Genomic DNA, 57671 nt, shown 5'->3' with positions numbered 1-57671 from the left:
TCAGGGTTTTGCTTAATCTCAGGATGAGATTCAAAATATTTGTTTAACCCGAAATCTTCTTTCTGTTGCTTTCTATCATTTCCATCAATAAACAAATCTTCAAAAGTAATATTCTTCGAAGAGCGATGTGTATTGCAGTGCTTAGCTTGAACCAAGATAATTCTCGATTTGTTCTTCTGATCTTTATACTCAAAAAAAATATCATCAAAGGCTCCAAAACCTTCTATGTTTGATGCTAACCAAAAGTCAATTTTACTACTTAACCCATGAAGTAGATACAGCATTAATAATTTTACTTCATACTTGCGACCATGATCACCTGTTGATGTGCCATCTCTCTTCTTAAATGTACGATTACTAAGTACTTCAGACTGTTTGTTTTCTACATTCATACCCTACTAAACCTACGAATAACTTCTTTCTATAAAAAATTAAAGTCACCAAGTGCCTAAGATAATGCAACAGATTCTTTAACATTGTAATAACAGTGCCGAACAGGGTCAATTTTGTTTGCTGTCTTAAGCATAAAGACTCCCCAAATCTAATATGTAATTGCTGTAGGCTGCATTTAGTAATATAATCTCATATTAAATAAGACTTTACTTAAGTTTATGCTAGATTCTCCGCTAATTTTGACAGCCATTCTTATATTTTTCATTTTTACGTTGTCATTCTTTTTTATAAGAAAGATATTTGGGTCAACAAATAAGAAGATAATAAAATCCTTTAGGAAAATTGTTCAGCAAATAAATGCATTAGAAACAGAAATGCAGAGCTTATCTGATGAGGAGCTTGCTGGTAAAACTGAAGAATTCAATCGAGAATTGAAAAATGGGAAAACGTTAAATGATCTTCTCGTACCTGCATTTGCAGTTGTGCGTGAAGCCTCTCGAAGATTTCTTAACATGAGGCACTTTGATGTTCAACTGATTGGTGGAATGGTGCTCCACAATGGCATGATATCAGAAATGAAAACAGGAGAGGGAAAGACACTCGTTGCAACTTTAGCTGCATACCTTAATTCTTTAGAAGGGAAAGGCGTACACGTCGTAACTGTTAACGATTATCTTGCAAAACGAGACACAGAGTGGATGAGCAAATTATATAATTCTCTTGGGGTTTCTGTTGCGTTTATTACGAATAACTTGACAGACGAAGAGAGGAAAGAGGCTTACAGTGCAGATATCGTGTATTCCACAAATAACGAGCTTGCCTTTGATTACCTGCGAGACAATATGAAATTTTCTCAAGAAGACATGGTTCAGAGAGGCTTTCACTACGGAATAGTTGATGAAGTGGACTCAATACTCATTGATGAAGCTCGCACTCCGCTTATTATTTCTGGCCCGGTTGAGGAAAACAATCAGATATATAAGCATATCAATAAAATAGCAACCAAATTAGTTGACTCCGATTATGAAGTAGATGAAAAAGGTAGAACGGTATTCTTGACTGAAGATGGTATTTCACGAGTGGAGGAACTACTAAGGTCATACAATCTCATTCCTGAAAATTCCTCGCTCTATGATACTGACAGCATGATAATGACTCATTATATAGACCAAGCATTACGTGCACATAAGCTGTTTACTGCTGATAAAGATTATATAGTAAAGGATGGCAAGGTAGTGATTATTGATGAATTTACTGGGCGTATGATGGAGGGCAGGAGATATTCCGATGGTCTTCATCAGGCACTTGAAGCGAAGGAGAATCTTGAAATTCAGCATGAAAACCGAACTTTAGCATCGGTCACATTTCAGAATTACTTTCGTATGTACAATAAACTTTCCGGAATGACTGGAACAGCAGCAACAGAGGCAGAAGAGTTTAGTGATATATACAGATTAAATGTAGTAAAAATTCCAACCAATGTATCTGTAAAAAGAGTTGATATTGATGATGAAATTTATGGCACAGGAAAAGAAAAATTTAATGCTGTGTTAAAGTTCATAGAAGAATGCCATAAACGCCTTCAACCGGTCCTTGTCGGCACGGTAAGCATCGAAAACTCTGAGAAGCTTTCTGCGCTTTTGCAAAGCCATTCTCTTAAGCATTCCGTATTAAACGCTCGTTATCATGAACAAGAGGCGTACATAATAGCACAAGCTGGAGTGCCAGGCAGTGTCACCATAGCAACTAACATGGCAGGACGTGGAACTGATATTCAGCTTGGTGGAAATGCTGAAATGATTGCAAAGGTGGAGCTAAAGAAGATAAAAAATGCTGATGAAAGAGAAAAAAAATACCAAGAAATAGTTGAAAGAGTAAAAAAAGATAAGGAAATTGCTATAAAAGCTGGTGGTTTATGTGTGGTTGGAACCGAAAGACATGAAAGCAGGAGAATAGATGATCAATTACGCGGCCGTTCTGGTCGTCAGGGGGATCCTGGACTTTCTAAGTTCTTTTTATCGCTCGAAGATGACCTAATGAGAATATTTGGCTCTGATAGAATGAGAAGTTTTTTACAAAAAGTAGGGCTAAAGAATAACGAAGCTATTCATCATCCATGGATCAATAAGGCACTCGAAAAAGCACAAAAGAAAGTTGAAGCTAGAAACTATGACGTGCGGAAATCTCTACTTAAGTTTGATGACGTAATCAACAACCAACGTAAAGTTATTTTTAAGCAGAGAAACAATATCTTAGGCAACGAAATTAATGATTTACTTGAAGTATATAGCGAAGTAAATGAGAGCGTAATAGAAGGTATAGTCCAAAGTGGCTATTATGAGGATTATATTGAAGATATAGTCAAAGAATTCCATACAAGGTATGGAATAACGCTTGATAAAGAAGATTTAGCAAAGTTTTTAAACAAACAAGAAGTTTTGGATTATATAAATGATAAGATACAAGAATTTTTTACTGAGAAAGAAAAATATTTCAACAGTCAGCACACTACAGATTTGTGGAATACGATCGTGAAGCAAATGATGATAATGACACTTGATCATTTATGGAGGGAACACCTTTCAGTTCTAGAGAGCCTAAGACAAAGCATAAGCCTACGTGCCATGGGGCAGAAAGATCCACTGAATGAATTTAAACGCGAAGCTTTCTTGATGTTTGAGTCAATGCTTGAAAAATGGAAGGAACTCACCATTCACCGCCTAGCGCACTTTAAGTTGGCAGATAACCAAGAGATAGGCAATAGGTTACATTCTGCTAGAAATAGCAGACTTCCCAAAGTCTCAAGAAACGACAAGTGCCCTTGTAATTCTGGAAAGAAGTACAAACACTGCCACGGCGCGGTTACTGTGGTGAATTAATAATTATGGTTGTACAGTTTGTTTATTTCCATCAACATTACTGCAGCTAACCTCACTTAGCTTACTGTTTAATGAATGCTCTGATGACTTATATGCAACCCCATAGGAAATTCCACCAACGATCAGTGCAGATGCCACAGTAATTACAACTATTGCTAGTGCAGGTAATGCAGTAGCATAAATGAGTGCTAATGGAGCAACAATGGCAGCTAATATACCTACAGTAATTCCTGCTGTTATAGCTTTAGGTCTATGAATAAATGATGGATCTGCACCATAATTTAGCAGAAGTTTCGCTACTTTTGGATGTTGATAATTTAGTCTTGGATGTTCACCATGAGTGTAATAAACAGCATAATATAAAGGAGTTCTTCCGTCTTTATCTTGTGCATTAACGTCTGCTCCCTCTTCTAGCAAAACTTCTACTACTTGTGTGTATCCATTCTCAGCAGCATAATGTAAAGGACTTCTTCCATATCTGTCCACTACATTAACATCTGCCTCTTTTTTTATAAGATGTTTTACTACTTCTATATGACCACTATAAGCAGCATAATGCAAAGGAGTCCCTTTATCTTCATTTTGTGCATTAACGTCTGCTCCTTCTTCTAGCAAAACTTCTACTACTTGTGCATGCCCATGCTGAGCAGAATAATGTAAGGAGGTTTTTTCCCATTCATCTTGTACATTAACATTAGCTCCGTTTTTTGTTAAGTATCTTACTACTTTTTCATAGCCATTTTCAGCTGCTATAAGTAATAAATTGCACTTGAGCACTATAAACGTGTAATTTATATCAAATTCGTTTTTTTTCCACTCATCATATATAAGTTGATTTTCCTGCTGCAGCTTATCTTTAATTCTATCAATTAAATTTTCCTTACTCAGATCTGGACTACTGTTGACTTCTTGTAGTATTAACCTTAATGTCATTTCCTTCTCCAAGATATAAAATTTTATTATGGCATATGGAGTGGATTATGTCAATGAAAAACTAAGAAACTGGTTCTTCTTTTTTTCTATAGCTTTAGGTTTACCTACAATTTGAAAAACAACAAATTCGTCATTCCGCTACTCGTTAGCGCCTCGGCGGTATGATGTAGGGAAACCTTTCTTGGGTTAGCTATAAAGTTAAGATTCGACCAGGGCAGCCGCAATAAGGTAGCAAACGCCATCATGTCTTTAGGAGAGTTTGCTAATGAAGGCTCTTAAGTTGACGCCATTGCCTGAACGGATACGCCAATTTTTATGTTCATTTGTAACCGTTTATTATTTTACACCCCAGTCTTTTTCAAATATTGCTAGCCCTTGGTCAGTAAGTGGGTGATTAATTAATTGTCTAAGTACTTTTGCTGGCACAGTAATTGAATCAGCACCAAACCTTGCAGCTTCTATTACATGCGCTGGGCTTCTCACTGATGCAACAAGAACTTTAGTATCAAAACCGTAATTAGAATATATAGTACATATATCTTCTATTAGCGATAAGCCATCATAGCTTATATCATCAAGGCGACCAACAAAGGGGGAAATAAAACAAGCACCGACCTTAGCGGCAAGCAGTGCTTGTCCAGGAGAAAAACATAATGTGATGTTAACAGGTATTTTATGCTCTGTCCATAACTTTTTACAAGAAATTAATCCTTCATGTGTAAGAGGTAATTTGATCACAACATTATCAGCAATTTTTGCTAAATTCAGACCTTCTGTGATCATCTCTTCATGGCTATCTGCAACAACTTCAACACTAACAGGCCCTTTTATAATAGAGCATATTTCACGCACTAAATCCTCGTATTTATCTTTACGCCCGGACTTTGCTATTAAAGAAGGATTAGTTGTTATGCCGTCAATGAACTCCTTTAGTCCTTTAATTTCATTTAAATCAACGCTATCAAGAAAAATTTCCATGTTAATCTCCTATAAAAAAAATACCCTTGCAAAATCTTGTCATCCTACCGCTTGACTTACAACCGTATGAACTTCCTGCGTTGTAAACATCAAACAGCCGATAACACAACTGTACAAATATTGAGACATAAGAGTAATTTGTACCAAGAAAAAAGATGTCATCCCAGTGCCCAGACCCCTTAGACAATGTACCATCTTTTGATTTTGTCCATTCTGGGCGGGGTTTTCAAGTTCTTTGATCTTAAATACTACATCTACTTTATCAAGATCAATGTTGACTTCTTTTACTAATGTCCTAATAAGACTACGTTTGGCTTGCCAATCTAGGTCCGATTTAACACTAGAATAAAAGCCCTTTATGCTATTTGTAATAAGATTCATTTTCTGCCGTATTCCCTTTTACCTTTTTCTTCTCTCCTTTAATCTCTTTTAAACGTTCCTTCATTTTTTTTATTGCCTGCTTAAAGTCTTCCTTACTTATAGTTAGTGCATACTTTGTTGCCGTAAAAACTTCTGGTACCCAAACAATTGTAATAAGTATACACAATCTTTGTCAACTATTTTCGGCACTGGTATATAAATCCAATTCTCTTCATCTGTACTATAAATAGAGTGAGTTCGCCGGCTGTTGCTTTTTTTTGGTTTGACTTCTAGCATTACTGAGCCCGCCTTTGACCTTACCCAGAAAAAGTGGAGAGAAAGAAAGGAGTTTTTTCGGGTAAAATAAAATTTTGGAGGATTAGAAATGGCAAGAGAATATACGGCAGAATTCAAATTGGAAGCTGTTAAGCTGGCAAATGAACAAAGAAAGGTAGGTCAACCAGTTGCAAAAGTAGCAAGAGATCTAGGAATAAGGGATAGTGTATTAGGAAAATGGATGAAGAAATATAACGAAAAAAAGTCAGCGGCAAATGCATTTCCAGATGTAGCACCTTATGACAAAGAGAGATTTGATTTACAGAAAGAGTTAGCAAAAGTAACAAGAGAAAGAGACATTTTAAAAAAAGCCCTGGCCAGTCAAAAAGAGTAAAATATTTTTTTATATAGTAACTGCTATAAAGTACAGGAATTATGTAGGATTTTCTGCTAGTGGCTACTATAAGTGGACTACAAGGAAAATAAGCAGTAGAGAATCAGCAAATAAAGAGTTATTAGCAGATATTCAAAAAATATATCAAGCTTCTAAATGTAGATATGGAGCTCCTAAAATTCATGCTGAATTAAAGGCTTTGGGTAAAAGTTGCAACTTAAAAACAGTGCAAAGTATTATGCAGAAAAATGGTATTCAGGCTATATTGAGAAGAAAATTTAAAATTAAGAAACAACAAACGGACAGTAGCTCCCAATATATTAGACCAAAACTTTATTGTCGATCAACCAAATAAAGTATGGGATTACTTATATAAAAACCAAAGAAGGATGGCTATATTTGGCAACAATAATCGATCTATATTCACGCATGGTAGTTAATGAGCAGTTCAATAAATAAACAATTGGTTATGGACTCTTTATTAATGGACGTTAACAAGCGTAAACCTGCCAAAAATCTACTATTACATAGTGATCAAGGTTCACAATATACTTTGCAAGGTTATCAATATCTCTTATCCATAAAAAACATAGATGAGTCATAAAGGTTGTTGTTACGACAATTCTGTTGTGGAAAGCTTCTTCAGTTCTCTAAAAAGGGAGTTACCAATAGACACCTCTCGGCACTCTAAACAGCATATCAAAACTGCTATATTTGAATATATAGAAATTTTTTATAACAAACAACGTCACTATTAACTATTGCATTCCAGAACAATTTGATGCATCATTCTTTTTGTAAAAAACATTCTAAACTTTCTCTCCACTTTTTCTGGGTAAGGTCATTCAAGTGTATCGCCTAAAACGGACTTCTTGGTTGTCGGCGAAAAACCTGGGTCAAAGCTCGAAAAGGCTAAAAAGCTGGGTATTAAAATTTTAACCGAGGAGGAATTTAATATGAGAGAAAAATAAACGCTATTGAAGGGTATCTTTGATGGCCATTACAGTTGCTAAATTCATGACATCCATTTGCTGGCCTTTTAAGATACTTTACAGAATGGTTGATAAAAGAGTACAAAAGGAGTCTAGAGTATGAAATGCTATTCTCAGATCATTTATGGAAGACATTTTTTTCATCAACACATTCAAAACTTAAAAAATAAACTAAAAATAAAGAAGTTGAATATTTCTTCAGAATTGTGTATAATTATTAATGCTTTTTAGGTACTCTCGCTATGGCTCTTTCTAAGTTTCTCAATCCAAAATTAGACTTAACCTTCAAAAAGGTCTTTGGTACCGAAAAAAATAAGAACATTCTTATTCACTTCCTCAATGATATCTTAGGATTTACCGGGATAGATACTATACAAGAAGTTGAGTTTCTTAGCACCTACATGGATCCTGAAGTCGCCTCTGATAAACAAAGCATCGTTGAAGTCCTTTGCAAGGATTCTAGTGGGTTCAGATATGTAATCGAGATGCAACTCGCTCGTGATAGGGGCTTTGAGAAACGTGCTCAGCTATATGCTGCTAAAGCTTACTCAAGGCAAGCTGATAAAGGTGACCAGTATCATAACCTTAAGGAAATTATCTTCATTGCTATAGCAGATTGTGTACTGTTTCCTAATAAATCTGAGTACAAATCAAAGCATACTATTCGAGATGAAGACACTAATGAGCATGATCTAAAAGATTTCTATTTTATATTTATTGAGTTGCCTAAATTCGCAAAAAACAAAGTAGAGCAGCTAGAAAGTACAATAGAGCGCTGGTGCTTTTTTTTCAAGTACGCAGAAGATACTACAGATGAAGACCTAAAAGATATTGCAGAAAAATCGCCAATAATAAAGCTAGCATACGATGAGTTAGACAAGTTTCGCTGGAATGAGAAAGATCTGATAGCGTACGAAGAAAGGATAATGGATCTGCGGAAAGAAGAAGGCATCCTCGCTCAAAAACTTGATGATGCTAGAGACGAAGGCATCCAAATCGGACATGAAAAAGGCAGAAAAGCAGAGAAAATTGAGGTCGCAAAAAACCTACTTAAAGCAGGAGTTTCTATTGATATTATAGCCCAAACTACTGGTCTTACAGCTGACGAAATCAAAAACTTAAGCTAATTTTATCTTTGGATGTCTAGATGAACATCTTTGTACTAGATGAAAACCCAGCAATTGCGGCGCAAATGTTATGTATATAGTAAAAATGCCATTAGAAACTGCTCAATTATTGAGTAATGTTTTTTCAACAGCATCCAAATCCTTTTGTCAGTATCATAAATCAGAATATAGAAGTCCCATATAAACTGACTCACAACAATCATCCTTGTTCTTTGTGGGCTAGGCAATCAGAAGGGAACTTTTATTGGTTCGGAAGAGAATTATGTAAAGAGTACACTTGGCGATACAAAAGAACGCATAAATCCGAAGAAATAGTAGATTGGTGTGATAGTAATAAGGATTTGCTAATTTTTCAACTTTTATACAAGCACTGTCTGATCGCTATAAATGTGGTAGTTCCATAAAAGCCTATAGAAAGTACTATTTACAGGAAAAGATGAGATTTGCTAAGTGGGAAAAGAGCAGAAGATTGGACAACGGAAAATTTAATGCTACAGGCATACAGCTCATAGGTAGAGAATGCATCCAAATTGGATATAAAAAGGTAAAATTGAAGTTGCAAAAAATTCGGGAGTGTTAAATAAACCATACGCGTCAAGTTAAGGAAAAGTGTAAGTAAAGTTGATAGAGTGAAGGAAAATAATAAGGTATAAATTCTCTTGGATATATGAATGAGAGAACTTACAATGGACAGAATAGCTTGCTTATCAAAAGACCTCAATGAATTCTTTAATGAAAAAGCAGACGAAATATCAATTGCAGTAGGTTTTATAAAAAGAAAGAGAAAACTTAATGGCTCATCATTCATAAAAGCTATGGTTTTTGGTAACATAGGAGTTGATGATTGCAGCATAGAAACAATGTGCCAATTGCTAAATGAAGACTCGATAGAAATTACAAAACAGGGTTTAGATTTTAGGTTTAGTGAAGAAGCAGTTGAGTTCATGAAAAAAATGTATAACGAAGCTTTGTGTTTATTTAAAAAAAGTCTACAGATTGATTGCAAAATTTTACAGCAATTTGGAAGCGTTAAATTATTGGATAGCAGCTACATTAGCCTGCCCAGTAGCATGGAAGATATGTACAAAGGATATGGCAGTAGCTATAGAGATTGTGAGAATAATACCAAATCAGGAATAAAGCTACAGTTAGTCTTTGATTACCTGAATCAAGCGCTAGATAAGTTAAATTTTATGGAAGGAATAAGGTCGGATCAAGGTTATAGGGATTATCTGAACGGTTTATCAGCTGTAAAAGACAAGATTTGATCTGACAGACAAGAATTAACTGACAGAAGAATTGAGGTAGTCAAAACTAATATCAGGCTCTTGTGTAATGCTACTAATATTTTTCTGAAAAGCAATATATTTGCTATCAAGAAAAGTTTGCATAGGCGTTTTGCCATAGCAATATTTACCCGAGTGAGGTCTTGTCTCATTATAAGAACGCAACCAATGATCAACATCAATCTGTAGATCTTCCAAAGAACTGTAGATTTTCTTTCTAAAGATGATATTGTAACACTCATCTTGCATGGTTCTATGAAACCTTTTACATATGCCATTAGTCTGTGGAGAGTTGGCTTTAGTTCTAGAATGATCGATGTTTTCTATGCCCAAATAAAGCTGATAAGCGTGATTTTCGGGCTTGCCACAGTACTCCGTACCCCTATCAGTTAAAATGCGTAATAATGGAATTTTCTGCTCATCAAAAAATGGAATAACTCTATCGTTGAGAAGATCTGCAGCTGTAATAGCTGTTCTGTCCGTGTAAAGTTTAACCATTGCAACTCTGGAATAAGTATCAACAAAAGTTTGCTGATAAATGCGCCCTATACCTTTGATATTGCCCACATAATAGGTATCTTGAGAACCCAAATAACCTGGATGTTGCGTCTCAATTTCACCATGAGCTTCCCTTTGTTCTTTCACTTTTTCTAAAGCTGCAAGTTGTTCTTCAGTTAAAATGATTCCGTCTTGAGCTACTTTTGTCTCTAGTGCTTTAAGTCTCTTTTTGAGAGTTTCAAGGTCATTTCTTAGCCATACAGACCTTACTCCTCCCTGAGAAATTATTATACCTCTTTTTCTCAGTTCATTTGCAGCTCTTTCTTGCCCATATGCTGGAAATTCTGTTGCTATACCAATCACTGCTCTTTCTATATCGTCGGAAACTCTGTTTGCTAATAGCGGTTTTTTCTTACTTATTTCATGTAATGCTTCCTCTCCTCCATTTTCATATAACTCCTTAAAGCGATAAAATGTATCTCTTGAGTATCCCATCACTTTGCATGCTTGAGACACATTTCCTAGTTGTTTTGCTAGTTCTAATAATCCTAGCTTTGGTTTTAATATTTTTGTCTGTATTGTACTCATATCTAACACTCCTTTATTTTTATTATTTTTAACTTACTTTTTTAAAGTGTCAGGTCAAGTCTTATTTAATACACCATCCTCCAGCTCAACTATTCCTTTCTTTACTAAATAACAGACGTATTGCTTTGAAACTCCCAGTTCCCTTGCCCATTCCGTCTGCGTGATTTTTCCTCCTTCCACTTTTTTCTCCTTTCTTTTACCGTTTTTCTTCTTGAATTTGTGCAAAGGTTTTGCCAGTATTGGAAAGTATCGCTTCTCTTCCCGTGTATACTTGCCAACGTTTTATGGTCACATCTACAAACGTAGGATCTAGCTCTATCGTTCTACAGATTCTTCCTGTCCTCTCACATGCAATCAACGTACTCCCAGACCCGCTAAATGGATCAAGAACTATGTCCCCTGGTCTACTGCTGTTTACTATCGCTCTCTCCATTAACTCCACTGGTTTCATCGTTGGGTGCAGTGAGTTGTACGTTGGCTTATCGTAAAACCAGAGATCACTTTGATTACGTCCTCCATGCCACTCACGCTTATTGCCATTTTTCCAACCGTAGAATATTGTTTCGTATTGTCTTTGATAATCAGATCTTCCTAGCGTAAAATGATTCTTTGCCCAAATTATAAATGTCGACCAACGACCACCTGCTTCTTCAAATACCTTTTGCAGCGTTGCCAGCTCGGATGATGATGCACAGATGTAAATTGCACCTTTGGTGTACGCTAAAACGTGAGAACAAATGTCATACAGAAAAAGTTCGTATTTTTCACCTTGATCATCGTTTAGTATTTTTTTGTCTTCTCTTTCCTGACTGTCACCATATGCTAAGTTATACGGAGGGTCACACACGGTAATATCTGCCATTTTATCGTCTAATACCGCTTTAAATGATTCAACCAGACAACTATCACCACAGTAGATTCGATGACCACCTAAAATCCATAGATCCCCTGGTTTTGTTATTTTTACCTTTTTGCTATCACCGGCTAAGTCGGAAAAATCTTCTTTTTCACTGTTTTCTCCATCTAAATCATCAAGAAAACGTTGAACCTTTTCCAGCTCAAATCCGGTCATTTTAAGGTCAAACTGCAAATCTTCTAACTCTTGAATTTCCACTTTTAAAAGATCATCGTCCCACTTTGCCCAGTTAGCTGATTGATTGGCAAGTAAACGAAAAGCTTTGGTTTGGGCTTCACTTAAGTTATCACTGAGGACTACGGGAATACTCTCCATACCCAGTTTTCTTGCTGCTTTGAGGCGTAAATGACCATCAACCACAGTGCCATCGCTTTTTGCAACTATTGGGATACGAAAACCAAATTCCCGAATAGAGGCACACATTCTGTTTACTACATCGTCATTCTTGCGAGGGTTACGATCGTATTCGACAAGATTTTCAACGGGGTAATAGTGGATTGCTAAATTCATATAATTGCTATGTTTAAATTCTTAATAACTTGTTAAAAAGTTAATAATCAAAATACGTCTGACGCTAGAGAGGGCCCGGGGTTTCGCTCCCAAGTCCGCCATTCTGGCCGAAAGGACCCACTTCCTATGTGTTATCTAGCATATTAAAATCTTTACTAAAATTATTAACATAGAACATCAATGCCAAAGCATCAGCTTCATTATCGTCTTGAGGGAAAAAACCTTTGCCCCTTACAGCTTCAATAACTTCACCCTTACTTGCATTGCCTTTGCCTGCTATGAAACGTTTTATCGTCTTCACCGGAACACCTTTGTATGGTATATGATGCTCTTCACACCAAGCAGTTAAAATGGCAAAAAAACCACCATAACAATGTGCAGCGTCAGTACCTAAATGTCTTCTCACTTCTTCAAAATACACTGCTTCAATATCTGAAAATCTTTCCCTCATCTCATTGAGCCACCTACGAAAATTTAAGAAGTGCATTCCACCTCCGCTGAAACGGCTACCATGAAAGTTTTTGCTCCCACTTTGAATTACTCCATCTGTAAGAATAGCCCAGCCGGTTTGTTTGCCGAGGTCTAGTGTTAAGATTGACATTTGCTATAATTTAAAACTGCAAGTAGCACTAAATATCATTTGGTTCCTTCAAAATACGCTATGAATGGGTTTTTATTGGCCAATGACAAGAATCTTATGCTACTACCTTAGTTAGGACTTGCTATTATATATATTCACCGATTTTACAAAAACTGTTCACTTTTTTTTAATTTTTCTTTGCAAAGCGTAAAAAACGTGCTAAACTCACTTGTGAGTTTACTATACAGCAATAGAATTGCTAAGAATGCCATTTATTCGAGTTCTAAGGGGCATTATATGCGTTCTTTGGTAATGGTAGTATTTTAGTACCCTAAAGTTACATCTAGCTTTAAAACAAAGTTTTTGCCTCATCTAAAAAAATATAAAGCTGTTTCTTCTCAATTACGTAACTTACCAAAAACCTAAATTTCTTTTGCTTTCTTCAATCTTTTCTTGTTTGCCGAATTTAAGCTTTTGTGTTTGAAGCACATCTACACTCAATGCCCCTATACTCCGGATTTCTCACCACTTTTTCCGGGATTTTCTGAAAAAAAGTTAAAATAATTTGAATGCAGCTAAGAAATTAAAAAGAGCCTAAACTTTAAGAACCCGCTAAACGGAAGTCCGACCTCCTAGACACCTTACTATTTGAGTTGTTTCCATTTTGGAAATAACTGTTTACTGGAGCTGAGAAGAGGTCACATGAATTTTTGATAAAACAGATACTTCCCCTCTATCTAGCTCATTAATAAGTTATAATAGCCCTCTAAAGACGTTTTAAAGAATTTAGTTGCAGTAGAGACAATTAATTGGTTAAATTCCTATTGATGATCAATGGTTTGTTTGTAAGTTATAGGAGATAGATAATGGATGAGAATAAGATTGTATTTTATACTACTCCAGGTGGAAATATAGAAATTGAAGTTTTATGCAGAGATGAAAATCTTTGGCTTACGCAAAAAAGGATGGCTGAATTATTTGATGTACAACTGCCAGCTATTAGTAAGCATATCAAGAACATATTTGAATCTGGTGAATTACAGGAAAAAGAAGTTGTTTCCACTTTTGAGGTAACCGCTGCAGACGGTAAAAATTACCCAACACAACTTTACAATTTAGATACAATTATAGCTGTTGGTTATCGAGTTAATTCTAAAAAAGCAACATTATTCAGAGTATGGGCTACAAAAGTTTTGAAGGATTTTATTATCAAAGGATTTGCTTTAGATAGTGAACGACTAAAAAACGGGAAAAAGTTTGGCAAAGACTACTTCGAGGAGCTATAGCTCATAAATTTCCTGCAGCTCAAGGAAAAACTAAGATAGTTAAAATATTAATACAAGTAGGCAAAACGGGTAAATTGAATCCGGTTGCAAAAGTAATTCCAATAAATATAGGAGGGGTTCTCATTACAAGGGTAAATTTGCATAATAAGGATGAAATTAAGCGTAAGGACATAAGGGAAGGAGATATTGTAACAATCAAAAGGGCAGGAGATGTGATTCCTAAAATTATAGATGTAGATAAAAGTGCTCGTTCTCGAAAAGCACCAAAGTTTGTTTTTCCTGATATTTGCCCGGAATGTGGCAGTAGAGTTGATGACTGGGAAGCTACGATTAGATGTACCGGAGAAAACGTTTGCCCAGCACAGCGAATAGGAAAGTTAAAACATTTTGTGGAAGTTCTTGACATTAAAGGTTTTGGCGGTAAACAAGTGGAGTTCCTTTATGACCTTGGTTTGATAAGGAAAATATCTGATATTTTTGCTCTCGAAGAAAAACTCAAAAATTTCAACTTAAGTGAACAAAGGGGATGGGATAAACAATCCATATTTAATTTATTGCACTCTATCAACAGCAAAAGAACTGTAACGCTTGAAAAGTTTATAACTTCTTTGGGAATTAAATTGGTCGGACCACACGTAGCAAAATTACTAGCAAAACATTATCAATCTTATGAAAATTGGATGGCTCAATTACCTTATGATAGAGAAGCTCCTGATAAATTAATGATAATAGGCGTAGGCGAAGAGACCATAACTTCCTTGGAGGAATTTTTCTCTGATGAGGATAATGTTGAAATGGTAAAGAATCTCGCCTCTCAACTAAAGATTGAGCCTGTAAGTGCTAAATTCCCCTCTTAGCGGCAAAACAGTGGTCATCACAGGAGAATTATCAGGAATGAAAAGAAAGGAAGCGCAAGCAAAAGCCGAATCTTTAGGTGTAAAAGTTAGCTCTAGTGTGTCCAAAAATACGGATTTTGTGGTTATAGGTAAAGATCCAGGGTCAAAGTATCACAAAGCTTTGGAGCTAGGTGTTGAAATTTTAAGTGAGGAGGAATTTAATAAACTAATCATGAGAGAAAAATAAACGCTATTATTTCCTATACCTTCTTCATCACTGAAAGCCTCAAATCAACAAGTAGCAATTTTCTTTTCGTTAGATTGCAGCTCAACTGCGAGAAAAATGTACATAAAAAAGAGGCTTACAGCAGATGCCCAAAACTCTACAACAATCCGTTTTGTCGAAAACTAAAATAATCGTCGCCTGTAATGATAATATGATCAAGAAATTTGATACCTACACTATGACACGCTAAAGCTAAACTCTTAGTCATGGTTTTATCAGCTTCAGATGGTTTTTCACTTCCGCCGGGATGGTTATGTGAAATTACGATTGATGTTGTATTTTTTAATAATGCTTTTTTTATTATTTCCCTTGTATAGACAGGCGCCTGCCAGCAAATACTTCTTCCCCTATCAAATGGCACCCTTGATTCAAATACATTATTGTAATATTCTCCTTATCTGAATAGCCGATACTTACCCTTAAATATTCTATAAGCTTATCTAGGTTATCTAGTATCGGCCCTTTTTTTAGCTCTTCCTTTAATACCCTAGTCAAAGTTTCCTTGACACAAAAAATCATTGAAACTGTAGAGTCTGCTACACCTTCTATACTTTTCAGCTCATCCATTTCGCGACCTAAAATCCTTCCTATCCCTGTACAAGTATCCACTAGGTTTTTAGCAATTGCTTGAGCCTGGGCCCTATCATGCACTGCACTCAGAAATGTTTCTATTATTTCACGATCAAGCAGAGCCTTCCCTTTGCTTTCCAAGATTCTGAATTCTATTTCTTTTTTACGTTTATTTTCTTCTTTACTTTTATTCTAATTATTCATATAATACACCCTTCACTAATAATAAATTATTTTTAAATGTTTACTGTTATTTTCTTAGCAGTATTGGCATAAAGCCATAGCTTTTGGGTGAAGTCAAATCAAATTTTCAATTTTTTTTTGTTTATTTTTTTATGAAAAGGTAGAAGATATTAATAGCTGCTAATTTCTTTAAACGATGTCGTTGTAGATTCGTATTTTTATACACCAAAAAGCGTATCTTTGATGTCTCCTACAGCTCCAAATTCATTGTCATCCATTTCCTGGGCTTGTAAGGTGCTTTACAGCATGGTTGATAAAAGATGTACAAAAGGACGTCTAAAGTAGAGGATGCTATTCTAAGATGATCTCTGACAGCCGTTTTCTTCATCAACGCATTCAAAACTTAAAAAAATAAAAAACTTGAACATTTCTTCACAATTGTGTATAATTATTAATGCTTTTTAGGTTTTTTTCTCATGGCTCTTTCGAAGTTTCTCGACCCCAAAAATGATATATCTTTTCGCCGTATCTTCGGTACTGAAAAAAATAAAGATATTCTTATTCACTTCCTCAATGATATCCTTGGCTTCACTGACAAAAGTGCAATAAAGGATATAGAGTTTCTAAGTACTATTCAAGACCCTGATATTGCTGCTAAAAAGCAAAGTATTGTTGACGTTCTCTGTAGAGATGAAGATGGGGTGCAAGTGATCGTCGAGATGCAGGTCGCTAAAACTAAAGGCTTTGAAAAACGTGCCCAATACTATGCAGCTAAAGCGTATTCAAGACAAGCCGATAAAGGTGATCAATACCAAGACCTTAAGGAAATTATCTTCATTGCTATAGCAGATTGTATCCTGTTTCCGGACAAGTCTGAGTATAAATCAAAGCATACTATTCGGGATGAAGATACTAATGAACACGATCTAAAAGATTTTTACTTCATATTTATTGAATTGCCAAAATTTCCAAAAACCAAAGAGGATCAGCTTTCAAATATAGTTGAAAAATGGATCTACTTCTTTAAATATGCAGATGAGACTAGTGAAGAAGAGCTGGAAAAAATAATAGGTAGTGATGTAATAATTAAAAAGGCCTATGAAGAACTAAATAGATTTAACTGGTCAGAAAAAGAATTTATTGCCTATGAACAGGAAATAAAACGTATTCTTGATGAACAGGCTGTCCTCGCTCAAAAACTTGATGATGCTACTGAAAAAGGTAGAGAAGAAGGCATCCTTATCGGACATGAAAAAGGCAGAAAAGCAGAGAAAATTGAGGTCGCAAAGAATCTACTAAAAGCAGGTGTTTCTATTGATATTATAGCTCAAACTACTGGTCTTACAGCTAATGAAATTAAAGACTTAAGCTGATTCTATCTTTGGATGTTTAGATGAACATCTTTGTACTAGATGAAAACCCAGAGATTGCGGCAAAAATGTTATGTGATAAGCATATAGTAAAAATGCCATTAGAAACTGCTCAGTTATTAAGTAATGTTTTTTCAATAGCATTAAAAGCGCCAAATCCTTTTGTTAGTGTCATAGATCAGGATATAGAAGTTCCATATAAACTCACTCACAGCAATCATCCTTGTTCTTTGTGGGCTAGGCAATCGAAAGGAAACTTTTGTTGGTTGATAGAGTATGGAAAAGAATTGTGTAAAGAGTATACACAGCGATACAAAAGGAAGCATAAATCAGAGGAAGTAATAAATTGGTGTGATAGTAATAAGGATTTACTCATTTTTCGATCAACTGATATGCAAGCTTTTATACAAGCACTGCCGGATCAGTATAAATGCAGCAGTGCTGTGGAAGCTTATAGGAGATATTATCTCAAGGAAAAGATGAGATTTGCTAAGTGGGAAAATGGCAGAGAAGCACCAGATTGGATAATCTGCTACACAACACCACAGCTAATACAGCTCATAAATAGAGAAGCCATCCAAATCGGACATGAAAAAGGCAGAGCCGAAGGCAGAAAAGCAGAGAAAATCGAAGTTGCAAAGAATTCACTTAAGGCCGGTGTCTCTATAGATGTTATAGCTAAAATGATCGGCCTTTCTATTGATTACATTAAGGACATTCAAGAAGAAAAGTTTTAGCCATAACGTTTTTTTTATTAAGTCCTCTATTCTAGTAATTTTTATGTTGCAATCCATTCTAATGTATGTACAATGCCTTTTTTATATAAATACTTAATAGGAGGGGTTAATGCCAACACAGAAAGAGCTTCGGGCTACGATGTCCAAAAAATTACAGGAAGCTATTAAACATCCAGATCCAGCAGTTGCTGCCGGGAGGAAGTCAGCTATCAAGAGATGGGTGGGAGTCCTTCAAGATAACTTTATGGAGCACATAAAATACTTTAAGGGTGATAAGTTGAAGTTTTTGCACAATGTATTCCAAGATGAAGGTTGCTGGTCAGGTGTAAGGTTGGATAATGCTGCTTTAGGTCAAAGGTTTACTGAAGAAAAAATAGGTGGAATAGATAATCCACTTCGCAAATATGAGATGGCTTGTAGTTACTGTGTGGTAGATAAAATTCATCCACTCTTTCAAAAAGCATTTGAATCCTACAAAAATGGATTTTCTTCTGATGAACTTGATAGTAGAGGTAATCCTATAACTGATGAGTACATACGAAACTCGCTTTTGGGTGGCATTCGAAGGAAAGGTCCTGTATTTGATTTCTGGATCGATAGAGAATCTGGGGAATTAAAGAAGTATGATGCAGTAGAAGGCTTTGACAGTGCTGTAAAACTTAGGTGGAGTGAGGGAGTAGAGTATTTTTATAATCATTTAAAAGAAGAAGATAAAGAGAAGAAGCTTACAGAAGCTATTATTGCTCTTTCTCGTCCTCAATCTGTTGAGAAAGATGCTCCTATTTTAGATTTTTGTGTAAGGAATATAGCTGATAAAGATACTCTTTTACAGAAATTATCGCAGAAAGATAAAGGAATATATTCCCTTTTTGCTGAATTAATAGAGTCATGTTTTTTTGATACGGTTCATGATTTGGTACAGTGCTGGTGTTATGAGGAAGCTTCAGCACGAGGTGATCATTCAAAGGAAATACTCTCACAGGATGAGTATGACCTCCTTCTTTACTCACTTTCAAATGTAATGTTGAAAAATCCTGAATCAAATGTTCAAGCTAGATCTCTTATTATGAAGATTTGGAAATGTGACTGCTTTATTGAATACAGAAAGATTTCTGTTAATATTTCTAATTGTATAGTTCCTATACAGGACATGCTTGCAGGGTTAATAATTAACTGGAAACGAGAAGACATTTATAAGTCTGATGAGGAAAAAGAAGTAGAGAAAAAAGAAATATTAGATGTAATATTATTTGCTAAAGATTGCTTTCCTGAAAAGTTTGAGTTCTTTAAGGAAAAGATAATAAAAAACCTTAGATTATGCGGTAGGGAAGGAATGAAGGATTACGTAGATTACGGTTTGTTTGCAGAAGAGTTATTCTCTGAGTTAGAGAAAACAACTCTACCTCTTGGTCCTGTAGGTGATGGTCCTTGGAATAATTTACGGTCACGATCTAAAGCTCATGGTAGTAAGGAAACAACTTTGCCAGTTGATGATGGTCCGCAGTCTGAGCTTGGAACTCCTAGTGTAAGTGGTGTTTCTTCTTATAAGAAAAAAAGCGTCTTTACGCTTAGTGGTAATAAGTAATCTACTTATGAACTCTTGGTGTTTCTGGTCGTAGTAAATAAGGGGTATTTTGTATGAGTAATGGTGATGGACTTATTAGGAGTTTGGTGGATGGAGATCTTGAAGGATTCAGACAAGGATTTGAATCTTTTTTAGATCAATGTCCATCTTTCTTGTATCATGTAAGTGCAGGTCGTTTCCTTCCTGTATTCTTTTTTAGCATGTTTGCTACTGCACATGATGCTGATATCTTGGATGCAAATGAGAGAGTCTATTTTCGTTTTGATAATCATGGTATTGATACAGGTGGTAGGAATAGAAATACAGGAAACTTAAAGGTTGCTGTTTTAACTCGTAGTCGTGACGGACAGCGAGTTGTCAAGTGTTACAGCATTTCTGATCGCCCTAACAGTGATGGGTTAAGGTTTAGTACAAGGGAGAGAAATGCTCTAATACAAAAGATTATACAGCAAAATCCAGATTTAAGGGAAGGAGACCTAGATTTTGAGCAATATAAAGTATGCATGCATGGAAAAGGCAAGAGTCAGGGAGAGGCAATTGCAACAGTATTCGAGGTGATTCGTGAAAAGGATTTTAGGGGTAGAGATAAATTTGCCAAATATTCAGCATCTGAGATTAGTCTTCTTAGACAACTCTTAGGAGATCACAGATTGACAATTCAGGAAATAAAAGGAAGACAACTCAATCAAAATCAGCTCAGACAACTTGATAGATCAGTCAATTTTGCACAGGTAGCACAAGGTCAACAAAGGATTGACAACTTTATGGAAATACTAGCAAATAACCAAAGACAAAATGTAGAACGTAGAATGCACAGGGAAGTTTTGCCATATATAACTGACATCTATGATAATTGCAGACAAGCGCTAGAAAATAATATTGAAAATCGCAATCAAAAATTTGAGAGTCACGGGTTTTTATTAGGTTTTTTAGCAAATTTTAGTCATCGCTACACAATAGGCATCGATCTTGACTTATCTCCTAGAAACTCACATGTTGCATTTCTTATACATCATCAAGCAGAAAGAGAAAATATTCCTATTGTTATTAATCTTGCTATATTTGACACACCGTCAGATGTTGCATTAAACTGTGCCATAGGCTACGCTGGAAGGTTACACAATTCTTCATTTATACCTATCCATACTGAATCAAGAAATACTGTCTGTGTTGGATTAAATTTTAATTTAAATCGAATTCCTTTTAGGGTTGATACAGTAGGGCTTCAACAGGGCAGGTTTCCTTTAGTACAAAGATTGTTTGAGTATATAGAAGATGAAGAGGTTGGAGAGAATATTAGAGATTTCTTGCTTCAACATCTTCCTGGTGAAATACCAAGAAATGCAGAGAATTATAACAGAATATTTGATTGTATAACTGGTTTTGCTTTTGGAAGTAGTGCTTTTGATAGAGAGTATTTAGAGCTGGAAGAAGGAGAAGATCGAGTACGTGTAAGAAAGTATATATTTAGATACGGTGATGGAGATTTAAGAAGACATACTTTAACTATGGTCTCTTATGCTCAGGGTTATAATATAGTTACACTTCATATTAGAGCTTACGATGCGCAACAGCAAGAAGCTATCGATTTACAAGCTCTTAATGTTAATAGAAATAATGTTCATGTATGGGAAGTTTCATGCACACTTAATGACCAATTTGAGCTAGATATTGATCAACCAAATGACCTTGGTTTATATCACGATTACCAAAATAATAATGCAAATAATTTTCTTGATGGTGATCTTGTACAAGTACCTAATGCTGAAAATGTACATGGTATTTCAGAAAGGGTTATGAATGATGGCTGGAAAAATGTAGGTCAGCATAGAGAACTATTTCAAGAGATCTCTGGAGCATTGATGCCACTTAGGGACGCAATAAATGTTAATAGTGAGGATAAGTTTCGTTCTATACTACATGGTACATTTTATGCTAGTGATAATCCTTATAAAGTGCTTGCTATGTATAAAGTTGGTCAAACATATAGTTTGAAAAGGGGTCAGGAAGAAGAAGGAGAAAGGGCAATACTCACAAGAATTACAGAACAGAGATTAGACCTTTTATTATTAAGGCAACCTACAGCAGATACTCATCCAATTGGATATATATTAAGATTTGCTGGTAATGCAGAAGAAATAATACAAAAGGAGAATAACGCAAAAGATCAAATAAAAGAACTTATAAACAAGCAGAGAGGATATGTGCCTATTACTTCTGGAAATGAGGTGGTTTTACTTCCTCTTATATTTAATGCAGGTGCAGAGAGAGTAGAAGGTCTTATATCTATTCCAGAAGGAATAGGAAGAGAAGAGTATGTACATAGACTTGATCGTGGTGGTCGTGACTCAAGACCAGGAGTATTAGTGGGACCTGAAAGTGTTATTGATGAAAATCCACCAGAGGGTCTATTATCAGATCAGACTCGTGAAAATTTCAGGCGCTTTTACACGGAAAGAAAACCAGGACAGAACTCGATTTTTTTGCTTGATATAGATGATAATCTGCACGTTCCATTTAGTTACTTGCAAGGTACTAGAGCACAGGTAATAGAAACATTAAAGTCAAGAATAAGGAGAGGTGATAATTCCATTCCTACAGCACAAGAGATAAGAAGACAAATAAGAGATATTCTTAGAAATCAAGGGATAGAAGTAAATGATCTACTTACGCTAGAATTTGCGACGAGAAATGGACATTATGATTACTGGCTTCAACAAATTGATATAGCTCACGCTGGAAGATTGCGATATCAGCTTCGTACTGAAGGTAATCACACTTTTGAAGTAGCTAATTTGGCAAGGAATGACGGTAACGAGCACATTGTTAGAGTATTAAATCAATTTAGGGAAAATGAAAAACAACAGCGTTTAACTTTAATCATTACTTTAAATAATACTCATTGGGTTACACTAGTGATTGAACGTCAAAATGGGAACTATGTTGGGTACTATGCTGATTCAACTGCTACTGCTGTTCCAGGTGGTATTACTGATATCATTCAAAATAACTTAGGAAATAATATCAGGATTAATAATGTTTCTGTTAGTCAGCAAACAGATGGTTGGAATTGTGGTTTATGGGCATTAGAAAATGCTAGTGATATTAATCGAGTTCTAAACGAAAATCCTGTTGGGCAAGTGCAGAATATCATAAATATAATACGCGATTTTCTTGGAAGAGGCCACCCAAACAGAGATAGAAATTACTTTCAGAACATAAGAGTGGGCATTTCACAATTATTCAGGAATGATCCGGGATTTCAAAGTGTGCAATTGCAAGCATACATTCAAAATAGAGAACAAATTGATCCATTACTACGTACTTATCTAGAATTAGGATATCACAGAGTGGGAGGAGGGTGTGGACCAGTAGAAGCACCTATATCGCTTAGTGTTAGTGATTCCAGTAATTTTGGTGGCCTGCCACAGTCGAGTTTAGAAGGTCCTGAAGCTAGTCGTGTTTCTGACCTTAGCAAAGGTAAAGGCGGTAGGTAGAGGTAATCGGTAGATGAAAGGAGTGTAACAAAAACCTTATGCATCAAGTAAAGATTGTGAGCAAATTTAAAGAAGTTAAGGTGGGTAACCTGTTTTTTTCTACTTGCAGCAATGTTTCAAAAAGTATATGTGTCGAGTTGGGTAAAGTTGAAGGAGGTTCTTATAATTTGGTAGTGTATAACATTAATAAATTTAAACGATGCAACCATTTCCAGCAACCAAAACCAGCCAGCGTGAGAACAATTTTTTTTTGGAATGGGTAGGTTTTGCAGCACACTACCCCTAGATTTTTCACTTTTTCATATAGCTTGAACAAACTTTTTCTAACTCATTCATGTTTGTACTTTAACATATTTAATAATTGAAACGACGTCTATGAGTCAGATACCGCCCATACCACTACACTTTGGGGATGCACATCAAGCCGATAGTAGTTGCATATTCCATACACAAGGAGCTAAACTTCAACAAGCCTAAGTTCTGCAGATGTATGTTTCTTCACATTCGATTCTCTCTATTTTAGCACTGGGCTTTAATATCATATATGTAGTCCCACCAACCGCTAACGCAAGTGTTGTGGCTGCAGCAACCGCCCCTACTATAGGCAGAAATCCAATTGTAAATACTGTTGCAAAAATGGTTGTCGCAGCTATACCTAATACTGCTGTTGATCCGCCACTAACAAGACCCCACTTGGTTGCATTATATTCTTGTTGTTTTATTTCTGCTTCCCCGAAAAGCTGTATTAAACTTTCATCTGTGGCTAACTCTCTTGGAGTTTTACCATTAGTGTCTTTTAACAAAGGATTTTCCCACTTTTTCAGTAAAGACTCTGCTACTTCTGTGCAGTCATAAATAGCAGCTAAATGTAAAGGAGTACGACCTTTTAGTAACGTATGTGCTCTATCTTCTACTACACACCTCACTAGATGCTCTACAACTTCTTTCATACTTGGTTCTTTTCCTATTAAATACTTAACTACCTTTGTGCAATTATTATAGAAAGCACTATGTAAAGGAGTATTTCCGTCTTTATTCACTACATTAAGATCTGATCCTTTTTTCACTAGAAGTTCTATTATGTCTATATGGCCATTTGCAGCAGCTAAGTGCAAGGAAGTATTTCCGTCTTTATTCACTACATTAAGGTCTGATCCTTCTTTCACTAGAAGTTCTATTATGTCTATATGGCCATTTGCAGCAGCTAAGTGCAAGGAAGTATTTCCGTCTTTATTCACTACATTAGGGTCTGATCCTTCTTTCACTAGAAGTTCTACTATGTCTATATAGCCATTGGATGCGGATAAGTGCAAAGAAGTATTTCCGTTTTGATCTTTTATATCAACACCTGCTCCTCCTTCTAACAGTAATTTTGTAACATTTATATCCCCAAAATTTGCAGCAAAATGTAATAATGTATATTCTTTTGTATGGTTAGAATCATCTTGTACTTTGAAAATGTAATTTATATCAAACCCATGTTTTTTCCACTGATTACATTCATGCATTATATGTTTTATACTACAACGCTCCTGCTCTAACTCTCTGAGCTCATTCTCATATTTCTTGAATTCCATATTAAATTTTGCTTCGCTATCTTTCAAACTATTATTATACCTTTCATATTCCCAATCATAATCAGGTATAGCATGTCTAGAATCATAATTGGATTTACTACTATTGGCATTGTTATGCAGCTCCTGTAACAATTTACTATTGTACTGGTAGTTTAACGACTGTATCTTTCTGCCATAGTTTTCACTCAATAACTGTGTCTCTCTGTTATAGTTTTCATCCAATAGCTGCATTTTGTGGTGAATAGATTCACTAGATTCATTAATTTCGCTTGACCTTCTTGAATTATATTCTTGTAATTCATTTGCTATTCTTGTAGTTGTGTTATTGCTGTATATACTTGGATTTTCCTCTATCCCCTGCAATATTATTTCAAATTCATTCTTCATAAAGTCTATCATACCTATACCTCAAAATTAAAAACACATGCCTAAATTGTACACGTATTTAATAAAAAAGCAAGTTTTTGCTTGTCAGTTCTAATTTCTTATATTCTTTTCTTCTGTCTTTTTCTTAATTATATGTATGTCTTTATGTAGATATTAAAACAATATTTCTACTATTCCACAAACCAATAAATGCAACAGAGAAGAAGTTGCTTTGGAATCGGAAGGTCCGCTGCGGAGGCTTAAGACCTGCTGCAAAAGGAAAGCCCAGTTTTTGTGGTAATTATGATCTTTAAAAAAACCACGTTTAAAAATACTTCATACAAGCGAGGAACACCTCTTCTTGTTTTCGCAGCAGGTCTCCATGTATCCTTCTTTAATTAAGAGAATGACTAGCTCCTTGAGTTTGTTCAGTGCTTGGGCACTCAAGGTTACTATTTATATCTTTATTTTTAACCATCTCTGCAAATGTCTTGACTTTCAGTGTAGGAACATGTCTTGTTGTAACATCTTCGAAGTCTACAAAGTAAATTAGTGTATTATTTCGTACTCCTGTTCTTTATACCAGTAAATGTCATTGCTTGAAAATTACTTCCATAATGCGTCGATAAAGCATCAATCAATGGTTTATGATTATGTAGAAATATTCTTTTTTCTATTTCTGGCATTATCTGAGCTTTAAGTTGTATATTCTCTGGACTGACATATAAGCCAGTAGCTTCCAGTTTTGCTATGTGATTTACTATTAACTCAGCATTGTCTATTTTATTCGAGATAATAACGCAATTTAAAGGAGTATTGCCATCACCATCTATCACATCAATATTCGCTCCTTTTTCAAGTAAAGACTCTATCACACCTTTTTGGCTATGTTCAGCAGCCCAACTTAAAGGAGTATTGCCATTATCATCTATCGCATCAATATGCGCCCCCTCTCCGATTAAAAGCTCTACCACTTCTCTTTTGCCACTTAAAGTAGCAGCATGTAAAGGAGTATTTTTACTCTCATTCACCGCATTAATATTCGCCCCTTTTTCGATTAAGAACTCTACTACTTCTCTTTTGCCACTTAAAGCAGCAGCATGTAAAGGAGTATTTTTAACCTTATTCACCGCATCAACATTCGCCCTTTTTTCGATTAAAAGCTCTACCATCTCTCTTTTGCCACTTAAAGCAGCAGAAAATAAAGGAGTATTGCCATTATCATCCACCGCATCAACATTCGCCCCTTCTTTGATTAAAAGCTCTACCACCTCTCTTTTGTCACTGAAAGCAGCAGCATAATGTAAAAGAGTAGGTCCATCTTCACTTACCATATTAATATTTGCCCCTTTTTCGATTAAAAGCTCTACCATCTCTCTGCCACTTAAAACAGCATAATGTAAAGGAGTGAGTCTAAGTTGCTGAATATTCGCTGCCTCTACTACCCCTCTTTCCCTTGTATTACTTAAAGCAGAAAGACGTGAAAAAGCTTTTTCACCCTCATCTACCGCATTAACCTCTGCTCCAGCTACTATTAACTCCTCAATTTGCCCTATATTACCCTGTACAACAGCATTAAAAAGTTGTTCATTTAACTCTCTTTGTTGTATTTCGTTCATAAATTACCTCTAATTTGTTAGTATGCTAGATGATAATGCAGTATAAATATTTGATATTTATTAATATTACTACACTTACATTATATATAAAATTTTTAATTCAATTCATCATCACCTGCAACATCAGCAAGCCAAACGCCTCCCTTTTTTCGTTGAGCGTCATAAAGCTTTTTCTATATACTTCCACAATCTTTGCCTCTTTTCCATGAGAGTTTCTATTGCATCTTTGTCATAAGATGAGCACAAACCTTTTTTGCTATAAATTTACCTTAGTTTTCCTTTTTATCCTCAAATGAATTGGTATTAATTTAGTAAAATATATTACTAATAACCTAACCGATACAACCACTTTCAGCAACTTAAAATAACAAGCGTGAGAACAAGTTTTTTTGGGATCAGTTGGTCTACCATCCCATCCCAAGAAAAACACTTCTCACCGTCCTTAGTTTTGAGCGCTGGAAATGGTTATATTACTTGAGATCTTAATAATATATTTTGCTAAATTAATATAATTTGCTTGTGGAAGAATTAAGGTAAATTTATAATAAAAAAAGAATTTAGAAGTAGATAAAAGATCTTATATCGAGCCTGTTGAGAGGCTTTTATCGAAAGTTATTCAAGCCTAAAAAAAATTTTCAAATTGAGGATTGACAAAACCTAAAAACGGGATACCCTACTCAAAATGGTATCAAGTTACTATAGTGTATGTTAGACGTAACAGTTTCTATGTTTTTCCGTTAATAGAGGGGTGATTATGCTGCGTTCAGATATTCCAAAGGTTTTATTTTCGTCTATTAAAGAGGATGATCCTTATAGAGCATCTAAGCTTTTTCAAATTGAACGCTGGTGCTATGCAAATTGGCGTCTGCACCAAAAAAGTGGCAAGAAAGGACGTAATTTTCTTGCACAGGTATTGTCTAGTGAGGATTGTTGGAAAAAAGTAGACAATTTACATGAAGTTAAGCTTGATAGGCAAGTGGTAGGCAAAAAGTTAATTGCGCCAGATTCAGGTAATCTCTTTGATAAGTATGCTATTGCCTGTCGGTACTGTCTAGAAGAAGATATTATTGCTTTATTTGAGAAAAGAAAAGAGGAATTATCAGCTCAAGGTAAGAGTAGTCTATTGGAGTATGAGCACTTAGTTAGGTGTTGCGGGTCGGGTCTTTTAGCGCAGTTTTGGTCACATTTTATCAGTGGTTACATCTCTAAACTAAATTTAGATGGCTGTCATCCATATGAGTACGGGCTTAAATGTGCTATGAGTTTTAAGCAAGAGCAGGCAGTGGAATTCTTCTGGAATAAAATAAAGTTATTACCTGAAAATGAAATGAACGCACAGAAAAAAGATGAGATCTTGATGAAAACAGCGGTATATGCAGCAGGTAGTCGTTGTAATAGTTATCCTGAAATATTCGAATTTTGTTTTAGTCAAATAACTCCTGATAGGTATCTAGAACTTCTAAAAAGAGACTTAGCTGAAAATGGTTATTATGGTAGTTTAGATACGCTACAGAGTGCACTTCGCTTTGATCAATTCCAAAAATTGTTTGACTGCTTAGGGCCAAGTGATGTCTCAGAAGACAATTATAATATCTGGTTAGACATGGAAATCAAAAAACATTCAGAGCCTTATGTAAGCGAAAGTGTAAAGCTTTTTATGCATATGTGGATAAAGGAAGGATTTGATAGTCATCGTGCTTTAGTGATAAGAGAGGAACTAGAGGATAAATCCCCTCTTTTCTGTACAAATTTATTAACACCTTTAGTAGAAAAGGGCTGTATGGAGCCAATATGGGCAATACTAGATAAGGCTAATCCTGATCAAATCAAAGAATTTATGGATTCTAGGCAAGCGGGGTATATACGATCTGTGTTGGAAAAAAGAGATACTGATTCACTGAATAAGTTTCTAGCATATGGAAAGTCTACAGCTGAAGAGCTTACTAGCTTAACTGAGGTTAAATTAAGCAAAGCATGTGAGCAATTAGAGTTGAGTAATTAAGAGGTATTATAAGGCAATTCTATAAAGTAGGTGGTGGTTTCTTGTTACTACTTTAGCTTCTGTCAAAAAGATGTTGCGTTGTAATGCAAATGTTATATACACAAGTCAGCATATAAGCAAAAATAGCTTTTATTATTGATATCTCTGATGGTTATATAATAAGCTTGGCATAGTGGGTTTAATATGATATAATGAAGGGGGTTTATGTTCAAGATACAATATCCAACAGATCATCTAAAAAAAGAAGATGTTAATTCAAAGATTACTGAATTATCGGATGAAATGCAATATATAGAGCAAGCTAGAGAATTTCCTCATTTCAAGCGTTATCGTAGGTCTGACTCTAATTCTGAAAGTGAAAGTAGATTTAAAAGAATCGATGTTCCAGGAGACGGTAGTTGCTTGTTTTGGTCTGTTACTATGGCTTACTTAATACCTGTCAGAAACGACGATGCTTTATTTCGACAAAGGTATGAAGTACTATTTGGAAATGAAGGAGCTGTAATTCAAAATTTAGATCGTATTAGGAATTTGGTAAGGAATTTAAGTACTGCCAATTATGATGATACATTTGCAAATTTAGTAAGAAACGTATTTCGTAATCGAGTAGTTGATCACATAAGTTCTCATAGAAACGAGTTCAGAGATTTTGTTGAAGGTGAAAGTGGACTCAGTTTCGAAGATTACTTAGAAAATATGAGAAAACTTAATACTTGGGGAGATGAACCTGAAATAAGAGCAATGAGTGAAATGCTTAGCGCAAGGATTAGTGTTTCTGGTGCAACTAGAAGTCAATATAACAACGGGAATATTCAAATACAGTTATTTCATGTTGGTACTCCAGGCAACCGAAACCATTATAATTTTGGTCTTGAAAGGAATATTATCTCTAATAATAAAGAGCTTGCAAAAGGTTTAAAAAAAGTCATGGGTAAAGGAAGGCCACAAGATTTTGAGTTGATACAGTTATTAATAGAGGAAGCAGGTACAGAAGTTGGCACAAGCAAGCAAGAAGAGGATTTTAGATCTTTCGAAACAAGATTTCAGTCATTTGTGGATCAGATTCCATCTTATTTACACTCTGTAAAAAAAGCAGGGTTTTTTACGCACTTCTTCCTAGGTAGTTTTTCTATTTTGCCGGATACAAAGATTGCAGAAAAGTTAAATATTAAAAAGATTTATTTTAGTTTTGATACTTCGAAAACTTTAAAAGTAGCTATTGTTAAAAATGGTCAAATTGGAAATGCTGAAGACGCTATTAATAATATAGATTTATTTTCCATTTCAGAAGGTAAGCGTGGCCATCAGTTTACTGTTAATGAATTGGAGAGCATATTAAGAAATAATATAGATAGAGGTAGGATTAGAAATCGAAACGTTGAGAATGAGATCCTAAATATTAAGAATGAAATTCAAGATAGAATAAAATCCAGATTAGTACAGATCTATAAAGGAAAGGATGGTATTTTTGTTGATATGGAAACTAAAGGGATACTTGATTCTGCTACTAGCAGAGAATTTCATGAAGTGGAAAAAGGAATATGGAGTAATCCAGAAGGTGATATAGAAAAACTGGTTAGTTCCCGTGCACGGACAGTTAGTAGGTCTTTGAAGGAAATTGTCAAAAAAATTAGTAATGTTCACTCTAAATATACAGGATCAGTAGTCTATGATAATAGTGCACGTGAAGCAGCACATCATGGATTTATGGTAGGCGTTTTCATGAATTTCCACTATAGGTATAATCTTAGAGTTTATCCAGAGCAATTTGCAGGTAGGGGTTATGCAGATATTATCCTGCTAGCTCGTGGTCCTGATCGTGCATTAGACTCTATTCCCATTATTATTGAGTTAAAAGCGGGAGAAGGTCCTAATTCTACTCCAGATAAGGCTTTGCAACAAGCAGAAAGGTATGCACAAGGTTTCCAACCAAATGTTCAGCGAGTTTTAACTACTGCGGATAACATTTTATGTGTTGGTGTCAACCTTGATAATCCGTCTCCTATCTCTGATATTAAAGTATCAAATCGTGGAGAAGAAATAATCCCTCTTTTTCAAGATATGCTAAAATCTGCTGATGACTGGGATACGCAAAGGATTGGAACAATAGAATTAAAAGGACAGGTGAAAGATAATTTAGAGCGTATTTATCATACGTTTCCTGGTACACCGGAGAAGGGAGATAATCATTATTTTAGCAGGTTTTTACTGGGACAATCACTACTGTTAAATAGAATTGAAGATTTAAAAACTGGTTTCAAAAAATACATTTTTATCTATGGAAACAATATACCTACCGAGGTACATCCTAATCTTCGTAGGATTAGACGTCCAGCAGCTGAAAGAGCCAGAGAAAGACTATCGGCTAATCTTGATGCAAGCCATGCAGTTGTAACAATGGTGCTCATTCCAGAGAATATAGAGAAGTTGGTTTATGTGATAAATATTGTTGAAGCTAACAGAAAAGATGTTCTGAACATGCTAAATGAAGTGCTCCCTCTTGATAGGTTAAACAGAGAAATAGGGAATAGGGAAATAGTCGAATTAAATCTTAATTTTGATACTAGATACAAGTCAGATTTTAAAAGATATCTTACTATTTGGACTGAAAAATACAATTCTTTACAAGAATACAACAACGGAGCTGAGAGATTTCAAGGTACTTTCAAAGAAGTTCCTTATTCTAGTAAGTTAAAAGAAACATTTGATCAAGCATTAGATGCTCAGTCTTTATCAATAGACGAATATAATAAATTGTTAGAAAAAATTGGAGAAGGAATATTCCCTTTTAAGAGTCTCGTTAATAAAGAAGCTCATTTCCAAGGAATATTGAATGGAGTGTTTAGTTATTATAGCGACCTAAAATTACAAGAATCACCAGAAACTAGAGCGTTAGTTTTAACTGAGTTTCAAACTGGTAGAGGGGAACGTATTGATATGCTAGTTCATGGTATTAAGTTTGTAGCTCAAGGTGGAAATGCTGAGGAGTACACACCAATAGGGTTGGAACTTAAGACATCAAGGCAGGGCAAAGGAGCTCAAGCTTTATTGAGGGAAGCAAATGATCAAATAAATGAAGAATACAAAGAAGGTGTTACCTATAAAACACTAACAGATGGTGATGAGGTAAAATTTATCGGTGTTGTTTTTGATAAAGGGTCTGATGATCCGCGTAAACTGATTTTAACAAGCAGAACGAATAAGGAAGGGTTTATTTCTCTTAAAGTAGGTCATAGCTCTCATATTTTACGCCCTCATTTAAGGCGGTGTTCTAAAAGAGAATCTTCATCACCGGAATATCCACCAAGTAAAAAACCAAGAAGAGAAAGAAGTGTAAATATGGCCTGCATGGATTCATTTGATGAAGAAAAGATTACAGAGGAGGAAAAAGAACAGCGTATCAAAGAGTTATTCAATGCTGACAAGGTAGCAGAAAGAGTAAAGAATATTGAGTTTTATGATCAGCTTTTCAAGGTTTCTCAGAAGATATCTGAAGGTGAAATTATAGATAAAAATGTTGAAGAAGCATTTGTAGCAAAGATTAAAGATATAGATCTAGGTTCAATAGATCCAGAGATTAGGGATATTGTGAAAGAAATGAAGGATAATATAGAGAACAAAGAAGAAGTGAAAAATATTCTGAGAAGATCCGGAGTGGCAGAAAAAATAGGAAAAGTAGCAGAAGGTGCAGGTCTTGCCTTTACAGCATTTTTAGTTGGTAAGCATATAGCAAATGGAGATATAGAGGGATTAGGCTACGATGCATTAAATCTCTGGGTAATGCCAAAAATTGGTGAAAAAATCTCTGGAAAGATATTAGAGTTGGGAACAAAGCTTGATTCTCAGATGTTGAAGGGGTTTGCTCCAGTTATGGGGCGTGCTATAAGTAATTTTGCGGCATTTTTAGGGTTAGCGGAATCAATAAAAGCTCGTCAGAGTGCGACAGATCCTATAGATATGAAGATTGCTGACCTAAACATCGCAACTAATTCCATTTTTATAGCTGCAGATGTACCTGCAATTGTTACAGAAACAATGTCAGTAGCAGGTCTAGAAACTGGAATAGTAGGAGAATTTGCCGGTCCGGTTGGCGCTGCTATTTCAGTTACTGTAATCATTATAGCACAATTTGTAGAAGCAGGACTTGAGGTAGAAAAATTAGGAGAACATATAAAACTTACAGATCAAGAGAAACATGACTTGTATTGGGATTTCTTTCTTGGTAAAAAAGTACCAGATTATATAGAAAATGATATAGAAGCAAAAAGTATATATAAACAATATATATTAAAGCTTATAAGCCAATATAAAGGTAATTATGATAAAATAGTTATGTCGTTACCTAATATATTGGTTACAAAGGAAAAGCGTGGTGATGCGGAGATACAACTCTTCAGAGTTTACTGTCGTACTAACACAAAAATAGTTGATACTAAGTTTGATTTTGAGTTTAGTACGAATGTTAAATATCCGTTTTATATCAGTGATATTAATTCTAGAATGATTCCTACAAACATTGAAAGTTATAATGTTGTTTGTGGACCACGTGATAGTGATATTAAAGTAAAAGTTGATAACTCTCCCTGTAATGACTGTGTCGTAAATGGAATTGGTTCAGGATGTGATGATTTATATAGTCATAGTAACATATTGCTGAATAGAACATTTGAAAAGTGGTTTTTACAAGAATACCCTAGCGACTGTTATAATGCAGTTATATATAGAAATACAAATTCACGTGGGTATGGAAGCATGTATTATATACCATCTCAAAATGCTAATATTGATGTTGTTTTTCAAGAAAAGGATGCTCTTAACGGTAATCAAAATAGAAGGAGAGAGAATAGGTACTATTTTGAAAAGTTGCTAGATAGCTGTAAGGTGCATAATCCAGGTAGCAATTTTTTTTATATAACAGGAAAGTTTTCTTGTGATTTAGAAGCAGATGGACAAAAGAACATAGTTATAACACAAGGTAATCTTACTACAGATTCAATAAACATACATTCTATTATTGGCAGCAACAAAGCTAATCATATAGAAGTTTCTCATGCAGATTATATAGATGGTAAAGGTGGCAATGATGTAATAACAGTAAAAAACTTTACTACAATCAGGGGTTATTTTGGTGATTCAATTCATGGGAAAGGTTTAGTATTATTACCGATAAATTTTAATGATATAGATAACATAACCCACGTTAATAACATAACAACCATCTATAATAAAAGTGGGGCTTTTATAAGTGTAGATAAACAAACATCGGTAAAAACAGCAGATGGTTTATTTGTAACACCAACGAAAATAGATGATAAGACTGGCATAGTAACAAACTTGCATGTGACAAAAAGCTTGAGAGGTGATATTGTGTTAGATGATGAATTAGATAATTTAAGAAAAATAGAAAATTCAAACTTTAATATTACAAAGCAATTATCAAGTGCTAATTATCATAGTACTATAGGTAGTTCCAGTAATCATATTTTTTATCCTGATAAAGAACATCATAATTTTTACTGGGAAGCTCCAAGTAATATAAGTCATCTTTATCTTTTCGATAACAGAAACGCTAATATTACGATTGCTCAAGCAAATGGTATATTAGATTTTAGCCAATTAAATAGTACATTAAATGATATGCCATTTATAGAAAACGATAAAGGGGAAATAAAGATTAATAAAAATGGCCTAAATGTAACCTTGCTACCAGATTATAAAGATGTCACAGTTACATTTGATGGGGAAGAATATTACAAACTTCAGAATGGAGAATTAGAGCGAGATTATTGCTCTCATAGTTTGAGAATAGATGGAAGATTTAGTGTTAATGGTACTGATCTTTTAAATCATCATAATTGTTTCACATTTGACTCAGACAAAGTACTTTTTTTGAAGCTAAATAATGATTTGCTATTGTTATCAGATAGAGGAGCATTATCAATATCGGATTACTATTCTTCTGTTCATAAAAACTGGGATTTATCCATAGAGTTGAGCGACAAAATTATGGAACCAGAAGAATTTGGAGAAAGAGCTGATGAATTTAGTTCTTTCAGATATTACCAACCAGATGAGCAAGGGTTACAGATTTATCATAATCAGCCTATTAATAAGAATGATATTGGTTTGGTTGATTTGAAAGGTAAGTCTATATTAGATTTCGATATGAAAGTTATGAATGATACCTTATTGCTATCACATAAAAATAACACTCTTGTAAAAATAGAAAATTGGAATACTTACCAACCAGCAAGAGAAATGATGTTTGCTTTTAATGATGCAATAGTTTCTAACTCAAAGTGTATAGCTTCTATTTGTAACTCAGAAGATGTTATAGTGGAATTTAATAAAGAAAAAGCAATTCTATCTACAGAGCAACTGTTTGATGCTGTGAGACGAAATAATCTTAGTGAAGTTAAGAATCTTCTCAGTATGGGTGCAGATGTTAATATTAGAGATAGGCGTGGTTGGGCACCTTTGCACTATGCTTCTGATAACGATAATAAGCTTGATACATCCAGGGCAATTTTAAATCGAAATGCTAATATTGAGGCTAAAACTAATATTGGAGAAACACCGTTACATATAGCAAATGCTTATGGTCAATTGAAAATAATTGAGCTTCTTATAGATAAAAGGGCTAACATTGAAGCTAAAACTAATGATGGTTTAACACCTTTGCATGTGGCTATTCAGCACAATAATACTACACCTAAAATAATTGAATTTCTTATAGATAAAGGTGTTAACATTGAAGCTAAAATCAAAGATGACCAGACACCTTTACATCATGCAGTTTTCAAAGACAGGCTTGATATAGTTAGAGTACTTTCAAGTCGAGGGGCTAATATTGAAGCTAAAACTAGCGATGGAAAAACACCTTTAGACTTGGCTATTCAAGGGAATTATACAGACATAGTAGGATTTTTAAAACAAACAGAATTAGACAAAAAATTATTGACTGCCACAGAAAATGGAGATCTCTCTGAAGTCAAAAAATTTGTTGGTCAGGGTGCTAGTGTTAATGCTATAGAAGTGGGCATTTTTGGTAGGAAACCTATACACATTGCTGCTGAAAAGAATTACAAAGATATTATAGAGTTCCTTCTCGGTAAGGGGGTAAGCGTTGATGATACCAGTAACTATGGTTGGACACCGCTACATTATACAGCGTCGAAAGGCTGTTTAGAAGTTGCAAAGTTTCTCATTGACAAAGGGGCTAGTATTAATGCTCAAAACGTTTATGGCAGAGAGCCTATACACATTGCTGCTGAGCACGATAATAAAAATATTATAGAACTTCTTCTTAATAAAGGAGTAAGTGTTAATGAGGTTGACAAAGACGGCTGGATGTCTCTGCACTGGGCTTCTTGGAATGGCCATCTTAATATAATAGAATACCTGGTAGGTAAGGGAGCCAATGTCAATGCTAAAGATAGGAATGGTAAAACACCGCTAGATCTTGCTAGAGATAAAGGATATAATAATGTTGTAGAATACTTACAACAAACACAATTAGGTCTAGATAGGCAGTTGTTAACTGCAGTACAAGGTGGTAATCTTAATGAAGTTAAGGATTTTGTAGTTCGAGGCGCTAGCTTAGATACTCAAGATAGTAATAATGGTTGGACACCTATAATCTATGCCGCTCAGGGAAGTAAATGGGATGCGGTCAAGTTCCTTATAGCTCAGGGTGCCAAGTTTAATAATGAGATCACATATCAAGGAACACCCTTGCACTTTGCAGCTCAAGAAGGTAATTCAAATATGGTTCAATTTCTTCTTGACAAAGGTGCTAATATTGAGGCTCAAGATGCATACAATAGGAAACCTTTGCATATTGCTGTTGATGTAAACAGGTTAAATGTAGTAAATCTACTTCTTGACAGGGGTGCTAATTTAAAGGCTACAGACATGTACGGCAAGACATCCTTAGACCTAGCTATTCAAAAGGGTTACGAAGATATAGTAGAAGTTTTGAAACAAAAACAATTAAATCTAGATAAAGAATTATTAATTGCTGCAGAAAAAGGAGATCTTGAAAAAGTGAGAGAAAGTATCAGACGAGGTGCTAATGTTAATATTCAAGATAGGCAGGGTTGGACTCCTTTATTTTGGGCCATTCAAAAGAATAATTTTAATATAATTGAACTTCTTTTAGATAACAGTGCTGATATTAAGGTCAAAGATAATGAAGGTTGGACACCTCTTCATTGGGCTGTTCAATTGGGTTCATTAAATGTAGTTAAATATTTTGTTGAAAAGGGTGCTGATGTCAATGCTTTAACTGCTGACGGTAGAGCACCTCTAGATATTGCTAAAGATAAGGGGCACAATAAGATTGTGGAATATTTAGAAGAAAAGCTCAGTGAAGGAAGAGGAGGACGCAAACGCCGTCATCATCATGGAGATCATAGTCGTCATCACTTATCACGTAAACCTCTTGCTATAAATTCAAGTAATCAACCTGAAATAGCAGCAAGCAGTGGTATAAGACCATTTTCATGGATAAATTATTGTATTTCTTTGGTGAAAAGCTCTGTAGGTAGATTATTGAGTTCTCAATCTGAGGGGACTGCAAGTTCAGTATCACAATTTGATGGGCAATTTGCCAAAGCGTCGATAAGTAATAGTAGTCTCACAGGTACCACATTACCATCTGATGATACAGATAAAAGACAAAAAAATGGAGGTTTCTTTCGAGACAACGTCGATTATGTAAATGCAAATCTAAAACGAATGTGTGAAAGGCAAGCACCTGTTAAATTTAAGCCTAAGGGTAGAAATACAATATTAGAAATGGGAGATCACTATCTATCACAGGTTGACTTTAATGGTACAATAATTTTATTTGACTTATTGATTAGAAGATTTACAGGTCAGAAGTATATTTCTACAGTAGATCAGTCTATATCTCCACTAGAAGCACAGGGCTATGCACTCAATATTACAAAGGGATTTGAGAAAGTAGTAGAGCAAGCTGGATTAAAAAGTGGTGTATCAATGCATCGACTAAATATTGATTATATGGGAATGCAGAAAGATATTGTTAGAAAAGTCGTAAGAGGTCAATTTAATGAGATCTCAGGAGTTTTAAGCTCGTATTTAGAGAAAGCATGTCCTAGTAGAGAAGCAGGATGTCCTGGTAAATTAAGTTCTAAAAAGTTTGACAAGTTTATAGCTCAATTTAATAATGGGCTGCTAAGTCAATCAATAGAGCAGATATTACACAACGGAGATGGTAGATTAGAAGTTGATGGTGCAAAGCAAATGAATTTAGAGCCTCAAAGTTATTTAAGTAATGCTTCAGTTCACAGCTATTCAGAAGTATCAAATTGTCTTTCTGAGATAGGAGTAACCAAACTTGGAGGGGTAATCTCAATAGGTAGGTTATAATATAAGAGGTGGAGCTATAATATGCCAAGTAGTGGAAAATTTAAAGTGAGGGTAGCCAAAATAATTAGGGATACCAGACTAAGTTTGATGATCCCAATACTAAAATGGATGAAATAGGAATAAGAAATACAAGACTAGAATTGGTAAATAAGTGGTTAATGTGTTTTCCATATTGAACTTACAGCACGTAGCTTTGATATAGAAGTTTGGGTAATGTTATGATAGTAATTTATATAATTCTATGTGCAATCTTTATAGCCATTTTAGACAGTTCACTAGATTCTTAATTAGGGGATATGTCTAACTTAGGAAAGATTTTCATCAATGTTGAAGTGAATAAGTAGGGATATTATGTTTTTTCTTTGAGTTGTGAAATTTCAGAATGAGAGAGACCAGTAATTTGAGCTATAACATCTATAGAAACACCGGCCTTGAGCGAGTTTTTTGCTACTTCAATTTTACCTTCAATTTTACCTTTTTGATGGCCGATTTGGATGCCTTCATGTTTAGCATCATCAAGTTTTTGTTCCAAGATAGCAGCTTCTTTCTGTAAATCCATTACCCTTTCTTCATAAGCTAATAGGTCCTTCTCATTCCAATGGAACTTATCTAATTCATCATATGCTAGCTTTATTATTGGTGATTTTTCTGCTATTTTTCTTAAATCTTCATCAGTTGTTTCTTCTGCATATTTAAAGAAAAATAGCCAACGATCTACTACATTTTCTAGCTGCTCTTCTCTACTTTTGGGAAACTTTGGTAACTCAATGAAGATAAATTGAAAATCTTTTAAGTCATGCTCATTAGTTTTTTCATCTCTTATGGTATGGCTAGATATATAATCAAGCTTATCAGGAAATAAATTACAATTAGAAATAGCAATAAAGAAAACCTTCTTTAAATCAATGTACTTACCACCTTTATCAGCCTGCCTTGAGTAAGCCTTAGCAGCATATAATTGAGCCCGTTTTTCGAAGCCTTTATCACGAGCGAGTTGCATCTCAATCACGTATCTGGCCCCAGTGGAATCTCTGCACAGAACATCAACAATACTCTGCTTATCAGAGGCAATTTCAGGGTCCATAATGGTGCTAAGGAATTCAACTTCTTGTATAGTATTTATTTCAGTAAACCCCAAAATATCATTCAAAAAGTGAATAAGGATATTCTTATTTTTTTCAGTACCGAATATTTTCTTAAATGTTAAATCAAGCTTAGGATCTAAAAATTTTGAAAGAGCCATAGGGAATCGACTTAAAAAGCATTAATAATTATACACAATTGTGAAGAAATATTCAACTAAAATGCAAACATAGAAGTTTTTGTATATCTTTGTTTGGTAGTATTAACATGTATAATATTTATGGCAAACATCTCAATAAGGTATCAGATAGCACAAAAAGTAAGGAACTGGAGGTTAAAGCGAGGATATACTCAAAAAGATTTAGCGAAGAAAGTCAGTGTAACGTATCAAGTAGTACTACAATATGAAAAAGGAACACGTAAAATTTCGATTGAAAAGTTGTATGCTATAGCAGAGATATTGTCGATTGGTATTGTAGACCTAATTCCTGTATCAAATGAAAAAATCTGTCTTGAAGATGAGGGAGAAGAAATACTAAATCTAGTAAGAGAATATAAAAAGATTAATGATCAGGAATTACGTAAGATGTTTTGTTTGCTAACCAAATTTGTCCAAGTCAGTGAAAGAAGTAGTAGGAAAGCAGAGAAAGTAAAAATTGCAAAGGGTCTGGTTAAAGCAGGAGTTTCTGTTGATACTGTTTCAAAAACAATTGGTCTATCTGCTGATGAATGTGTTGAAGAAAAAACGGGTTCTATCTACTACCAAATAGGAAAAAAGATAAAAGAATGGAGACTAGTGCGGGAATATACTCAGAAGGATTTAGCAGAAAAAATGAGTACAACACGTGATGAAATAAGCAACTATGAGCAAGGACGTGTGGCCATTCCACTGGAAAAATTATATGCAATAGCAGAAACATTATCAATTAGCATTACAGATCTGCTCATAGAAGAAGATGAGATAGTAGAAAATGAACTACCTGATTTAATAAAAGAATACAAAAAGATTGAAAGTCAAGAACTACGTAATGCATTAATAAGATCTCTATTTGAAGGCATACGGATTTGCGAAGAAAAAGTGAAAAGAGCAGAAAAGATCAAAATTGCAAAAGACTTAGTAAAAAAAGGAATTTCTATCAATATTATTTTAAAAACAATAGGCATCTCTTTAGACGAAATTCAACAAATTTAAGTAAAAAAATCAGTATCTATTAACATCTTTACTTTTTGATAAAAAAATAAGTAAAAAAGATTGAGAAATTGATTTGACTTCACTCGGAAGCTATGGCTCTATGCCAATGCTGATAAAAAAACAGCAGTAAATATTTAAAAAAAGTTTGTTGTTAGTGAAGGGTAAATTATATGAATAAAAGTAAAGAAGAAATCGAATTCAGAATATTAGAAAGCAAAGGCAAAGCACTACTTGATCGTGAAATAATGGAAACATTTCTAAGTGCAGTACATGAAAGGCCACAGGCTCAAGAAATTGCTAAAAATCTGGTGAATACTTATACGGGAGTAGGAAAGATTTTAGGTAGAGAAATGGATGACCTGAAAGTTATAGAAGGAGTAACTGATTCTGCAGTAGCAATGATTATGTGTGTTAAGGAAACACTAGAAAGAGTACTGAGAGAAAAGCTCAAGAGTGAGCCAATAATGGACTTACAAGGGCTAGTAGAGTATTTGAACGTAAGTATAGGACACTCAGAAAGGGAATGTGTAAAAATACTGTATTTGAATAAAAGGCGCCAACTAATCGGAGAAGAATCCTATATTGGTGAAATGGAAAAAGCACCGGTATACATAAAGGAGATTATAAAAAAAGCATTAATAAAAAATGCAACATTAATAATAATGTCACATAACCATCCTGGAGGAAGCTTAGAGCCGTCAGAAGAAGATCAAGCAGTAACGAAGAGCTTAGCAGCAGCATGTAGTACTGCAAGCGTAAAATTGTTTGACCATATTATCATCACAAGTGGAGGCTATTTCAGCTTTCGAGAGAACGGATTGTTATAGTAGAAAGTATTTGCAAATCTACTCATTATAATTTATACTGAGTAATAGAATGTATAAACTAAGATTTATATACTTAAAAAGTATTTTTAATATGGGGGTTATATGACTAGTAAAGACAAGTTATTGAAGAAAATATTTGGTGCTCTTGAAGGCGTTGATATAAAGCAGTCTAAGTTTGTGAGCAAAATTAATAATCAGAAGGAGATAAAACCGGAAGATACAATGCCTTTCCCTAGCAGAAACATTCACGAAAACAAAATCAACTATGGAAAAGGACTTGACTACATATATGGCACAAAACCTTTGAGTAATCAAGCAGATTATCCAGAAGGGTTGAATCCATTTGCTTCAGCTTTGCAAAAAATAAAGCCAAGTGCAGAAAAGTTGAGCTGGCTTCAAAGTGCTGTGGTAAGAGCAAAAAGTCTAAATGAACTGCACAAGGCTGTAGACGAAGCGCTAGCTGCTGGAGCAAGGCTAAATGCATGTAATGATGGGGAATGGAGCATTGCAGAGTATGTAGTATTGGGTACACATTTTCATAAATTTGATAAGACTGATCGAAAAAAGATAATGCGTAAATTAATGCTAAACGGTGCAGAGTTTCATGATACTTTATTGGAGAATAAATTGATAGGTGAAATCTATAATGAGCTACAGCCAGAAGTTCAGCCACAGATAGATAAGAGACTAGAAGAACTAGAGAAGGCTAGCGAAAGTGCTGTGCAAGAAGGAGAATTAATAGATGTTGAGATAGATAATACAACATCGTATATAGAATTTTCTGGGAATAGTAAGATAGAAGTAGCCAAAATACTGAGAGAATTAGGAAGTAGTATTTTAAAAATTGGTAATGATGCAGTTGAGGTTAAAAGTGAGAAAGGAGGTGTAAGAAACTATACCGATATGTCAGATGGAAGTTCTGTTGTATTAGAATTTCCTACGAGCATTGGTAAGCTAAATGTTATATTGTACCACGATGTAAAAAAATATGATCAAGTACAAGTCAGAGTAGAAAACAAGGAAATGTGGGCTGAGTTACAAAAAAGAGGCGAAGAAATAGGAAAAAATTGCCTCTTTGGGGGAGTGAAGCTTAAGGAAGTGGTAGAAAGAGGTAATTTCACTAGATGTGGCATATGGAATGAAAAGTATGCTATAAAAGAGATTAGTAATGATGAAGTATTGTCTCCGTGGGTAAATAGGATACGTGAAGGTAGTAAAGAAACTTTTAGAAAACTTTAATGTGTCTACAGTCAACTTTAAGGTTCCAGAGGTTTTTTCTTACCATTATATCTGGAGCCTTAACAAAATTGAGCCATAGTAGAAAATATTATACGCATGGTTGTTTTCGTGGAAAAAAGTCTAGACTGTGAAGTAGGGGAAAAAGTGAAAAATTGGAGGTTAGAGAGAGGTTATACTCAGAAGGATTTAGCTGAGAAAATTGGTGTAAAGTACTGGGTAATACTGCAATATGAGAAAGGGAACCGTAGAATTTCAATCGAAAGGTTGTACGCTATAGCAGAAGCATTGTCAGTAAGTATCACTGATCTCATTCCTGCATCAAAGGAGAAAATCGGCTTTAAGAATGAGGAAGGAGAAATATTAAATCTAGTAAGAGAATATAAAAAGATTAACGATCAGGAGTTACGTAGAATGTTTTGTTTGCTAACCAAATTTGTCCAAGTCAGTGAAAAAAGTAGTAGAAAATCGGAAAAAATAAAAATTGCAAAGGATCTGGTTAAAGCAGGAATTTCTGTTGATGTTGTTGCAAAAACAATCGGTCTCTCTGCTGATGAATGTGTTGAAGAAAAAGTTGGTTCTATCTACTGCCAAATAGGAAAAAAGATAAAAGAATGGAGGCTAGTGAGAGAGTATACTCAAAAGGACTTAGCAGAGAGAATGAGCACAACACGTGACGAAATAAGTAACTATGAACAAGGAAGGACTGCTGTTCCACTTGATAAATTATATGAAATGGCAGAAGCATTATCGATTAATATTACGGATCTACTAATAGAGGAAGGGAGTAAAGTGAAAAATGAGCTACCTGATTTGATTAAAGAATACAAAGAAATTGAGAGCCAAGAACTACGTAATGCATTAAGAGAGTCTCTGTTTGAAGGTATAAGGATTTGTGAAGAAAAAGTGAGAAAAGCGGAAAGGATCAAAGCTGCAAAGGATCTAGTAAAAGGTGGAATTTCTATTGATATTATTTTGCAAGCGGTAGGTTTATCTATTGATATGGTTTTAGATGGATAGCTCGTAAAAAAATTATAGTAATAAAGTTTTTTTCTTAAAAGGAGGTATATGTGTTTGTTTCTGCAAGCAATGTTAGCTATGGAATAGGGCAAAAAATAGAAAATTGTAGGTTAATGCGAGGTCATACTCAAATAGGATTAGCAGGTCAAATAGGTTTAACATACCAAGAAGTGAACAGCTATGAGAATGGCTATAGCGCTATTCCAATTGAAGTACTATATGTAATAGCAAGAGTGTTGTCAGTTAATGTTGTAGATCTATTACCTAAATCAATAACAGTAAGAGAGTATGAAGATGAAGACGAGGAAATACTTTATCTAACAAAAATATACGAGAATCAAAAGTTAGGCAAAATAGTACCTTCATTAGTCAGGTTTGTTCATATTAGCGAAAAAATTAATCAAGAAGAGGCAAGGTTGGAAATAGCAAAAAATCTAGTGAAAGAAGAAGTTTCTACTGATGTTATTTCCCAGGCAACGGGTTTATCTATTTACGAGTATGATAGTACAGAGAGAGAAATCTGCACTGATTCTATATATTACAGAATAGGACAAAGAATAAGAGAATGGAGATTGATAAGGAGATACACTCAAAAAGATTTGGCTGATAAAGTTGGTTTAACACTCAAGGAAATACACGAATATGAAAGAGGGTATACTGCTATAACATTTGATAAATTATATAAAATATCAGATGCATTATCAGTGAATATTAAAGTTCTGCTACCTAAAACAAGAGAAAGCAAAAAGCTATTGAGTTTAATGGATGAGTACGGAGAACAAGAATCATTAGTCAAATCTCTATCTGAAGATATGAAAAGTGGCAAGGAAAAAGTTAAAAAAACAGAAAGGATCAAAGTTGCAAAAAATCTAGCAAAGGCAGGTGTTGCTATTGATATTATTGTGCGAGCAAGTGGCTTAACTACTGATGAGTTTGAAAATTGAATTGTGTTAAATAATATATTAAGATATAAGTAAAAATAGTTATGTATTTAATATATCTATTCTAAAAACTTGTTTAGCTCTGCAGAATTTGACGTATCAAGATAAAACATCACAGAATTTCTCTATCACTTTTTGATTATCCTCTATCATTGCCTTTGCCTCTTGCTGAAGAGATTTGATATTTTTTGATGTAATATTATCCATGTCAGCCGACGCTAGCTTCAATTGCGATTGTATTCTTACGTATCTATTGCCTATTACTTGATTCATCTGATAATTTACGCAGTCCAATCCAGAGGCAAACATCACATTTAACAAAGGTTTTATCCAGCCTATTTTTCCAAATCTCTTTGAATTGGCATACTCTATGCTTCTATCTGTTCTGCCAGTACCTATTGATAACAGTATAATCTCATCATTTGGAAATAACCTCTTACCACTTGCATATGCGCAAGCCGCAGGATTATTGGCAAATACCCCACCATCTACTAATACTCTGTCTATCTGATCAATTTTTAGATGTTTTGGTATGAAATAAGTGGGCGCTGCAGTTGTAGCTCTGAGTGCATCTTTTAGCCTGATAAAATTTCTGTCTTCTCTCCAGCTCTTAAAAAAGAAAGGATAGTTGTTGTTAATATCATAACTTGTTATCAGTACCTTACTTAATGTGTTTTTTAGAATATCCTCTCCAAAATATTTATCCAGTACAAATTCAATATTTTTATGTGGGTATTGTGTACAGTTAAACCAAGATAATATTGATCGCCTGAAGAATGAAGATTTAAAAATATATGACCCGTATTCTTGGTAAAATTCAACTAAATCATTGGCTGAGTATTGGGGATTTCCTTGTTCATCTTTCCTGCATAACCCTGCTACAACAATCCCACCAGTTGAAGTACCAGCCATTAGATCAAAGATTTCAGCTATCGGTTTCCTTGTCCTTTGCTCTATTTCTGCTAGAATAATGGCTGGTATTATTCCTCTAATACCACCTCCATCAACGGACAAAATGTATTTAATCATTGTAAGTTTAGGTAAAGGTATTAAGATTTAATTTTTCCGCTTAAAACCTGCAATTTAAACTCATCTAATTCTTCAGAAAGATTTTTTACCCTCTCCTCAAGTACTAACACTTTTTCCATTAAACCATATTCAATAAGTTTATCGTGAAGCTGTACCCTTGAGTCTAGCTTGGATAACCACCATATGAATGCTACTGTTTGTATTAATAACGTGATAATTACTGTAATTGGGATTTTTTGATTTTTCATAATTTGTGTTATTGAAAATTTGTACTGCGTGTTGTGAGAAAATAACTATAATTTTATTGCTCTGACTTATATTGCTTTTCCGCCTGATCAAGCAGGTCTATAATTTCTCTGTAAGGTTTATCTCTATAATAAAATGATCTTTTAAATGCTCTAGCTCTTGGAGTTTGTTCTTTCCAACCTCTAATATAAGGGTTGGCTCCTCTCTTCAACAAAAGTTTTACAACTTCTAATTGACCACCGTCAGCAGCACCAAGTAGTGCTAAGCTAATATTTATATCTACTCCTTCATCTAATAGAAATGTAACAATTTCTAAGCATCCTTTCTCTGAAACATAATATAATGCCTTTTCACTAATACTTGAATCACTTCTACTTTTTTTTACTAATGATTTCACAGTTTCTAAGTCACAGTTCTTAGCTGCTACTTCTAACATTTTCTGATACTCCTCAGCAGCCTTGGGTTTTTGATAGTAATACGTAATAACAACACATACTATGACCACTATAAACCACAATGTAGCTTGTTTCTTGCTCATGTTCGGCATTTTTTTTGCATTAAATCAACAATGTACTTATTTTCTCTTAAACATAATTACTCAAAGAAGCTGATAATGTAGTACGATATCCTGAGCTATTTAAAATATGTTCTGCTCTATCAATTACCCATTCACCATCTATATCCTGATTGAACCCTACAAGATTAAGTTTTGCCTCTGCACATAACTCTGGATTACCTGGTATTGTCATCTCTAGATTCTCATTGTTACGCTGTAGTTGTTTAAATCTGGCATTTGCAGAGCTTAAAGCTGATTCTGCATTTGAGTAAACTGTTTGTATAGCGTAACTTGGTTCACCGCTACCTACTCTTTCCGATATAGTCTCTCCCTTTTCATAGTTATGCCATTTCGCTACTACTGAATTGTATTTATCACGTACAGTAAAATGCACTTTCCAATTAATTGTATCTTGAGGTCTAATAGTTGTCGTTCCTAAAGCTTTTCCCGTTGCTGACTTTGCTGCACCTTTTGGAATAAACAATATATACCCTCCTGCCAGTTTTGCCATGGCTTCGCGCTCTATAGCTATTCTAGTCAACAAACTTATATCGCTCTCTTCAGTTTGGTCAATATGTAGTATTAATATGTCTTTAAATTCCTCAGCAACTTTGTATCCATATCCATGTTTATTTGCTATTTCCTTGACTAAATTACCTAACGTAATCTGGTGCCATTCTCTGGATACTTTTTCCTTTAGCGATATCATCAAATTTGTTGCATGAGCTTTGATTATTAAGGTTTTTGGTGGACTTTGTACTGTAATTTCATTGACTCTATATATACCTATGGGTAGTACCTCTGTTTCTCTATATCCCAAAGCAATCTTTAGCTCTTTTGGAACTTTTATGTTATCATCCCTGTAATCGACACATATTTCAGCTATATCTTCTATAGTCCCTGATTCATCAGTAACATGCATTGACACCAAGCGGTCTTTTGCTAATTCATACCCTTCAATGATAAACTCTGGTTGCATCTTACCCCCAAATCTTCAAGGTTGATTTCTGTAGAGGTTTCTCAATTATAGGCAGCTTAATTTTCAGTCCTGCCGGTAAAAATTCCATATTCCGCAAGTCCAGGGTTTTCTTCTAATACTATTTCTACTGCTCCTGAAGTAAATCCATAGTGCTTCCAGCAAATATAGTCTAACATATCATTTTCTTTTGCTAAGTAATATATAGTCATGAATAACGCTTCAAACTTAAACTGAATTCAACTTTTTTTGGCAATCCACAAGAGAAAAATGATGTTTGCTTTTCTTCAAAGCGAGTAATTACAAATTGCCCCAAAACATTTCCCATGCTATCAACTAAAGTGTGAGGTTCTTCTGCCTCTTTTATATTCTTTAACTGATCTAATCCATTATGAAGATAAATTACTCCTTCTAAATCTATATTTTCTGCTCCCTGGCCAATATTCTGTAGTAATTGCTTACCAATACACTCAACCACACTCCAACGCTTCTCTTTGCTATATTTCAAACTTATCGGAGTAAATTTATATGGACCAAGGGATAGCATCAGTAAATGGGATCTACCGTATCGAACATAACATCACGTGATTTTTCTCTTATTCTTTTTATTACTTCATCTGCAAGATTACGAATATCTTGATTTGGCTCTGCTTTAATGCTGATAGTGTAATTATTAGTGATGTTCTGAGTTTGATTCATAGTTTTCTGTTCTTTGTTTTCAAATTTACTCGTTGCAAAATCTGCAAATATCCTATCATTTTCTGTGGATTTTTTTTCCTCAATAAGGCTTTTGATTCTGAAGCTATTCTGATTTCTATTGGAAAATTTTTTAATTATACTGTTATCTAGCAAAGGATTTCCACTGTTGAGAATATTACTCTTTAAGGGAGTATGGACTGCTTTTACTTCAGTAACAATACTTTTCCTTTTTTCAAACTCTTTCAGTGGACTATTCTCAGAGATTTTTCCAAATACACTGCTTGTAGATTGTCGCCTATATCAAGCAAAAAAATCGAATTTTGTCCTGGTGCTTTTTCTTCGTAAAAACGCCTAAAGTTTTCACGAGTCTGATCTGATAATAGACCTTCTGGTGGATTCTCATCAATAACACTTTCAGGTCCCACTAATCCTCCTGGTCTTGAGCCGCGAACATGACGATCAAGCCTGTGTACATACTCTTCTCTTCCTATCCCTTCTGGGAAAAGTATAAGATTACCTGCTTCGCGTGCATCTCTATTAAACACAATAGGAAACAAAACCACCTCATTTCCAGAAGTAATAGGTATAAATCCTCTGTGTTGTTTCTTAAGTCTTCCGATTTCTTGTCTCGCATCATTTTGCTGTTGTCCTACTTCTTCTGCATTATTAGCAAGCCTTAACACATATCCAATTGGGTGAGTATCTAGGTCATTCTCTCTAGGTTGTCTTAATAATAAAAGATCTAATCTCTGTTCTGTAATTCTTGTGAGTATTACCCTTTCTCCTTCTTCTTCCTGCCCCCTTTTTAAACTATATGTTTGACCAACTTTATACATAGCAAGCACTTTATAAGGATTATCACTAGCATAAAATGTACCATGTAGTATAGAACGGAACTTATCCTCACTATTAACATTTATTGTATCCACAAGCGGCATCAATGCTCCAGAGATCTCTTGAAATAATCCTCTATGCTGAGCTATATTTTTCCAGCCATCATTCACAACTTGATTTAAAGTATTATGTACATTTTCAGTATTGGGCCCTTGTACAAGATCACCAGCAAGAAAATTATTTGCATTATTATTTTGGTAATCGTGATATAAACCAAAGTCATTTGGTAGATCAATATCTAGTTCAAGTTGATTATTAAGTGTGCATGAAACTTCCCACACATGAACATCATTTCCATTAACATTAAGAGTCTGTAAATTGATGGCTCCTTGTTGTTGCGCATCGTGAGCTCTAATATGAAGTATAACTATATCAGAACCTTCAGCATGAAAGACCATAGTTAAACATCTTAAACCCTCATCACCATGTCTAAATATGTACTTTGTTATAGGTGCTTCGTCTTCCTCTTCTAGTTCTAAAGGGTGCCTATCAAAAGCACTACTTCCAAAAGCAAAGCCAGTTATGCAATCAAATATTCTATCATGATTCTCTGCATTTCTTGGTATTTCACCAGGAAGATGTTGAAGCAAGAAATCTCTAATATTCTCTCCAACCTCTTCATCTTCTATATACTCAAACAATCTTTGTACTAAAGGAAACCTACCCTGTTGAAGCCCTACTGTATCAACCCTAAAAGGAATTCGATTTAAATTAAAATTTAATCCAATACAGACAGTATTTCTTGATTCAGTATGGATAGGTATAAATGAAAAAACATGCAATCTTTCAGCGTGACTTCTGGCGCGGTTTAATGCGATATTGGACGGTGCCCTTGTAGCAAGATTGACAACAATAGGAATATTTTCTCTTTCTGCTTGATGACGTACAAGAAATGCAACATGTGAGTTTCTAGGAGATAAGTCAAGGTCAATATCTATTGTGCAAAGATGACTAAAATTCGCTAAAAAACCTAATAAAAACCCATGACTCTCAAACTTTTGATTGCGATCTTGAATATCATTTTCTAATGTGCCTGCGTAATGACGATAGATTCGAGTTATATATCTAAAAATTACTGTGCTATTGTCTCGTAAAGTTCGTACAACTCCACTTCTTAACATTTCCGCAAAGTTATCAATTCTTTGTTGACCTGGTGAAATTTGCACAAAATTGACCAACCTACCAAGTTGTCTACGCTGATTTTGATTGAGTTGTCTTCCTTCTATTTCCTTAATTGTTAGTCTGTGATCTCCTAAGAGCCGTCTAATAAGATTGATTTCAGATGCTGAATATTTGGCAAATTTATCCCTACCTTGACGATCTTTTTCACGAATTACCTCGAATACTGTTGCAATTGCCTCTCCCTGACTCTTGCCCTTTCCATGCATGCATATTTTGTATTGCTCAAAATTTAGGTCTTCTTCCCTTAAATTTGGATTTTGCCGTCTAATCTCTTGTACTAGAGCATTTCTCTCCCTTGTACTGAACCTTAACCCATCACTATTAGGACGATCAGAAATACTATAACATCTGACAACTTGCTGTCCGTCACGATAAACAGCGACTTTTAGGTTTCCTGTATTTCGATTTTCACCATTACGTGGATTAACACCATGGTTATCAAAACGAAAATAGACTCTCTCATTTGCATTTAAGATATTAGCATCATGTGCAGTAGCAAACATACTAAAAAAGCATATAGGAAGAAAACGACCTGCATTCACATAATGCAAGAAAGATGGACATTGATCTAAAAAAGATTCAAATCTTTGTCTGAACCCTTCAAGATCTCCATCCACTAAACTTCTGACAAACCCATCACCATTACTCATACAAAATACTCCTTATTTACTACGACCAGAAACACCACTCACACTAGGAGCTTCAAACTTGGACTGTGGACCATCACCAGAACCATCAAGTGGCAAAGATGTTTTCTTACTATCATGAGCTTGAGATCGTGTCCGTAAATTATACCTAGGACCATCACCTCCAGGAGGTAAAGTTGTTTTTTCTAACTCAGAAAACAATTCTTTCGCCAAATCATCGTAGTTTATACTTTCTTCCATTCCTTCCCTACCACATAATCTAAGGTCTTCTATCATAACTTCTTTGAAGGACTCAAACTTTTCAGGAAAGCGATCCTTGGCAAATAATATTATCTCTAATATTTCTTTTTTTTCATCAGACTTACGACCAGATCGTTCCCAATTAACCACTAACCCTGCAAGTGCATTTTCTATAGGAACTTGGAAGTTAGAAGTATCGACAGCAGCCTCCTTGTGTTTATAAAAGCGACCACATCTCCACATTTCCATAATAAGAGATCTAGCTTGAGCATTAAACTCAGGATTTTCCAACATAACATTTGAAAGTGAGGAAAGAAGAAGTTTATATTCTTCATATGAGAATATTTTCTCTGAATGATCTCCGCCTCGACGTTCTGAAACTCCTTTATAACACCAGCACTGTACTAAATCATGCACTGTATCAAAAAAATACGAATCTACTAATTCAGCAAAAAGGGAATATACTCCTTTATCTTTCTGCGATAATTTCTGCAAAAGAGTATCTTTGTCAGCTACCTTATTTACACAAAAATCTAAAATAGGAGCATCTTTCTCAACAGATTGAACGCGAGATAGAGCAATAATGGCTTCTGTAAGCTTCTTTTCTTTATCTTCTTCTTTTAGATGATTATAAAAATACTCTACTCCTTCACTCCACTTAAGTTTTACAGCACTGTCAAAACCTTCTACTGCATCATACTTCTTTAATTCCCCAGATTCTCTATCGATCCAGAAATCAAATACAGGACCTTTCCTCTTTATGCTATCTAGTAACGAGTTTCGTACGTATTTGCCAAATTCAGTTTCAGTTTTACCATCAAATGCACCAGGAGGAAACTTGTTCCTATAAGATTCAAATCTTTTTTGAAAGAGAGGATGAATTTTATCCACTACACAGTAACTACAAGCCATCTCATATTTGCGAAGTGGATTATCTATTCCACCTATTTTTTCTTCAGTAAACCTTTGACCTAAAGCAGCATTATCCAACCTTACACCTGACCAGCAACCTTCATCTTGAAATACATTGTGCAAAAACTTCAACTTATCACCCTTAAAGTATTTTATGTGCTCCATAAAGTTGTCATGAAGGACCCCCACCCATCTCTTGATAGCTGACTTCCTCCCGGCAGCAACTGTTGGATCTGGATGTTTAATAGCTTCCTGTAATTTTTTGGACATCGTAGCCCGAAGCTCTTTCTGTGTTGGCATTATCCCCCCCTATTAAGTATTAACAGTGTCATGTAAAAAAGGCATTGTACAGACATTAGAATGGATTGCAATATTAAAATTACCAGAATAGAGGGTTTAATAAAAAAACGTTATGGCTAAAACTTCTTTTCTTGAATTGTCTTAATATAATCGACAGAAAGGCCTGTTATTTCAGCAATAACATCTATAGAAACGCCGGCCTTAAGTGAGTTTTTAGCCACTTCAATTTTTTCTGCTTCTCTGCCTTTTTCATGACCGATTTGGATTGTATATTAAATCAAAGCCGCAAGGCTATAATGAGAAGGAGTGATACTGTCAATTGGATTGATTGATAGAAATAGTAGGCATCTCAGTACACTCCTTGCTTTAAAAAATGGAGTACGAACGGTAGGGGGATCAAAAAGATCGCTGTACAACATTTACATTATTATTTGATTATATTTATAGGTACAAAAATGGCTAGAACAGTTTTCATTGGTATTGATATTTCAAAAGAAACACTTGATATCTCAATTAATAATAAACATCAGCGTATAGAAAATGTAGAAAGAGCTATATCTGAGTTTATAAAGTCAAAAATAGTTAACGTATTTGTTAGGTTATGTGTAAACAGGTGGTTATGAAAAACTTGTCATAAAGTTGTTACGGGAATATAACATAGCTGTTCACAGAGCTCACCCAAATCGGGTATATGCATTTGCAAAAGCCTGCAACCACTTTGCAAAAACAGATAAATTAGATGCAAAATTACTAGAAAAATATGCTGAATTTATCACAAAAAATGACGAAGTAATAGAATACATAGTTTCACAAAAGCAAGAAGAACTAAAAGAGCTAAGAGCAATTGAGCGCAATCTAAACGATGAAGTTCACGCAAATAAGTGTCGTTTGCATAAGGTTACAGGAAAAGCCAGGGAATATATAGAAAAACAGATAGAATTTGCAAAAAACAATTAGAGCAAGTTAGGCAAGACATAGAAGATATAATAAACTCTGATCCTGATTTGAAGGAAAAAAGCAAACTGCTAACTAGCTATAAAGGTGTTGGACGGAAAACCGCAAGTATCCTACTCATAGAGGTACCTGAACTTGGCAGGTTAGATAATAAGGAAATAGCTTGTCTAGTTGGAGTTGCACCAAAAACTAGTGAAAGCGGAAGGAAAGTGAGCAAGGCCCAAGTCATAGGTGGCAGATTTTATGCTCGAAAAGCATTATACATGTCTGCTGTGGTTGCAATGCGTCATAATAAAAAAATGAAAGTATTTTACCAGCGTTTAGTTGACTCCGGCAAAGCCGCTAAAGTTGCTTTAGTTGCTGTAATGAGAAAAATCATCGGGAACGTTCAAAGAAGCATACGCGTCAAGTTAAGGAAAAGTGTAAGTAAAGTTGATAGAGTGAAGGAAAATAATAAGGTATAAATTCTCTTGGATATATGAATGAGAGAACTTACAATGGACAGAATAGCTTGCTTATCAAAAGACCTCAATGAATTCTTTAATGAAAAAGCAGACGAAATATCAATTGCAGTAGGTTTTATAAAAAGAAAGAGAAAACTTAATGGCTCATCATTCATAAAAGCTATGGTTTTTGGTAACATAGGAGTTGATGATTGCAGCATAGAAACAATGTGCCAATTGCTAAATGAAGACTCGATAGAAATTACAAAACAGGGTTTAGATTTTAGGTTTAGTGAAGAAGCAGTTGAGTTCATGAAAAAAATGTATAACGAAGCTTTGTGTTTATTTAAAAAAAGTCTACAGATTGATTGCAAAATTTTACAGCAATTTGGAAGCGTTAAATTATTGGATAGCAGCTACATTAGCCTGCCCAGTAGCATGGAAGATATGTACAAAGGATATGGCAGTAGCTATAGAGATTGTGAGAATAATACCAAATCAGGAATAAAGCTACAGTTAGTCTTTGATTACCTGAATCAAGCGCTAGATAAGTTAAATTTTATGGAAGGAATAAGGTCGGATCAAGGTTATAGGGATTATCTGAACGGTTTATCAGCCAATGATTTGCTAATATTTGACTTGGGCTACTTTGTGCCTAGTTCTTTTAAACAGATTGATGAAGCAGGTGCATATTTTGTTAGTCGTTATAAGTCTGATACCAATATATATGATATAGAAACAAATCAAAAAATAGAGCTATTGGAGTATTTGGAAGGTCAATTATCTTCAGAAAAAGAAGTATTATTAGGAAAGGAAGTAAAAATTAAGGTAAGAATTATATGTCAAAAGCTAACTGAAGAACAGTCTATGGCTAGAAGAAGAAAGGCTAATAAATTAGCAAAGTCACATGGATATACATCTTCTCAAAAGAATCAAAAGTTATTAGATTGGTCAATATTTATAACTAATGTTCCAGAGAGTAAAATTAATGCTGAACAAATATTGACGGTTTATAGAGTAAGATGGCAAATCGAATTACTATTTAAACTATATAAAAGTCATATCAATCTTGATAAACTAAAAGGAAAGACAAATCCATTTAGAGTATTGTGCGAGCTATACGCAAAATTATGTGCTATTCTCGTATTTCACGGAATGATTGGCTGTGTAAAACTAAAAAAGAACACGGAGCTCAGTTTAACAAAGGCATTTATTGAATTGAAAAGGCGGGTTAGAGAGCTCTTTTTGATATTAAACAATATTGTCAATAATTTAAAAATTTTTCTAAAAAAGCTTACTATAATCTGGTCAAAGTTTTCTTTGAAAGACAGATATAGGAAGACCAGGGTATCTACTTTAAGCTCTCTACATTCCTTAACTTGACGCGTATGCTTCTTTGAACGTTCCCAAATCATCATTTGTTTAAATGCTATGATAAAAAACAATAATTTTTATCTTGATGTTTAAGACGGTAGATGCCTTCTTTCCTGCCCTTCTCTTCTCCAATTTGGATTCCTTCATGTTTAGCATCATCGAGTTTTTGAGCGAGGACAGCCTGTTCATCACGAATACGTTTTATTTCCTGTTCATAAGCAATAAATTCTTTTTCAGACCAGTTGAACCTATTTAGCTCTTCATATGCTCTTTTAATTATTAGATCACTTCCTATTATTCTCTCTAGCTCTTCCTCACTAGTTTCGTCTGCATATCGTTGTCTAAGTGAAGAAGGTCGCCCTTCCTCACTCGACTGCAAAACCGTACGTGAGACTTTGCGCCTCATACGGCTTCTCTCTAATTTGGTGCTTTTCATGCACACCTCCTGTGTAATTCATCGTGACAATGTCCATGTAACAAAGATAAGTTTGTGATCATATTGTTTCGTCTATTCCGGTCTTTGTGATGTATTTCTATTGTATCATCACTTTTAAACCATAGTCTACAATTATCGCATTTACTTTGTTGCAACCTCAATAATTTTATTACTCCTAGTGGCTTATCTGGTATTTTTCTCAGACGTTTACCCTAATATACCCAATCACCATCATATGGGGATCTGGTTTTTTGCACTTTGATATGTCGTTTAATAACATGATCGCTGTGTATAGTAAGACGTACCTTGTTACTTGTCATAAAGCGCCAGTTTTCGTTATTATACTTCTTAAAGTACTTTCTTTTTATCCAGCATCTTCCTTTGTTTGGGTGCCTAAAAACTGCCCACTTCCAGAGTTTTCTATGCATAATATTATCCAATGAGCTAAAGATTTTACATGAAACTACCGAGGAGTAATATTGACTCCATCCTCTGTTTATTGGATTGAGATCCTTTATCACCCGTTCTTGTGGTGCTCCACGCATTTCTCTGAGTTTATGTTTAATAGCTAGTGTATGCTGTTTTATAGAATTACGACTTGGTTTACTTGTAACCTTTCTTACTTTCTTTTATTGGATATTGTCTTATTGAAAATCCAAGAAAATCAAATCCTGGTTTTGTTTCGTCAATGGTTCTTAATGTATGAGAAACTCTTGTTTTAGAGGGCTTTAATTTTAGTCCAATGGTTTCTAACCATTCTTCAACTAAAATTTTTGCTTTAAGAATAATCTCTTCGTTTTCATGTATGATGACAAAATCATCACAGTAGAAAATTACACTAATAGACTTTTGCGCGTTTCTATGCGATATCCTACCATATTTTCTTTTCATGCATTGAAAGAGTTCGTTTGTTAATGCTTTTTTGACATGTTGCTCTAATCCGTGTAATGCAACACAAGCTAGCAACGGTGAGATCGTCCCTCCTTGAATTGTACCACGTTTTGTGGATTGAAGCTTTCCATCTTCCATAACACCAGCTCCTAACCATCCTTTTATGATTTTCTTTAATGTTGGTGTGGTATTGAGCTTTTCAAGCAATTTATTATGGTTAATATTGCCAAAGCATCCAGAAATATCAGCATCTAATACATATGCTGTTTTCTGTTTTAGCACATCAAATATGGCTTCAATTGCATCATGACATGATCTACCAGGTCTAAAACCATAAGTGTTTGGCTCAAGTTTTGCCTCCCATTCTGGTTCTAAAGCCATTTTTACAAGTGTTTGTTTTGCTCGACACGATATAGTGGGTATACCAAGTGGGCGATGCTCCGATGGCTTACCAGATTTTGGAATCCAGACACGTCTTGATGGCTTTGCTTTTTCTTTTATATCTAAAGAATATGATAGTTGTAATCTTTCTTTTTGATTAAGGTTAGCTTTTCCATCAATACCTGCAGTCTTCTTCCCCCTATTGTCCTGTGTTACTTTCTTAACAGCGAGTGTTTTTGCACTTGTTGATTTGAGTAATAATCTCTGAAGATTATGCATCTTTTTGATATCATCACATTTAGAAGCTTGGTAAATTCGTTTTTGTAGCTTAAATGAAGATTTCTTTAGCTTGCGCCAAGGAATTCCATTCCATTCATACCTAACTTTTTGCTGGTCCATAACATATTCACTACTATTCACCACTTTACCTTCCAAATTAAAGTGTTTACGTCTGCATATCCCAGATATTACTTTGGGCATTAGCTTCTTAAACAATCCTTCCACATAGTAGCTTGTGGCTGGCTACTTACTTATATTTTAATGAATATAAGAGCTTCTATGTGGTTACTCTGTTCCATGGCTTCGTTTCACGTTAAACTTAGATTCCTACTATTTGCCGGAAGCTTGGAACATCAATAACTAAAGTCTTCAATCTTTAGTTCCCTTTTTGCTTCGTACCATTTTGGTCTATGCGTAGTTCAATCTCTTTTCGCATATTATGCTTTGACGACAATTCAAACATAGGTTTCTCTCGTAATCATATCTAACTCTGTTTGCAGGGATTCACCACGAGATTTAGTGTTACCTGCTTTTATCTCATGCTTGCATCCCAGAGGTTGCCACTCTTTGAAATGTGAGATATACATTATCCCTGATGTCTGGGAAGATGGAATTTAACCACCACAAAACCATGACCTTCCAGGTCGCACTAAAGAAGTAGACCCATTTTTCAACTATACTTGAAAGCTGATCTTCTTTGGTTTTTGGAAATTTAGGTAACTCAATAAATATAAAGTAAAAATCTTTTAGATCATGCTCATTAGTATCTTCATCGCGAATAGTATGCTTTGATTTGTACTCAGACTTATCAGGAAATAAAATACAGTCTGCTATAGCAATAAAGATAATTTCCTTAAGGTCATGATATTGATCGCCTTTGTCAGCCTGTCTTGAATAGGCTTTAGCAGCATAG

At 34.8% G+C, this 57671-nt stretch carries 45 protein-coding genes and 9 pseudogenes (2 of these 54 running past the window's edge); 26 read left to right on the top strand and 28 right to left on the bottom strand.

Going from position 1 to position 57671, the window contains the following annotated elements:
* On the bottom strand, nucleotides 1–392 hold the beginning of the coding sequence (locus tag ABWU32_RS04005) for a hypothetical protein (RefSeq protein ID WP_353278371.1). It extends 649 nt beyond the left edge of the window; only the first 392 of its 1041 coding nucleotides appear in the window; its start codon is at nucleotides 390–392; its stop codon lies off the left edge, out of view.
* 219 nt (nucleotides 393–611) lie between these two features.
* Between ABWU32_RS04005 and secA the strand changes: the two genes are divergently transcribed.
* The gene (gene secA, locus ABWU32_RS04000) at nucleotides 612–3272 is read left to right on the top strand and encodes a preprotein translocase subunit SecA (protein WP_353278369.1); all 2661 of its coding nucleotides are present in this window, start codon (nucleotides 612–614) and stop codon (nucleotides 3270–3272) included.
* A 3-nt stretch (nucleotides 3273–3275) separates the two neighbouring features.
* On the opposite strand, the gene ABWU32_RS03995 is transcribed toward secA, so the two are convergent.
* The 4 genes from ABWU32_RS03995 to ABWU32_RS03980 form a co-directional block, all read right to left on the bottom strand.
* Nucleotides 3276–4205, bottom strand: coding sequence for an ankyrin repeat domain-containing protein (locus tag ABWU32_RS03995; protein ID WP_174516903.1), 930 nt, complete (start codon nucleotides 4203–4205; stop codon nucleotides 3276–3278).
* A 336-nt stretch (nucleotides 4206–4541) separates the two neighbouring features.
* Complete coding sequence (gene fsa / locus ABWU32_RS03990; RefSeq protein WP_015589064.1) at nucleotides 4542–5183, bottom strand: fructose-6-phosphate aldolase; 642 nt, start codon at nucleotides 5181–5183, stop codon at nucleotides 4542–4544.
* Nucleotides 5184–5222: 39 nt separating this feature from the next.
* Complete coding sequence (locus ABWU32_RS03985; RefSeq protein ID WP_041573517.1) at nucleotides 5223–5564, bottom strand: hypothetical protein; 342 nt, start codon at nucleotides 5562–5564, stop codon at nucleotides 5223–5225.
* Nucleotides 5545–5730: a hypothetical protein gene (locus ABWU32_RS03980; protein WP_006280029.1), complete on the bottom strand. Its 186-nt coding sequence runs from the start codon at nucleotides 5728–5730 to the stop codon at nucleotides 5545–5547. Before ABWU32_RS03980 ends, ABWU32_RS03985 begins: the two co-directional genes overlap by 20 nt.
* A gap of 198 nt (nucleotides 5731–5928) precedes the next feature.
* Between ABWU32_RS03980 and ABWU32_RS03975 the strand changes: the two genes are divergently transcribed.
* From ABWU32_RS03975 to ABWU32_RS03945, 7 genes and pseudogenes are all read left to right on the top strand, one after another.
* A complete protein-coding gene (locus ABWU32_RS03975; protein ID WP_038198869.1) occupies nucleotides 5929–6213 on the top strand; it encodes a transposase in 285 nt (94 codons plus the stop codon).
* Between the two features lies 1 nt (nucleotide 6214).
* The gene (locus ABWU32_RS03970) at nucleotides 6215–6568 is read left to right on the top strand and encodes an IS3 family transposase (RefSeq protein WP_095866555.1); all 354 of its coding nucleotides are present in this window, start codon (nucleotides 6215–6217) and stop codon (nucleotides 6566–6568) included.
* Between the two features lie 238 nt (nucleotides 6569–6806).
* Nucleotides 6807–6971: an IS3 family transposase gene (locus ABWU32_RS03965; RefSeq protein ID WP_081600772.1), complete on the top strand. Its 165-nt coding sequence runs from the start codon at nucleotides 6807–6809 to the stop codon at nucleotides 6969–6971.
* Between the two features lie 99 nt (nucleotides 6972–7070).
* Nucleotides 7071–7184: pseudogene (locus ABWU32_RS03960) on the top strand (BRCT domain-containing protein); the annotation flags it as partial.
* Nucleotides 7185–7447: 263 nt separating this feature from the next.
* Nucleotides 7448–8332 carry an Rpn family recombination-promoting nuclease/putative transposase gene (locus tag ABWU32_RS03955; RefSeq protein ID WP_015589065.1) on the top strand — a complete coding sequence of 295 codons (885 nt, stop codon included), beginning with the start codon at nucleotides 7448–7450 and terminating at the stop codon, nucleotides 8330–8332.
* 20 nt (nucleotides 8333–8352) lie between these two features.
* Nucleotides 8353–8912: pseudogene (locus tag ABWU32_RS03950) on the top strand (hypothetical protein).
* A 106-nt stretch (nucleotides 8913–9018) separates the two neighbouring features.
* Nucleotides 9019–9579 (top strand): annotated as a pseudogene (locus ABWU32_RS03945) (IS4-like element ISWosp9 family transposase); the annotation flags it as partial.
* 36 nt (nucleotides 9580–9615) lie between these two features.
* On the opposite strand, the gene ABWU32_RS03940 reads toward ABWU32_RS03945, so the two are convergent.
* The 4 genes and pseudogenes from ABWU32_RS03940 to ABWU32_RS03925 all read right to left on the bottom strand — a co-directional run bounded on the left by ABWU32_RS03940 (nucleotide 9616) and on the right by ABWU32_RS03925 (nucleotide 12731).
* Nucleotides 9616–10704, bottom strand: coding sequence for an IS481-like element ISWpi2 family transposase (locus ABWU32_RS03940; RefSeq protein WP_015588908.1), 1089 nt, complete (start codon nucleotides 10702–10704; stop codon nucleotides 9616–9618).
* Nucleotides 10705–10764: 60 nt separating this feature from the next.
* Nucleotides 10765–10884 (bottom strand): annotated as a pseudogene (locus ABWU32_RS03935) (MarR family transcriptional regulator); the annotation flags it as partial.
* A gap of 16 nt (nucleotides 10885–10900) precedes the next feature.
* Nucleotides 10901–12130, bottom strand: a complete 1230-nt coding sequence (locus ABWU32_RS03930; RefSeq protein ID WP_174517000.1) for a DNA modification methylase — start codon at nucleotides 12128–12130, stop codon at nucleotides 10901–10903.
* A 124-nt stretch (nucleotides 12131–12254) separates the two neighbouring features.
* Nucleotides 12255–12731 (bottom strand): crossover junction endodeoxyribonuclease RuvC, encoded by a 477-nt coding sequence (locus ABWU32_RS03925; protein ID WP_015588906.1) that lies wholly within the window; start codon nucleotides 12729–12731, stop codon nucleotides 12255–12257.
* Nucleotides 12732–13576: 845 nt separating this feature from the next.
* Between ABWU32_RS03925 and ABWU32_RS03920 the strand changes: the two are divergent.
* The 3 genes and pseudogenes from ABWU32_RS03920 to ABWU32_RS03910 form a co-directional block, all read left to right on the top strand.
* Nucleotides 13577–13993, top strand: a pseudogene (locus ABWU32_RS03920) (virulence RhuM family protein); the annotation flags it as partial.
* Nucleotides 13994–14070: 77 nt separating this feature from the next.
* A complete protein-coding gene (locus tag ABWU32_RS03915) occupies nucleotides 14071–14853 on the top strand; it encodes a helix-hairpin-helix domain-containing protein (protein WP_174516999.1) in 783 nt (260 codons plus the stop codon).
* Nucleotides 14834–15079 (top strand): BRCT domain-containing protein, encoded by a 246-nt coding sequence (locus ABWU32_RS03910; RefSeq protein WP_174516998.1) that lies wholly within the window; start codon nucleotides 14834–14836, stop codon nucleotides 15077–15079. Before ABWU32_RS03915 ends, ABWU32_RS03910 begins: the two co-directional genes overlap by 20 nt.
* 136 nt (nucleotides 15080–15215) lie before the next feature.
* On the opposite strand, the gene ABWU32_RS07950 is transcribed toward ABWU32_RS03910, so the two are convergent.
* Nucleotides 15216–15479 carry a JAB domain-containing protein gene (locus ABWU32_RS07950; RefSeq protein WP_255498674.1) on the bottom strand — a complete coding sequence of 88 codons (264 nt, stop codon included), beginning with the start codon at nucleotides 15477–15479 and terminating at the stop codon, nucleotides 15216–15218.
* Nucleotides 15419–15829, bottom strand: a complete 411-nt coding sequence (locus ABWU32_RS07945; protein WP_255498673.1) for a DNA repair protein RadC — start codon at nucleotides 15827–15829, stop codon at nucleotides 15419–15421. Before ABWU32_RS07945 ends, ABWU32_RS07950 begins: the two co-directional genes overlap by 61 nt.
* Before the next feature lie 518 nt (nucleotides 15830–16347).
* Here ABWU32_RS07945 and ABWU32_RS03900 point away from each other — a divergent pair.
* The 4 genes from ABWU32_RS03900 to ABWU32_RS03885 all read left to right on the top strand — a co-directional run bounded on the left by ABWU32_RS03900 (nucleotide 16348) and on the right by ABWU32_RS03885 (nucleotide 23060).
* Nucleotides 16348–17244, top strand: a complete 897-nt coding sequence (locus ABWU32_RS03900) for an Rpn family recombination-promoting nuclease/putative transposase (protein ID WP_213863264.1) — start codon at nucleotides 16348–16350, stop codon at nucleotides 17242–17244.
* A 20-nt stretch (nucleotides 17245–17264) separates the two neighbouring features.
* Nucleotides 17265–17978, top strand: a complete 714-nt coding sequence (locus tag ABWU32_RS03895; protein ID WP_015588934.1) for a pyrimidine dimer DNA glycosylase/endonuclease V — start codon at nucleotides 17265–17267, stop codon at nucleotides 17976–17978.
* Nucleotides 17979–18087: 109 nt separating this feature from the next.
* Complete coding sequence (locus ABWU32_RS03890; RefSeq protein WP_015588933.1) at nucleotides 18088–19563, top strand: hypothetical protein; 1476 nt, start codon at nucleotides 18088–18090, stop codon at nucleotides 19561–19563.
* Between the two features lie 53 nt (nucleotides 19564–19616).
* Nucleotides 19617–23060: a cytoplasmic incompatibility factor CifB gene (locus ABWU32_RS03885; protein ID WP_015588932.1), complete on the top strand. Its 3444-nt coding sequence runs from the start codon at nucleotides 19617–19619 to the stop codon at nucleotides 23058–23060.
* Nucleotides 23061–23533: 473 nt separating this feature from the next.
* Here the strand turns inward: ABWU32_RS03885 and ABWU32_RS03880 are convergent, their stop codons facing one another.
* Entirely contained in the window at nucleotides 23534–25036 is a 1503-nt protein-coding gene (locus tag ABWU32_RS03880) for an ankyrin repeat domain-containing protein (RefSeq protein ID WP_174516139.1), read from the bottom strand.
* 524 nt (nucleotides 25037–25560) lie between these two features.
* A complete protein-coding gene (locus tag ABWU32_RS03875) occupies nucleotides 25561–26622 on the bottom strand; it encodes an ankyrin repeat domain-containing protein (protein WP_151808102.1) in 1062 nt (353 codons plus the stop codon).
* 754 nt (nucleotides 26623–27376) lie between these two features.
* On the opposite strand from ABWU32_RS03875, the gene ABWU32_RS03865 reads away from it, so the two are divergent.
* Nucleotides 27377–28624, top strand: a complete 1248-nt coding sequence (locus tag ABWU32_RS03865) for a hypothetical protein (RefSeq protein ID WP_341812957.1) — start codon at nucleotides 27377–27379, stop codon at nucleotides 28622–28624.
* 204 nt (nucleotides 28625–28828) lie between these two features.
* On the top strand, nucleotides 28829–38020 hold the full coding sequence (locus ABWU32_RS03860) for an ankyrin repeat domain-containing protein (RefSeq protein WP_353278940.1): 9192 nt from the start codon (nucleotides 28829–28831) through the stop codon (nucleotides 38018–38020).
* Between the two features lie 349 nt (nucleotides 38021–38369).
* Here ABWU32_RS03860 and ABWU32_RS03855 read toward each other — a convergent pair whose 3' ends face one another.
* On the bottom strand, nucleotides 38370–39263 hold the full coding sequence (locus tag ABWU32_RS03855; protein ID WP_264686103.1) for an Rpn family recombination-promoting nuclease/putative transposase: 894 nt from the start codon (nucleotides 39261–39263) through the stop codon (nucleotides 38370–38372).
* 120 nt (nucleotides 39264–39383) lie between these two features.
* Here ABWU32_RS03855 and ABWU32_RS03850 point away from each other — a divergent pair, with 120 nt between their 5' ends.
* From ABWU32_RS03850 to ABWU32_RS03830, 5 genes are all read left to right on the top strand, one after another.
* A complete protein-coding gene (locus ABWU32_RS03850) occupies nucleotides 39384–40295 on the top strand; it encodes a helix-turn-helix domain-containing protein (protein WP_353278937.1) in 912 nt (303 codons plus the stop codon).
* A gap of 170 nt (nucleotides 40296–40465) precedes the next feature.
* Entirely contained in the window at nucleotides 40466–41122 is a 657-nt protein-coding gene (locus ABWU32_RS03845) for a RadC family protein (protein ID WP_341812895.1), read from the top strand.
* A 102-nt stretch (nucleotides 41123–41224) separates the two neighbouring features.
* A complete protein-coding gene (locus ABWU32_RS03840) occupies nucleotides 41225–42361 on the top strand; it encodes a hypothetical protein (protein ID WP_353278935.1) in 1137 nt (378 codons plus the stop codon).
* 96 nt (nucleotides 42362–42457) lie between these two features.
* Nucleotides 42458–43378, top strand: a complete 921-nt coding sequence (locus ABWU32_RS03835) for a helix-turn-helix domain-containing protein (RefSeq protein ID WP_341812893.1) — start codon at nucleotides 42458–42460, stop codon at nucleotides 43376–43378.
* Between the two features lie 113 nt (nucleotides 43379–43491).
* Nucleotides 43492–44322, top strand: coding sequence for a helix-turn-helix domain-containing protein (locus ABWU32_RS03830; RefSeq protein ID WP_410529961.1), 831 nt, complete (start codon nucleotides 43492–43494; stop codon nucleotides 44320–44322).
* A 96-nt stretch (nucleotides 44323–44418) separates the two neighbouring features.
* Here the strand turns inward: ABWU32_RS03830 and ABWU32_RS03825 are convergent, their stop codons facing one another.
* The 10 genes and pseudogenes from ABWU32_RS03825 to ABWU32_RS03780 all read right to left on the bottom strand — a co-directional run.
* A complete protein-coding gene (locus ABWU32_RS03825; protein ID WP_353278932.1) occupies nucleotides 44419–45348 on the bottom strand; it encodes a patatin-like phospholipase family protein in 930 nt (309 codons plus the stop codon).
* A gap of 20 nt (nucleotides 45349–45368) precedes the next feature.
* The gene (locus ABWU32_RS03820) at nucleotides 45369–45596 is read right to left on the bottom strand and encodes a hypothetical protein (protein WP_353278930.1); all 228 of its coding nucleotides are present in this window, start codon (nucleotides 45594–45596) and stop codon (nucleotides 45369–45371) included.
* Between the two features lie 53 nt (nucleotides 45597–45649).
* The gene (locus ABWU32_RS03815) at nucleotides 45650–46132 is read right to left on the bottom strand and encodes an ankyrin repeat domain-containing protein (RefSeq protein ID WP_353278928.1); all 483 of its coding nucleotides are present in this window, start codon (nucleotides 46130–46132) and stop codon (nucleotides 45650–45652) included.
* Between the two features lie 46 nt (nucleotides 46133–46178).
* On the bottom strand, nucleotides 46179–47129 hold the full coding sequence (locus ABWU32_RS03810) for a phage late control D family protein (protein ID WP_253303112.1): 951 nt from the start codon (nucleotides 47127–47129) through the stop codon (nucleotides 46179–46181).
* Nucleotide 47130: 1 nt separating this feature from the next.
* Nucleotides 47131–47338 (bottom strand): annotated as a pseudogene (locus ABWU32_RS03805) (tail protein X).
* The gene (locus ABWU32_RS03800) at nucleotides 47335–47673 is read right to left on the bottom strand and encodes a phage tail protein (protein ID WP_114517600.1); all 339 of its coding nucleotides are present in this window, start codon (nucleotides 47671–47673) and stop codon (nucleotides 47335–47337) included. The pseudogene ABWU32_RS03805 and the gene ABWU32_RS03800 overlap by 4 nt, the downstream one beginning before the upstream one ends.
* Nucleotides 47673–47978 carry a hypothetical protein gene (locus ABWU32_RS03795; RefSeq protein WP_353278926.1) on the bottom strand — a complete coding sequence of 102 codons (306 nt, stop codon included), beginning with the start codon at nucleotides 47976–47978 and terminating at the stop codon, nucleotides 47673–47675. Before ABWU32_RS03795 ends, ABWU32_RS03800 begins: the two co-directional genes overlap by 1 nt.
* A gap of 89 nt (nucleotides 47979–48067) precedes the next feature.
* Nucleotides 48068–50551, bottom strand: a complete 2484-nt coding sequence (locus ABWU32_RS03790) for a cytoplasmic incompatibility factor CifB (protein ID WP_353278924.1) — start codon at nucleotides 50549–50551, stop codon at nucleotides 48068–48070.
* 12 nt (nucleotides 50552–50563) lie between these two features.
* Nucleotides 50564–52000 carry a cytoplasmic incompatibility factor CifA gene (locus ABWU32_RS03785; RefSeq protein WP_353278922.1) on the bottom strand — a complete coding sequence of 479 codons (1437 nt, stop codon included), beginning with the start codon at nucleotides 51998–52000 and terminating at the stop codon, nucleotides 50564–50566.
* Between the two features lie 116 nt (nucleotides 52001–52116).
* Nucleotides 52117–52266 (bottom strand): annotated as a pseudogene (locus ABWU32_RS03780) (transposase); the annotation flags it as partial.
* A 189-nt stretch (nucleotides 52267–52455) separates the two neighbouring features.
* On the opposite strand from ABWU32_RS03780, the gene ABWU32_RS03775 reads away from it, so the two are divergent.
* Genes ABWU32_RS03775 through ABWU32_RS03760 form a run of 4 tightly spaced genes read left to right on the top strand, consistent with a single transcriptional unit; the run spans nucleotide 52456 to nucleotide 54780 of the window.
* Nucleotides 52456–52623 (top strand): hypothetical protein, encoded by a 168-nt coding sequence (locus tag ABWU32_RS03775; protein WP_353278920.1) that lies wholly within the window; start codon nucleotides 52456–52458, stop codon nucleotides 52621–52623.
* A 16-nt stretch (nucleotides 52624–52639) separates the two neighbouring features.
* Nucleotides 52640–52957, top strand: coding sequence for a hypothetical protein (locus ABWU32_RS03770; RefSeq protein WP_353278918.1), 318 nt, complete (start codon nucleotides 52640–52642; stop codon nucleotides 52955–52957).
* A 47-nt stretch (nucleotides 52958–53004) separates the two neighbouring features.
* Nucleotides 53005–53418, top strand: a complete 414-nt coding sequence (locus ABWU32_RS03765; RefSeq protein ID WP_353278916.1) for an IS110 family transposase — start codon at nucleotides 53005–53007, stop codon at nucleotides 53416–53418.
* Between the two features lie 33 nt (nucleotides 53419–53451).
* The gene (locus ABWU32_RS03760) at nucleotides 53452–54780 is read left to right on the top strand and encodes an IS4-like element ISWosp9 family transposase (protein ID WP_041573564.1); all 1329 of its coding nucleotides are present in this window, start codon (nucleotides 53452–53454) and stop codon (nucleotides 54778–54780) included.
* A 97-nt stretch (nucleotides 54781–54877) separates the two neighbouring features.
* Here ABWU32_RS03760 and ABWU32_RS03755 read toward each other — a convergent pair.
* The 4 genes and pseudogenes from ABWU32_RS03755 to ABWU32_RS03740 all read right to left on the bottom strand — a co-directional run.
* Nucleotides 54878–55108, bottom strand: a pseudogene (locus ABWU32_RS03755) (transposase); the annotation flags it as partial.
* Nucleotides 55109–55419: 311 nt separating this feature from the next.
* The gene (locus ABWU32_RS03750) at nucleotides 55420–55773 is read right to left on the bottom strand and encodes a group II intron maturase-specific domain-containing protein (RefSeq protein WP_353278951.1); all 354 of its coding nucleotides are present in this window, start codon (nucleotides 55771–55773) and stop codon (nucleotides 55420–55422) included.
* Between the two features lie 37 nt (nucleotides 55774–55810).
* The gene (locus ABWU32_RS03745) at nucleotides 55811–56959 is read right to left on the bottom strand and encodes a reverse transcriptase domain-containing protein (protein WP_353278914.1); all 1149 of its coding nucleotides are present in this window, start codon (nucleotides 56957–56959) and stop codon (nucleotides 55811–55813) included.
* Between the two features lie 450 nt (nucleotides 56960–57409).
* Nucleotides 57410–57671 (bottom strand): annotated as a pseudogene (locus ABWU32_RS03740) (Rpn family recombination-promoting nuclease/putative transposase); its annotated part runs 287 nt beyond the window's last position; the annotation flags it as partial.

Source organism: Wolbachia endosymbiont (group A) of Udea olivalis (assembly GCF_964028365.1).
Taxonomy (GTDB): Bacteria; Pseudomonadota; Alphaproteobacteria; order Rickettsiales; family Anaplasmataceae; genus Wolbachia; species Wolbachia pipientis.
The sequence above is the reverse complement of the archived record's forward strand: the minus strand, read 5'-3'. Positions and strand labels throughout refer to the sequence as shown.

Bases quoted from the DNA above. Each gene is read 5' to 3' on its own strand.
- secA (WP_353278369.1), top strand. From the start codon at position 612: ATGCTAGATTCTCCGCTAATTTTGACAGCCATTCTTATATTTTTCATT.
- ABWU32_RS03995 (WP_174516903.1), bottom strand. From the start codon at position 4,205: ATGACATTAAGGTTAATACTACAAGAAGTCAACAGTAGTCCAGATCTG.
- fsa (WP_015589064.1), bottom strand. From the start codon at position 5,183: ATGGAAATTTTTCTTGATAGCGTTGATTTAAATGAAATTAAAGGACTA.
- ABWU32_RS03985 (WP_041573517.1), bottom strand. From the start codon at position 5,564: ATGAATCTTATTACAAATAGCATAAAGGGCTTTTATTCTAGTGTTAAA.
- ABWU32_RS03975 (WP_038198869.1), top strand. From the start codon at position 5,929: ATGGCAAGAGAATATACGGCAGAATTCAAATTGGAAGCTGTTAAGCTG.
- ABWU32_RS03965 (WP_081600772.1), top strand. From the start codon at position 6,807: ATGAGTCATAAAGGTTGTTGTTACGACAATTCTGTTGTGGAAAGCTTC.
- ABWU32_RS03955 (WP_015589065.1), top strand. From the start codon at position 7,448: ATGGCTCTTTCTAAGTTTCTCAATCCAAAATTAGACTTAACCTTCAAA.
- ABWU32_RS03940 (WP_015588908.1), bottom strand. From the start codon at position 10,704: ATGAGTACAATACAGACAAAAATATTAAAACCAAAGCTAGGATTATTA.
- ABWU32_RS03930 (WP_174517000.1), bottom strand. From the start codon at position 12,130: ATGAATTTAGCAATCCACTATTACCCCGTTGAAAATCTTGTCGAATAC.
- ABWU32_RS03925 (WP_015588906.1), bottom strand. From the start codon at position 12,731: ATGTCAATCTTAACACTAGACCTCGGCAAACAAACCGGCTGGGCTATT.
- ABWU32_RS03900 (WP_213863264.1), top strand. From the start codon at position 16,348: ATGGCTCTTTCGAAGTTTCTCGACCCCAAAAATGATATATCTTTTCGC.
- ABWU32_RS03895 (WP_015588934.1), top strand. From the start codon at position 17,265: ATGAACATCTTTGTACTAGATGAAAACCCAGAGATTGCGGCAAAAATG.
- ABWU32_RS03890 (WP_015588933.1), top strand. From the start codon at position 18,088: ATGCCAACACAGAAAGAGCTTCGGGCTACGATGTCCAAAAAATTACAG.
- ABWU32_RS03885 (WP_015588932.1), top strand. From the start codon at position 19,617: ATGAGTAATGGTGATGGACTTATTAGGAGTTTGGTGGATGGAGATCTT.
- ABWU32_RS03880 (WP_174516139.1), bottom strand. From the start codon at position 25,036: ATGATAGACTTTATGAAGAATGAATTTGAAATAATATTGCAGGGGATA.
- ABWU32_RS03875 (WP_151808102.1), bottom strand. From the start codon at position 26,622: ATGAACGAAATACAACAAAGAGAGTTAAATGAACAACTTTTTAATGCT.
- ABWU32_RS03865 (WP_341812957.1), top strand. From the start codon at position 27,377: ATGCTGCGTTCAGATATTCCAAAGGTTTTATTTTCGTCTATTAAAGAG.
- ABWU32_RS03860 (WP_353278940.1), top strand. From the start codon at position 28,829: ATGTTCAAGATACAATATCCAACAGATCATCTAAAAAAAGAAGATGTT.
- ABWU32_RS03855 (WP_264686103.1), bottom strand. From the start codon at position 39,263: ATGGCTCTTTCAAAATTTTTAGATCCTAAGCTTGATTTAACATTTAAG.
- ABWU32_RS03850 (WP_353278937.1), top strand. From the start codon at position 39,384: ATGGCAAACATCTCAATAAGGTATCAGATAGCACAAAAAGTAAGGAAC.
- ABWU32_RS03845 (WP_341812895.1), top strand. From the start codon at position 40,466: ATGAATAAAAGTAAAGAAGAAATCGAATTCAGAATATTAGAAAGCAAA.
- ABWU32_RS03840 (WP_353278935.1), top strand. From the start codon at position 41,225: ATGACTAGTAAAGACAAGTTATTGAAGAAAATATTTGGTGCTCTTGAA.
- ABWU32_RS03835 (WP_341812893.1), top strand. From the start codon at position 42,458: ATGGTTGTTTTCGTGGAAAAAAGTCTAGACTGTGAAGTAGGGGAAAAA.
- ABWU32_RS03830 (WP_410529961.1), top strand. From the start codon at position 43,492: ATGCGAGGTCATACTCAAATAGGATTAGCAGGTCAAATAGGTTTAACA.
- ABWU32_RS03825 (WP_353278932.1), bottom strand. From the start codon at position 45,348: ATGATTAAATACATTTTGTCCGTTGATGGAGGTGGTATTAGAGGAATA.
- ABWU32_RS03820 (WP_353278930.1), bottom strand. From the start codon at position 45,596: ATGAAAAATCAAAAAATCCCAATTACAGTAATTATCACGTTATTAATA.
- ABWU32_RS03815 (WP_353278928.1), bottom strand. From the start codon at position 46,132: ATGAGCAAGAAACAAGCTACATTGTGGTTTATAGTGGTCATAGTATGT.
- ABWU32_RS03810 (WP_253303112.1), bottom strand. From the start codon at position 47,129: ATGCAACCAGAGTTTATCATTGAAGGGTATGAATTAGCAAAAGACCGC.
- ABWU32_RS03800 (WP_114517600.1), bottom strand. From the start codon at position 47,673: ATGCTATCCCTTGGTCCATATAAATTTACTCCGATAAGTTTGAAATAT.
- ABWU32_RS03790 (WP_353278924.1), bottom strand. From the start codon at position 50,551: ATGAGTAATGGTGATGGGTTTGTCAGAAGTTTAGTGGATGGAGATCTT.
- ABWU32_RS03785 (WP_353278922.1), bottom strand. From the start codon at position 52,000: ATGCCAACACAGAAAGAGCTTCGGGCTACGATGTCCAAAAAATTACAG.
- ABWU32_RS03775 (WP_353278920.1), top strand. From the start codon at position 52,456: ATGGCTAGAACAGTTTTCATTGGTATTGATATTTCAAAAGAAACACTT.
- ABWU32_RS03760 (WP_041573564.1), top strand. From the start codon at position 53,452: ATGGACAGAATAGCTTGCTTATCAAAAGACCTCAATGAATTCTTTAAT.
- ABWU32_RS03745 (WP_353278914.1), bottom strand. From the start codon at position 56,959: ATGCCCAAAGTAATATCTGGGATATGCAGACGTAAACACTTTAATTTG.